Here is a 47,027-nt window from a genome sequence, read left to right as displayed (position 1 = left end):
GTTAAAGAGCGGTTGGTTAAGATCTTTCGTCTCAACCGAGGTGGCGCAGTATATAGCAACACACCTTAAACAGCACCCTTAAAAGCAACTAATTTTCTAACAAAATCAGTTACTTAAGCCGGCGTCAGCATCAAGCTGCTCGTTAGCGGGAGGCAAATAGTACAGCATTAAAATACGTGGTCAACCCCCCGCCTAAAATTCTTTTCGTTATCTAGGCACGAGGTTGTCACAACGTCCGTACAGGGCATCGGGGTAGCAGAGAACTCAGATCACGTCGTAATTGAAGCACCTGCAAATTGCAACGGAATGAGGCCTCTCCTACCCTTCGACAGCTTTTATTCGTTGAAACACACAACCCGGTCATTCGTGGATAACTTATTCCACAGTCACCGATTTCGCCAGGTTGCGCGGCTGGTCGACGTCCGTACCTTTGAGCACGGCCACATAGTACGACAGCAACTGCAGCGGGATGGTGTAGAGGATTGGCGACAGGGTGTTGTGGATGTGCGGCATCTGTACCACGTGCGTGCCTTCCCCATTGGTCATGCCCGCCTTCACGTCGGCAAAGACGATCAACTCGCCACCTCGGGCGCGGACTTCCTGCAGGTTGGACTTCAGCTTCTCCAGCAGCTCGTTGTTTGGCGCCACGGTCACCACGGGCATATCGTTATCCACAAGCGCCAATGGACCATGTTTCAGTTCGCCGGCGGGGTAGGCTTCGGCATGGATGTAGGAGATTTCCTTGAGCTTGAGTGCTCCTTCCATCGCCACCGGGAATTGCGCGCCACGGCCGAGGAACAGCGTGTGGTTCTTCTCGGCGAACAGCTCGGCGATCTTTTCCACCGTGCTGTCCATCGCCAGCGCCTCGCCCAGGCGGGTTGGCAGGCGACGCAGTTCTTCCACCAGCGTGGCTTCAACGCCTTTTGCCAACGTACCGCGAACCTGGCCCAGGGACAGGGTCAGCAATAGCAGGCCGACCAGCTGGGTGGTGAACGCTTTGGTCGAAGCCACGCCGATTTCGCGACCGGCCTGGGTCAGCAGCGTCAGATCAGATTCACGCACCAGCGAGCTAATACCGACGTTACAGATCGCCAGACTGGCCAGGAAACCCAATTCCTTGGCGTTACGCAGGGCGGCCAGGGTGTCGGCGGTTTCGCCGGACTGGGAGATGGTGACGAACAACGTGTCAGGCTGCACGACCACCTTGCGGTAGCGGAACTCGCTGGCGACTTCGACCTGGCACGGGATACCAGCCAGTTCTTCGAGCCAGTAACGGGCGACCATGCCGGCGTGATAGCTGGTGCCGCAAGCAACGATCTGCACGTTGCGCACTTTGGCAAACAGCTCGGCAGCCTGTGGACCGAAGGCTTGCACCAACACCTGGTTCTGGCTCAGGCGGCCTTCCAGGGTGCGTTGCACCACGGACGGTTGTTCGTGGATTTCCTTGAGCATGAAATGGCGGTACTCGCCCTTCTCCGCCGCTTCGGTGCCATCGCGGTATTGCACGGATTCACGCTCGACAGCCTGACCATTAACGTCCCAGATATGCACACTGTCGCGACGAATTTCCGCTATATCGCCTTCTTCCAGGTACATGAAGCGGTCGGTGACCTGGCGCAAGGCCAATTGATCGGAGGCCAGGAAATTCTCGCCAAGGCCCAGACCAATGACCAGCGGGCTACCGCTGCGAGCCGCTACCAGACGGTCTGGTTGTTGGCCGCTGATCACCGCCAGGCCGTAGGCACCGTGCAGTTCCTTCACTGTAGCCTTGAGGGCTGCGGTTAGATCATGCAGATCCTTGAGCTTGTGATTCAGCAGGTGAGCGATGACTTCGGTATCGGTATCCGAAGTGAAGACGTAACCCAGCGCTGTGAGTTGCTCGCGCAGTGCGTCGTGGTTTTCGATAATGCCGTTGTGCACCACCGCCAGATCACCGGAGAAATGCGGGTGTGCATTGCGTTCGCACGGGGCACCGTGAGTGGCCCAACGGGTATGGGCGATACCCAGGCGACCGATCAGCGAATCTTCTGCCAAGGCCAGCTCCAACTCGCTGACTTTGCCCGGACGACGCAAGCGTTCGAGTTTTTGGTCGTTGGTGTAGACCGCCACACCGGCGCTGTCATATCCGCGGTATTCGAGACGTTTGAGGCCTTCGACCAGGATGGCGGTGATATTACGTTCTGCGACTGCTCCGACAATTCCACACATGCTATTTCTCCTGATTGACTGCCGCGCATATCAAATTGATGCCGCGGGCCTGAATCTGATCCCGTGCCTCAAGTGGCAGGCGATCATCGGTAATTAGGGTATGGACGCTGCTCCAAGGCAGTTCCAGGTTGGGAATCTTGCGACCGATCTTGTCGGCCTCGACCATCACCACCACTTCACGGGCGACTTCGGCCATGACTCGGCTCAATCCGAGCAACTCATTAAAGGTAGTGGTACCGCGAACCAGGTCGATACCATCGGCGCCGATGAACAACTGGTCGAAATCGTAAGAGCGCAATACCTGCTCGGCCACCTGCCCCTGAAAGGACTCAGAGTGAGGGTCCCAGGTGCCGCCGGTCATCAGCAACACCGGTTCGTGCTCGAGCTCGTTCAAGGCATTGGCAACGTTCAGGGAATTGGTCATCACCACCAGACCCGGTTGTTGACCAAGCTCGGGAATCATCGCCGCTGTTGTACTGCCGCTGTCGATGATGATGCGCGCGTGCTCGCGAATCCGCGTTACCGCAGCGCGGGCAATGGCTTGCTTGTATTTGGATACCGGCTGACCGAGGTCCGCCACCAATTCCTGAGGCATGGTGATCGCACCGCCGTAACGACGCAGCAGTAGACCGTTGCTTTCGAGTGCCGCCAGATCCTTGCGAATCGTAACTTCTGAGGTTTCGAAGTGCTTGGCCAGTTCGTCCACACTGACTTCGCCTTGCTCGTTGAGCAGGGCCAGGATGTTGTGGCGGCGTTGAGGTGTGTTGCGCTTCGACATGATTTGGTAAGTTTCGATTCGAAAGATAACGTAAGCAATCAAAACCTATCAGTGAAACTTCGTCAAGCACCGGGCGATAAAAAGGCCTGTGGATAAAAGCTTCGCGGGCAAGCCTCGCTCCTACAGGCAATTTTGTTCTGTAGGAGCGAGGCTTGCCCGCGAATACTTGAGATCAGCCTGTGAATAACTTCAGTCGATCATCGAAATGTGGATAACTCAGCCCTTCTTGACCTTCTCCGGCCGCTTCCAGCCATCGATGTTCTTCTGCCGGGCACGACCCACGGCCAACTGTGCTTTATCCACATTCTGGGTAATGGTCGAACCCGCTGCAGTGGTAGCACCGTCAGAGATATCCACCGGTGCCACCAACGAGTTGTTGGAACCGATGAACACATCTTCACCCAGCACGGTTTTCCACTTATTCACACCGTCGTAGTTGCAAGTGATGGTCCCGGCGCCGATGTTAGTACGCGCGCCAATTTCGGCATCGCCCAGATAGCTCAGATGGCCAGCCTTGGCGCCTTCGCCCATGTGCGCATTCTTGAGCTCGACAAAGTTACCCACATGCGCCCGCGCTTCCAGCACCGTGCCTGGACGCAGACGCGCAAACGGACCGGCGTCGCTGCCTTCACCCAGAATTGCACCTTCGATATGGCTGTTCGCCTTGATCACCACACCTTTACGCAGGGTGCTGTCCTTGATCACGCAGTTCGGGCCAATCACCACGTCATCTTCGATGACAACCTTGCCTTCGAGGATCACGTTGATATCGATCAGCACGTCACGACCAACAGTCACTTCGCCGCGTACGTCGAAACGTGCGGGATCGCGCAAGGTCACACCTTGGGTCATCAAACGGCGACCGGCGCGCAACTGATAATGGCGCTCAAGTTCGGAAAGCTGCATGCGGTCATTGGCGCCCTGCACTTCCACGGCATCGTGGGGTTGTTCCGTGGCCACCACCAGACCGTCGTTGACTGCCATTTCGATTACGTCAGTCAGGTAGTACTCGCCCTGAACGTTGTTGTTCGACAGGCGACCGGTCCAATCAGCCAAGCGATCCGAAGGCACCGCCAGGATACCGGTATTGCCTTCTTTGATAGCACGTTGAACTTCGTTGGCGTCCTTGTGCTCGACGATGGCAGCGACCTTACCGTCAGCGCCGCGAACGATTCGGCCGTAACCGGTCGCATCGTCCAACTCGACGGTCAGCAATCCCATCTGCCCTGGCGCTACCAGTTTGAGCAAACGTTGCAGGGTTTCGACTTCAATCAACGGCACATCACCGTAAAGAACCAGCACGGTATCAGCTTCGATAAAAGGAACCGCTTGGGCCACGGCATGACCGGTGCCCAACTGTTTGTCCTGAAGCACGAAATTCAGATCGTCAGCGGCCAGACGTTCACGTACCACGTCGGCACCATGGCCAATCACCACATGGATGCGCTGTGGATCAAGTTGTCGGGCGCTGTGGATAACATGGCCAAGCATCGAGTTGCCGGCAATCGGATGCAGGACTTTCGGCAAGGCCGAACGCATGCGCGTGCCCTGACCGGCAGCGAGAATAACGATTTCAAGAGACATGACTGGCTACCAATCCTGGGGGGTCAGCGGCTGCGACCAAAGTGATTAACGTCGGAAAAGAAAAAAGGGTAGCCGAGGCTACCCTTTTTAATCAATCGCACAATAAGCGCGCCTTAATGGCCGAACTTCTTGCGGATCTGCTGGACGGTGCGCAGCTGAGCTGCGGCCTCGGCCAGACGTGCGGCAGCAGAACCGTAATCGAATTCCGCGCCTCGCTCATGCAAGGCTTTTTCGGCAGCCTTAACGGCTTCCAAAGCTGCGGCTTCGTCCAGGTCGGCAGCACGTTGCACGGTGTCGGCAAGAACCTTGACCATGTTCGGCTGAACCTCGAGGAATCCACCGGAGATGTAATACACCTCCTCTTCCCCGCCCTGCTTGACCAGGCGGATCGGACCTGGCTTCAGATTAGTGATCAGCGGCGCGTGACCCAGGGCGATACCAAGATCACCCAGTGCACCGTGCGCAATCACCATCTCGACCAGACCGGAAAAGATTTCTCCTTCCGCGCTGACGATATCGCAATGGACTGTCATAGCCATCTGATTGCCTCAACCTAAATGAGCGCCCGTTGCCGGGCGCCGGGATTACAGTTTCTTGGCTTTCTCGATCGCTTCTTCGATGCCGCCGACCATGTAGAACGCTTGTTCTGGCAGGTGGTCATAGTCACCGTTGAGGATGCCTTTGAAGCCAGCAATGGTGTCTTTCAGGGAAACGTATTTACCCGATGCACCGGTGAAGACTTCAGCCACGAAGAACGGCTGCGACAAGAAACGCTGGATCTTACGAGCACGGTTTACCAACTGCTTGTCGGCTTCCGACAGCTCGTCCATACCCAGGATCGCAATGATGTCCTTCAGTTCTTTGTAGCGCTGCAGCACGTACTGAACACCGCGAGCGGTTTCGTAGTGGTCGTTGCCGATCACGTTCGGATCCAGCTGACGCGAAGTCGAGTCCAGTGGGTCTACCGCTGGGTAGATACCCAGGGAAGCGATGTCACGGGACAGAACGACAGTGGCGTCCAAGTGAGCAAACGTGGTCGCTGGCGACGGGTCAGTCAAGTCGTCCGCTGGTACGTATACGGCCTGGATCGAAGTAATCGAACCTTGTTTGGTCGAAGTGATGCGCTCTTGCAGCACGCCCATCTCTTCAGCCAGGGTCGGTTGGTAACCTACTGCGGAAGGCATACGGCCCAGCAGTGCGGATACTTCGGTACCGGCCAGGGTGTAACGATAGATGTTGTCGACGAACAGCAGAACGTCGTTACCTTCGTCACGGAACTTCTCGGCCATGGTCAGGCCGGTCAGGGCTACACGCAGACGGTTTCCCGGCGGCTCGTTCATCTGACCGTAAACCAGTGCCACTTTGTCCAGAACGTTGGAGTCCTTCATCTCGTGGTAGAAGTCGTTACCCTCACGAGTACGCTCACCCACACCGGCGAACACGGAATAACCGCTGTGCTCGATGGCGATGTTACGGATCAGTTCCATCATGTTTACGGTTTTGCCTACACCGGCACCACCGAACAGACCGACTTTACCACCCTTGGCAAACGGGCAAACCAGGTCGATAACCTTGATGCCGGTTTCCAGCAGGTCGTTGCCGCCTGCTTGTTCAGCGAAGGATGGCGCAGGACGGTGAATGCCCCAGCGTTCTTCGGTGTCGATCGGGCCAGCTTCGTCAATCGGGTTGCCCAGTACGTCCATGATCCGGCCCAGGGTCGCTTTACCGACCGGTACGGAGATGGCAGCGCCAGAGTCGACAACGTCCAGACCGCGCTTCAAGCCTTCGGTGGAACCCATCGCAATGGTACGAACTACGCCGTCGCCCAGCTGTTGCTGAACTTCCAGGGTAGTGTCCGCGCCTTGTACTTTCAGCGCGTTGTAGATGCTCGGTACGCTGTCGCGTGGAAATTCCACGTCGATAACGGCGCCGATGATTTGAACGATACGTCCGCTACTCATAGCTGGATCCTCTGAAAATTTGAACCGTTAAACCGCGGCAGCGCCGCCGACGATTTCCGAGATCTCTTGGGTGATCGCAGCCTGACGCGCCTTGTTGTAGACCAGCTGCAAATCGCTGATCAAATCACCGGCGTTGTCGGTAGCGTTCTTCATCGCGATCATCCGCGCAGCTTGTTCAGCCGCATTGTTCTCGACCACCGCCTGGTAGACCTGCGACTCCACGTAACGGACCATCAAGCCGTCGAGCAGCTCCTTGGCATCCGGTTCATAGAGATAGTCCCAGTGGTGCTTGAGGTCTTGATCCGGGGTTGCCACCAGCGGAATCAACTGCTCCACGGTTGGCTGTTGTGTCATGGTGTTGATGAACTTGTTGGAAACCACGGACAGGCGGTCAATACGGCCGTCCAGGTAGGCATCCAGCATCACCTTGACGCTGCCGATCAGATCATTGATCGACGGCTCTTCACCCAGGTGGCTGATAGCTGCAACGACGTTACCGCCGAAGTTGCGGAAGAATGCCGCACCCTTGCTACCAACTACACACAGATCGATCTCGACGCCGTTTTCGCGGTTTACCGCCATGTCCTTGACCAAAGCCTTGAACAGGTTGGTGTTCAAGCCACCACACAGACCACGGTCACTGCTCACTACGACATAACCTACGCGCTTTACTTCGCGGTCGATCATGAACGGGTGGCGATATTCCGGGTTAGCGTTGGCCAGATGACCAATAACCTGGCGGATGCGCTCCGCATAAGGACGGCTAGCAGCCATGCGCATTTGTGCCTTGCGCATTTTGCTGACCGCCACTTTTTCCATGGCGCTGGTAATCTTTTGCGTGCTTTTGATGCTCGCAATCTTACTGCGAATCTCTTTTGCGCCTGCCATGTAACACCTATCAGGTTAGCAAGCGGGAGCCTTGCGACTCCCGCTGCGGCTTACCAGGTTTGGGTGGCCTTGAACTTCTCGATACCGGCTTTCAGGCCGCCATCGATTTCGTCATTGAAGTCACCCTTCACGTTGATCTTCGCCATCAGTTCGGCGTGATCGCGGTTGAAGTAAGCAATCAGCGCTTGCTCGAAGCTGCCGACTTTGGCGATTTCAACGTCAGTCAGGAACCCACGCTCAGCGGCATACAGCGACAGCGACATGTCGGCGATCGACATTGGCGCGTATTGCTTCTGCTTCATCAGCTCGGTAACGCGCTGACCATGCTCAAGTTGCTTACGGGTCGCTTCGTCCAGGTCAGAAGCGAACTGGGCGAATGCCGCCAGTTCACGGTACTGAGCCAGAGCGGTACGGATACCACCGGAGAGCTTCTTGATGATCTTGGTCTGAGCGGCACCACCCACACGGGATACCGAAACACCGGCGTTCACTGCAGGACGGATGCCCGAGTTGAACATGGCCGATTCCAGGAAGATCTGACCGTCGGTGATGGAAATCACGTTGGTCGGAACGAACGCGGAAACGTCGCCAGCCTGGGTTTCGATGATCGGCAGGGCGGTCAGGGAACCGGTTTTGCCAGTCACTGCACCGTTGGTGAACTTCTCTACGTACTCTTCCGAAACGCGGGATGCGCGCTCCAGCAGACGGGAGTGGAGATAGAACACGTCGCCTGGGTAAGCTTCACGGCCTGGTGGACGGCGCAGCAGCAGGGAGATCTGGCGGTAAGCCACTGCCTGCTTGGACAGATCGTCATAAACGATCAGCGCGTCTTCACCGCGGTCGCGGAAGAATTCACCCATGGTGCAACCGGCGTACGGAGCCAGGTATTGCAGCGCAGGAGATTCCGAAGCACTGGCAGCCACGATGATCGTGTTTTTCAGTGCGCCGTTTTCTTCCAGCTTGCGAACCACGTTGGCGATGGTCGATTGCTTCTGACCGATAGCTACGTAGACGCAGAAAATGCCGCTGTCTTTCTGGTTAATGATCGCGTCGATCGCCAGAGCGGTTTTACCGATCTGACGGTCACCGATGATCAGCTCACGCTGGCCACGGCCGACCGGGATCATGGCATCGACAGCCTTGTAGCCAGTCTGTACAGGCTGGTCTACCGACTTACGCCAGATCACGCCTGGAGCAACTTTCTCGACCGCATCGGTCTGGGTGTTGTTCAGTGGACCTTTGCCGTCAACCGGGTTACCCAGTGCATCGACTACGCGACCCAGCAGTTCCTTACCAACCGGAACTTCCAGGATGCGGCCAGTGCACTTGGCGCTCATGCCTTCAGCCAGACCCTGGTATGCGCCCAAAATAACGGCACCTACGGAATCTTGCTCCAGGTTGAGGGCCATACCGTAGACGCCGCCCGGAAACTCGATCATCTCGCCGGACATAACGTCGGCCAGACCGTGAATCCGCACGATACCGTCAGATACGCTGACGACAGTGCCTTCGTTACGGGCTTGGGAGGTCACATCGAGCTTGTCGATGCGGCCCTTGATAATTTCACTTATTTCGGAAGGATTGAGTTGCTGCATTGCTCTGCTGCCCCTTCAAACTCAAGATTTCAATGCTTCGGCAAGTTTCGCGATTTTGCCGCGAATCGAGCCATCGATAACCAGGTCGCCGGCGCGGACGACAATGCCCCCAATAAGGGAACTGTCTTCCTCGACTTGCAGGCGCACTTCCCGGTTGAGTCGTGCACTGAGAACCTTGGCGAGTTTGTCTTGCTGTTCTTGGTTCAATGCAAAAGCACTGGTCACTTCTACGTCTACCGATTTCTCTTGCTCGGCCTTGTACAGGTCGAACAGAGCGGCGATCTCCGGCAGAAGCAGGAGGCGCTCGTTTTCGGCAACAACGTGGATGAAATTCTGTGCCTTGGCATCAAACTTGTCGCCGCACACGTCAATAAACGTGGCGGCCTTTTCTGCGCTCGTCAGTCGCGGGGCCTTGAGCACGCGCTGCATGGTGTCGTCTTCCGACACCGCTGCTGCCAGGCCGAGCATGGCTGACCAATTGGCCAGTTGCTGGTGGGCCTGAGCGTGCTCGAAGGCCGCCTTAGCGTAAGGTCGGGCCAACGTGGTCAGTTCTGCCATGATCGCCCTCGCTTAGATTTCAGCAGCCAGTTGGTTAACCAGCTCTGCGTGCGCGTTTTGATCGATTGACTTGCCCAGGATCTTCGAAGCACCGTCAACGGCCAGGCTACCCACTTGGGCGCGCAGCGCGTCTTTGACGCTGTTCAGTTCCTGTTCGATCTCGGCCTGAGCCTGAGCCTTCACACGGTCAGCTTCGACGCGAGCCTGTTCACGGGCTTCGTCGACGATCTGAGTACCGCGCTTCTTGGCTTGCTCGATGATTTCAGCTGCCTGAGCTTTCGCTTCGCGCAGTTGTTGACCCGCTTTCTCTTGGGCCAACTCCAGGTCGCGAGCTGCTCGGCTGGCAGCGTCCAGTCCATCCGCGATCTTCTTTTGACGTTCGTGCAATGCCGTGATGACCGGAGGCCATACGAACTTCATGCAGAACAGTACAAAAATGAGGAACGCAACGGACTGGCCAATCAGGGTCGCATTAATGTTCACGCCAACACCTCGCAGTTACGTTGTCCATCACATCAAATCACTCGGAAGATCCGAGTAATTAGCCAGCGATCTGACCAACGAACGGGTTCGCAAAGGTGAAGAACAGAGCGATACCAACACCGATCATGGTTACGGCGTCGAGCAGACCGGCAACGATGAACATTTTGACTTGCAGCATTGGAACCATTTCTGGTTGACGCGCTGCGCCTTCCAGGAACTTGCCGCCCAACAGGCCGAAACCAATTGCGGTACCCAGTGCGCCCAGGCCGATCAACAGTGCAACAGCGATAGCGGTTAGACCAACTACAGTTTCCATCTTTCCTCCCGACTTTTACGTCGTATGGTTTAGGTTTTTTAGATTAAAGCGGTAAAACAAATCGTTTCAGAGACCCGGTGGGGACTCCCCTCCCGTTTGACCGGGAGGGACATCAGACTAGTCGAGACTGGTCTTAATGGTTTTCTTCGTGCGCCATCGACAGGTAGACGATGGTCAGCATCATGAAGATGAACGCCTGCAGGGTGATGATCAGGATGTGGAACACTGCCCACGCCCACTGCAGAACAACGCCCAGGCCGCTGAGCCAGAGCAGGCCGCTGCCGAACATCACAGCGATCAGAATGAACACCAGCTCGCCGGCATACATGTTGCCGAACAGACGCAGAGCCAGGGAAATCGGCTTGGCGATCAGGGTCACGAACTCCAGCAGGAAGTTCACCGGGATCAGCAGGGCCTGAACGAAGATGTTCTTGCTGCCGAACGGGTGCAGGGTGAGCTCGCCGATGAAGCCGCCGAGGCCCTTGACCTTGATGCTATAGAAAATGATCAGTGCGAAAACCGAGAACGCCATGCCCAGGGTCGCGTTCGGGTCGGTAGTCGACACGGCGCGGAATGGGATGTGGTGGTCGCCGGAGATCAGGATGGCCAACTGAGGAATCCAGTCGACCGGTACCAGGTCGACGGCGTTCATCAGGAACACCCAGACGAAGATGGTCAGTGCCAGCGGTGCGATCACCGGGCTACGGCCATGGAAGCTGTCTTTCACGCTGCCATCGACGAATTCGACCAATACTTCAACGAAGTTCTGCAAAGCACCTGGCTGACCGGAAGTCGCCTTCTTTGCCGCCATGCGGAAAAGAAGAACGAAGATCAGACCCAATGCGACCGACCAGCCGAGTGTATCGACGTGGAAAGCCCAGAAGCCCATTTCCTTGGCTTCTGCTGCGGTGTGGGCAAAGCCCCAGCCGCCGGTAGGGTGCTGACCGAAAGTCAGGTTCTGCAAGTGGTGCTGGATATAGCCCGAAGCGGTTGTTTCTGCCATGGTTGCCTCAAACGCCCTAAGGTCTCGAAAGTCTTGTTCTCATCAACAGGGGAGCGAACCAACTGACCAGTTGGGTCAGCACGAAGACGCCGAATACAGCTAGCGGCGCCAATGGCTTCACACCTGCGAACGTCAATGCAAAGAGCACCGCCGTCAAAATCAATTTGCCCGCCTCGCCGGCATAAAAAGACCGGACGATGGCTTGAGCTGCTCGGGCGCCGGAAAACCGAAATGCCCTGTGAGCGAAATAAACATTGGGCAGCAAGGCTATCAGGCCTCCGCAAAGTCCCGAGTACCCGGCAACGACTCCATACCATCGCCAGAGCGCCAAAGCGGCAATCAGCAGAATGACAAGTTGAGCCATCAACACCGGAAAAACTGCCAGGCGATGGAACGGCAAGCGGTTTGGCGTGCGTGTTTCCATCACTATTGCTCTCCAATGGTCGGCTGCCGAAATTCAATAACTTGGCATAATTTGTGCCGACAAAATGCGCGCAGAGTATAGGGGCGGTTCTGCCCCTATTCAACTGTCAGGTAGTGATTTCCGACTGCCCGCTACATGAGGAAATGTTTCAGCGGATATGTGCGAGTACACCTTGTAGTTCATCCAGGGAGTTATATCCAATCACTAACTGCCCTTTACCCTTCTTACCATGCCGAATCTGCACCGCAGAGCCTAGGCGCTCGGCCAGACGCTGCTCCAACCGGGCGATATCCGGGTCCGGTTTTGCAGGTTCGACGGGCTCCGGTTTGCCACTCAACCACTGGCGAACCAGTGCTTCAGTCTGGCGTACGGTCAGCCCGCGTGCGACAACATGTCGCGCCCCTTCAACCTGTTGATTGTCGGGCAAACCGAGCAACGCACGGGCATGACCCATTTCCAGGTCACCATGGGACAACATGGTCTTGATGACCTCGGGCAGCGATATCAGCCGCAACAAGTTGGCCACGGTCACCCGAGACTTGCCCACCGCTTCGGCCACTTGTTGCTGGGTCAGCTGGAACTCCTGCTGCAAACGCTGCAGGGCGACCGCTTCTTCAATCGGATTGAGGTCTTCGCGCTGGATGTTTTCGATCAGCGCCATGGCGATAGCGGTTTCATCCGGCACATCGCGAACCATCGCCGGGATGGTTTCCTGGCCGGCCTGCTGACTGGCACGCCAGCGGCGTTCACCCGCGATGATTTCGAAGCGGCCGCCGGCAATCGGACGAACCACTATCGGTTGCATGACGCCCTGGGCCTTGATCGACTGCGCCAGCTCTTCGAGTGCCTGAATATCCATATCGCGCCGAGGCTGGTATTTGCCACGCTGGAGCAGATCCAGCGGCAAATGTTGCAACTCGCGTTGATCGGCTTGCACCGCCTGTTCTTCCAGCGAACTGATAGTCGGACCACTCAGCAGTGCATCCAGTCCACGTCCGAGACCTCGTTTCTTGACGGCCATGGGGATTCCTTAAGTTGCCTGAGCAGCGGCGATGCGTGAGTTTTTACGCTGACGACGAACCATTTCGCCCGCCAGAGCCAAATAGGCAACGGCGCCGCGTGATGCTTTGTCGTACGCCAACGCCGGCATGCCGTAGCTTGGGGCCTCGGCCAGTCGAATGTTGCGCGGAATGACAGTGTCGTAGAGCTGATCGCCAAAGTGTTCCTTGAGCTGCGCCGACACATCGTTCATCAGGCTCAGGCGCGGGTCGTACATCGTCCGCAACAGGCCCTCGACCTTGAGGTTCGGGTTCAGCAATTCAGCGATGCGCTTGATGTTATCCACAAGGTCGCTCAAGCCTTCGAGTGCGAAGTACTCACATTGCATCGGGATAATGACCCCGTCTGCGGCAACCAGTGCGTTCAAAGTCAGCATCGAAAGCGACGGCGGGCAATCAATCAGGATGTAATCGTAGTTTTCACGGATCGGCGCCAATGCACTGCGCAGGCGGCTTTCCTTCATCTGCATTTCCAGCAGCACCACTTCAGCCGCGGTGAGATCGCGGTTAGCCGGCAACAACTGGTAACCACCGTGTTCGGAAAAATGCATCGCCTGGGCCAGATCGCACTCGCCGATCAGCAGGTCATAAACCGAGTTTTCCAGGCCGTGTTTATCCACACCGCTACCCATGGTGGCGTTGCCCTGTGGATCGAGATCGATCAACAACACCCGGCGCTTGGTTGCGACGAGGGATGCTGCGAGGTTGATGCAGGTGGTGGTCTTGCCCACACCACCCTTCTGGTTCGCTATCGCGAATACCTTAGCCATTCTTGCTTGTGTTCCCAATCATGCCGTGCGGCGCAGTATCAGCAGATGGCGTTGGCCTTGGCAACCGGGTACGGCCAGGGCGTGTTCGCTATCGAGGTGGAAGTCTGTCGGCAATGCTACCAGCTCATCGGCGGGATGAACGCCCTTCATTGCCAACCAGCGTGTTTCAGTGTCACCGAGGTGGCGAGTCCAGTTGGTGAAGTTTTCCATGCTGCTGAACGCTCGGGAAATGATCCCGTTGAACGGTTGAGCAGGCTGGAAGGCTTCGACGCGACTGTGGATAACTTGCAGGTTATCCAGCTTGAGTTCGAGTTTGACCTGGGTGAGGAAGCGGGTTTTCTTGCCGTTGCTATCCAGGCAGGTGACTTGAGACTGTGGATACAGGATGGCCAGGGGAATGCCTGGCATCCCGCCGCCACTGCCTACGTCCAGCCAGCGACCGTTTTCGATGAACGACATCACGCTCAAGCTATCGAGCAAATGACGGGACACCATCTCATCCGGATCACGCACGGCGGTCAGGTTGTAAGCCTTGTTCCATTTGATCAACAGGGCCAGATAACCCAGCAGTTGCGCGTGCTGGGCGTCTGTCAGCGTGACGCCAAGCTGGCGGGCACCTGTGGATAACTCTTCTGCATGTTGCGAAGTGACCAACGAACTCAAGCGCTTTGCTCCAACTGACGGCCCGCGCCGCGTTTTTTCAAATGAATCATCAACAGCGAAATCGCTGCCGGCGTTACGCCCGGGATACGCGAGGCCTGGCCCAAAGTCTCTGGGCGGGTCGCACCAAGCTTGCTCTGGATCTCTTTGGAGAGACCGGAAATGTTCGTGTAATCGATATCCACAGGCAGTTTCGTGTCTTCGCTGGCGCGCAAACGAGCGATCTCATCCTGTTGACGATCGATGTAACCGGCGTATTTGGTCTTGATCTCGACCTGCTCGGCTACCTGTGGATCTTCTGCCCCGCCACCGGTCACTTCGATCAGACCAGCGTAGTCGATTTCCGGACGGCTCAAGAGATTGAGCAGGTTGTATTCGTGAGTCAGTGGCGTGCCGAATTTTTCGGCGATGGCATCACCTTGTTCGGTGCCCGGGCGAACCCAGGTGCTTTTCAGACGCTGCTCTTCCAGTTCGATGCTTTCGCGTTTTTTGCAGAAAGCCGCCCAACGCACGTCATCCACCAGGCCCAGTTCGCGGCCTTTTTCGGTCAGGCGCAGGTCCGCGTTGTCTTCACGCAAGATCAGACGGTATTCGGCACGGGATGTGAACATCCGGTACGGCTCTTGAGTACCGAGGGTAATCAGGTCGTCGACCAATACGCCGATGTAGGCTTCGTCGCGACGCGGACACCAGGCATCTTTGCCCTGTGCACGCAGCGCGGCATTGGTTCCGGCCAGCAAACCCTGGGCGCCGGCTTCTTCGTAACCGGTTGTACCGTTGATTTGTCCGGCGAAAAACAGGCCACCGATGACTTTGGTTTCCAGGCTGTACTTCAGGTCGCGCGGATCGAAGTAGTCATATTCGATGGCGTAACCGGGACGCACGATGTGCGCGTTTTCCATGCCGCGAATCGATTGCACGATCTGCAATTGCACATCGAACGGCAGGGATGTGGATATCCCGTTCGGGTACAGCTCGTTTGTCGTCAGGCCTTCCGGCTCGATGAAAACCTGATGGCTTTCCTTATCGGCAAAGCGATGGATCTTGTCTTCGATTGACGGGCAGTAACGCGGGCCGATGCCTTCGATCTCACCGGCAGCGGAATACATCGGCGAACGGTCGAGGTTCGCGGCAATGATTTCGTGAGTGCGCGCATTCGTGTGGGTAATCCAGCAACTGACCTGCCGTGGATGCTGTTCCTTGTTGCCCATGAACGACATCACCGGGATCGGCAGATCGCCCGGTTGTTCGGTCATCACCGAGAAATCCACAGACCGGGCGTCGATACGCGGCGGTGTGCCGGTTTTCAAACGGCCTACACGCAATGGCAGTTCACGCAGACGATGAGCCAGCGCGATCGATGGTGGATCACCGGCGCGACCGCCGGAAAAATTCTGCAACCCGATGTGGATAAGTCCACCGAGGAAGGTACCGGTGGTCAAAACCACCGAATCCGCGAGGAAACGCAGGCCCATCTGCGTAACAACACCACGCACTTGTTCCTGCTCGACGATCAGGTCATCAGCCGCTTGTTGAAATATCCACAGGTTCGGCTGGTTTTCCAGGATTTCGCGGACAGCGGCCTTGTACAGAACCCGGTCGGCCTGAGCGCGGGTTGCTCGCACGGCAGGTCCTTTGCGGCTGTTCAATACGCGAAATTGAATACCACCTTTATCGGTAGCCATGGCCATCGCGCCGCCCAGGGCATCGATTTCCTTGACCAGGTGGCTTTTGCCAATACCGCCGATAGCGGGGTTGCAGCTCATGGCTCCGAGGGTTTCCACGTTGTGCGTCAGCAACAGGGTTTTCACCCCCATACGTGCTGAGGCCAGTGCTGCCTCGGTACCGGCATGACCGCCGCCGATGACGATCACTTCAAAACGGGAAGGGAAATCCACCACGCACCTCGTGCCTGCTTAAGTAGGTAATTCAGGAATAGTTTGAGCTCAGGTTTTTGGACCTGGTCGACAAGTATAGGGACTTCGCCCTTCCTAAAGAACCCTTTGCACAAAATTTAACCAGCTGTGGAGAAGTCGGAGTTATAGAAATTAAAAAGAGAGAAATTTATTAAATCTTTGTTTTTATGTTTATTTCTACTGACCACGCTTTCTGTGGATAAAGTCATACAGCCCTTTATTTACGTAATGTACAGAGATTCAAAACCCTGTGATCATGTGCCAAGGAGGCCCTTGGATAACCCGTTTAAGCCTGTGGATGAATGGGGTGGTTATCCACAGAGGCGGTTATCTTCAGTTTTGAGGCCCTGTTATCAACTGCCCTCAATAGCAGTTATTCACAGGGCTTAATCCACAGAAAAGTGGTGGGCGAACGAATTTTGGGCACGACGAATCCGCTCAAGCAGAGAGAATCTGCTCGGCACTGGAGGTTTTGTTTCAGAAAAGGAGGGAGCAGACAGGCACGGATGGCCTGTCTGTGGACAGCGAAGGACTACTTACCGATGCAGAAGCTGGAGAAAATTCGTCCCAAGAGATCATCGGAGCTAAAGGCACCCGTGATTTCCCCAAGGAATTGCTGAGCCTGTCGCAGATCCTCGGCCAGCAATTCTCCAGCGCCGGCCAGTGTCAGTTGAGCGTGACCGTGTTCCAGGGATGCACTGGCATGGCGAAGCGCTTCAAGGTGACGTCGGCGAGCGCTGAAGCTGCTTTCCGAGGTTTGCTCGTAACCCATGCAGGCCTTGAGGTGTTCTCGCAGTAATTCCAGGCCGACACCTGCAGACTTGGCACTGAGACTGATGGTGACATGGCCATCGTCGCTGACATCCAGGGCAATCGTTTCCCCCGTCAAGTCAGCTTTATTGCGGATCAGCGTGACTTTTGCCGGATCTGGGCGGGTTTCAAGGAATTCGGGCCACAAGGCGAAGGGATCAATGGCTTCGGGCGCTGTGGCATCAACGACCAACAGCACACGATCGGCTTCACCAATGGCTTTCAATGCCCGTTCGACGCCGATTTTTTCCACATGATCATCGGTATCTCGCAGACCAGCGGTATCGACAACGTGCAGTGGCATACCGTCGATGTGGATATGTTCGCGAAGAACGTCTCGAGTGGTGCCGGCAATCTCGGTCACAATAGCCGCCTCTCGGCCGGCCAGTGCATTGAGCAGGCTGGATTTCCCGGCATTGGGCCGACCGGCGATCACCACAGTCATGCCATCACGCAGCAAGGCACCCTGCCCGGCTTCACGCAAGACGGTGGATAACTCTTCGCGCACTTTGTCGAGCATGCTCAACACATGGCCATCGGCAAGGAAGTCGATCTCTTCTTCCGGAAAGTCGATGGCTGCTTCGACGTAGATGCGCAGGCCGATCAATTGTTCGGTGAGGTTATGCACACGCTGGGAAAATGCACCTTGCAATGAACGCAGGGCATTTCGAGCCGCCTGTGCAGAACTTGCCTCGATCAGGTCGGCGATGGCTTCGGCCTGTGCCAGGTCGAGCTTGTCGTTGAGGAAGGCGCGTTCGCTGAACTCCCCGGGCCTGGCCAGACGGCAGCCGAGTTCCAGGCAGCGCTTGAGCAGCATATCCAGGACAATCGGGCCGCCATGACCCTGCAGCTCCAGCACATCTTCACCGGTGAACGAGTTCGGCCCAGGAAAGTACAGTGTGATGCCTTGATCCAGCACCTCTTCGTTTTCACCGAGGAACGGACCGTAGTGGGCGAATCTCGGCTTGAGTTCACGACCACTGAAGGCCTTGGCCGCAACGCTGGCCAAAGGCCCGGAAATACGGACGATGCCTACGCCGCCACGGCCTTGAGCGGTGGCGACGGCGGCGATGGTTTCACGAGGAACGCTCATAAACCGGTACCCAGACAAAAGTGACAGATAGCAAAACGCCCCACTAGGGGGCGTTTTGAGTGGTTATCCACAGTGTAAGTCAGGCAGTCGCTTTGGTAGCGGCTTCGATCTTACGAGTGATGTACCACTGTTGGGCGATCGACAGGCAGTTGTTCACTACCCAGTACAGCACCAGACCGGCCGGGAACCACAGGAAGAAGAAGGTGAAGATGATTGGCATCAGCTTCATCACCTTGGCCTGCATTGGATCCGGTGGAGTCGGGTTCAACTGCTGCTGGATGAACATGGTTGCACCCATGATGATCGGCAGGATGAAGAACGGATCCTTGATCGACAGGTCAGTAATCCACAGCATGAACGGCGCCTGGCGCATTTCAACGCTTTCCAGCAGAACCCAGTACAGCGAGAGGAAAACCGGCATCTGCACGAGGATTGGCAAGCAACCACCCAGCGGATTGATCTTCTCTTTTTTGTACAGCTCCATCATGGCCTGCGACATTTTCTGCCGGTCATCGCCATGTTGTTCTTTCAGCGCGGCCAGTTTCGGTGCCACTGCACGCATGCGCGCCATGGATTTGTAGCTGGCAGCCGACAGCGGGAAGAAGATCCCTTTGATCAGCATGGTCAGGAAAATGATCGACCAGCCCCAGTTACCCACAATGGCGTGGATATGTTGCAGCAACCAGAAGATAGGTTGTGCGATGAACCAGAGAATGCCGTAGTCGACAGTCAGTTCCAGACCTGGGGACAACTCTTTCAGCACAGCCTGGCTTTTCGGACCCGCGTACAGAATGGCACTGGTTTCAGCCTTGGCACCTGGCGCTACGGTCAGGGACGGGCCGGTGTAACCAATGATGTAGTTGCCTTTGCTGTCTTTACGGGTCTGGACGACATTGTTTTCGCCCTTGGCCGGAATCCACGCGGTCACGAAGTAGTGTTGCAACCAGGCAACCCAACCACCGTTCACGGTTTCTTTCAGCGCGGCCTTGTCCATATCTTTCATGGACACTTTCTTGTACGGCTCGGAACGTGTCCACAGGGCGGCGCCCAGGTAAGTCGCGGTGCCGGTGGCTGTGCTGGAAGAAGGATCGGAGCTGGCGTCACGCTTCAATTGCGCGAACATCGCACCGGACCAGGGCTGAGCGCTCTGGTTATCGATCAAGTAAGAAACGGTTACGTCATACAGGCCACGTTTCAGGGTGAAACGCTTGATGTAATTGACGCCGTCCTTGCTGAACTTCAGATCCACGACCAATTGGTCCTGACCGTCAGCCAGTTGATAAATCTTCTTCTCCGAGGAGTAAACCGGACGACCGGCAGGACTTGCGTCCGGGCCGTTGCTGCCGATCAGGCCGCTCTGAGCCAGATAAGTGCGCTCGTTTCCGTTGTCGAACAACTGGAACGGAATTTCCGGATGGTCCTGGCGACGTGGATACAGCGGCAGTTTCAGCTGGGCAACATCACCACCTTGTGGATCGATGGCCAGATCGAGCACATCCGTTTTGATCTGGATGAGGTCGGTGCTAACAGCTACCGGAGTTTCGGCAGGTGCGCTGGTATCGTTTGCGGCGTGTGGAATGTCGTCACTGACGGACGCTTTATTGCCAGTTGCCGTATCCGGGAGGCCCGGTGCGGTCGTACTGGAAGCAACATTCTGAGTCGGCAAGGCAGCCTGACCATAGTCCTGGTTCCATTTAAGAACCATAACGTAGGACACGATTGCCAGGGCGACGATCAGGATCGTGCGTTTGATATCCATGATTACTCGGCCATCGAAGAAGAACGGGAGGTAGGGATAGGTGGAACCGGGTCATAACCACCGGGATTCCACGGATGACAGCGACCTAAACGACGAAAGGTCAGCCAGCCACCGCGCAGAAGGCCATGATTTTCGATGGCTTCCAACGCGTAGCAGGAACAACTGGGGTAGAAACGACAGTGACTGGCCATCAGGGGACTAATGGCATAGCGATAAAACTGGATCGGAACGAGTGCCAGTTTACGCATCTGGACTGTCTACCCCTACAGTTTCGGTTTTGACTGCTGGTACCGGCGTGCTACGTGCCAGACGCTTCCAGAGTTTGCCGAAATGCTGAATCAATTCGGGGTTTTCTACGTCGCCCAAACCTTTGCGCGCGACGATAACGATGTCCCAACCGACCAGTAAATCCTGGTTCAGGCGAAACGATTCGCGCATCAGACGTTTGAGGCGATTGCGCTCGACGGAGAGCTTTACGCTCTTTTTCCCGATAACCAACCCAAGACGGGGGTGATCAAGATCGTTGTTGCGCGCAAGGAGCAGGAGATTTTTCCCCGGAACCTTGCCGGTAGGGGAGTCAAAGACTGCCTTGAAATGCCGGGGAGTAAGCAGACGCTTTTCCCGACTGAAGTCCTGACTCACCTCCAGTGCCGGATTATCAAACTGCCAGACGCGCACGACCTTTGGCGCGACGACGCGACAGGACGGCACGACCGTTCTTGGTAGCCATGCGAGCACGGAAACCGTGGGTACGAGCGCGTTTGATAGTGCTTGGTTGGAAAGTACGTTTCATTGTCGTGTTACCTGGTTCGTCCACAACGGGCCGGAATGGCCCCCGTTTTAAGAGACCGGGGATTCTAGAGAAAGCAAGCCTCTAGGTCAATTTCCAACCAGCGTTTCCTTATAAATAGATCTCCAGACGTTTTGGTCGGCCTCGCGCCTTCGCTAAACATAAAAATAAAGAAGGAGAGTATTTAAAGCTTTTCTGTAAAGCTTATAAAGGCTAAGGGCACGATCATCTGTGGATAACTGACCACAGCCCTTATTTCACATGCTGTACAGAGAATGACAACTACAGTGGAAAACGGTGATCAGGCTGTGCTGCGCTGTCGGAAAACCTGTGTGTGAAAGATGCTGTTATCCACAGGCAGGTTATCCACCGAGTTTCACCCCCACTTGTGCAATGAGCTCAGACCCGGTTATCCACAGAGCTTATTCACAGACCATTGGTCGTCTTTTTTGCGTATAAAACGTTGATTCTTCTTGGTCGATGGCCCACCTACGTGTGGATAAGTCAGCGTCTGGTCGTTACAATGGGCGCTTGTTTTTGCCTCACCGGCTTTCAACTTAGGGGATATCCGTGTCAGTGGAACTTTGGCAGCAGTGCGTGGAGCTTTTGCGCGATGAACTGCCTGCCCAACAATTCAACACTTGGATCCGTCCACTACAGGTCGAAGCCGAAGGCGACGAGTTGCGTGTCTACGCACCCAATCGGTTTGTCCTGGACTGGGTCAACGAAAAGTACCTGGGTCGTGTTCTGGAATTGCTGGACGAGCATGGCAACGGGATGGCGCCTGCACTCTCCTTATTAATAGGCAGTAAACGCAGTTCCGCGCCGCGTGCTGCTCCGAATGCGCCTTTGGCCGCCGCTGCTGCTGCGTCCCAGGTTCAGGCGGCTCCGGCCTCAAACAGTACTCCGGCACAAGCACCGGTTAGCGCCCCGACCAAGCGTGCGACGCAAAAAGCCACTGAAGTCATTGAGGAGGAGCCGTCGCGCGACAGCTTCGACCCGATGGCCGGCGCCAGTTCGCAACAGGCTCCGGTTCGTGCTGAACAACGCACCGTGCAAGTTGAAGGTGCGCTCAAGCACACCAGCTACCTGAACCGCACCTTTACCTTCGAAAACTTCGTTGAGGGCAAGTCCAACCAACTGGCCCGGGCTGCGGCCTGGCAAGTGGCGGACAATCCCAAGCATGGCTATAACCCGCTCTTCCTTTATGGTGGTGTGGGTCTGGGTAAAACCCACTTGATGCACGCTGTGGGTAACCATCTATTAAAGAAGAACCCGAATGCCAAGGTCGTTTACCTGCATTCCGAGCGCTTCGTGGCCGATATGGTCAAGGCCTTGCAACTGAATGCCATCAATGAGTTCAAGCGTTTCTACCGCTCGGTGGATGCCTTGCTGATTGACGACATTCAATTCTTCGCCCGCAAGGAACGTTCTCAGGAAGAGTTTTTCCACACCTTCAATGCCCTGCTTGAAGGTGGCCAGCAAGTCATTCTCACCAGTGACCGCTACCCGAAAGAAATCGAAGGCCTTGAAGAGCGCCTGAAATCCCGCTTTGGTTGGGGGTTGACGGTAGCCGTCGAACCGCCGGAGCTTGAAACTCGTGTGGCGATCCTGATGAAGAAGGCCGATCAGGCCAAAGTCGAACTACCCCACGACGCGGCGTTCTTTATTGCCCAACGCATTCGCTCCAATGTCCGTGAACTGGAAGGCGCGCTTAAACGCGTCATCGCCCATTCGCACTTCATGGGCCGCGATATCACCATCGAGCTGATTCGTGAATCCTTGAAGGATCTTTTGGCGCTGCAAGACAAGCTGGTCTCTGTGGATAACATTCAGCGCACCGTCGCCGAGTACTACAAGATCAAGATCTCCGACTTGCTGTCAAAACGTCGTTCGCGTTCGGTCGCCCGCCCGCGTCAGGTCGCCATGGCATTGTCCAAGGAGCTGACCAACCACAGTTTGCCGGAGATCGGCGATGTGTTTGGCGGACGTGACCACACAACGGTTTTGCACGCCTGCCGCAAGATCAACGAACTTAAGGAATCCGACGCGGACATCCGCGAGGACTACAAGAACCTGCTGCGTACACTGACCACTTGATGAACACCAGCGCAGCTAATTAAGGCAAGGGACTAGACCATGCATTTCACCATTCAACGCGAAGCCCTGTTGAAACCCCTGCAACTGGTCGCAGGCGTCGTCGAGCGCCGACAGACCTTGCCGGTGCTTTCCAACGTGCTGCTGGTTGTCGAAGGCCAGCAACTGTCGCTGACCGGTACCGACCTGGAAGTCGAGCTGGTCGGCCGTGTTCAACTCGAAGAGCCCGCAGAACCGGGTTCGATCACCGTGCCTGCACGCAAGCTGATGGATATCTGCAAAAGCTTGCCGAACGATGCGCTGATCGACATCAAGGTCGACGAGCAGAAGCTTGTGGTGAAGGCTGGTCGTAGCCGCTTCACCCTGTCGACCCTGCCGGCCAATGACTTCCCGACGGTGGAAGAAGGTCCAGGCTCGCTGACGTGCAGCCTCGAGCAAAGCAAGTTGCGTCGCTTGATCGAGCGGACCAGCTTCGCCATGGCCCAGCAGGACGTGCGCTACTACCTCAATGGCATGCTGCTTGAAGTCTCTGCCGGTGTGATCCGTGCCGTGGCCACCGATGGCCATCGCTTGGCCATGTGCTCGATGCAGGCCGATATCGGTCAGCCTGATCGCCATCAGGTCATCGTACCGCGCAAAGGTATTCTGGAACTGGCGCGTCTACTGACCGAACCGGACGGCATCGTCAGCATCGTCCTGGGTCAGCACCACATTCGCGCCACCACTGGCGAATTTACCTTCACCTCGAAACTGGTCGACGGCAAGTTCCCTGACTACGAGCGCGTGCTGCCCAAGGGCGGCGACAAACTGGTGCTGGGTGATCGTCAGGCGCTGCGCGAAGCCTTCAGCCGTACCGCAATTCTGTCCAATGAGAAGTACCGCGGTATTCGTCTGCAACTGGCCAACGGTCAACTGAAGATCCAGGCGAACAACCCGGAGCAGGAAGAAGCGGAAGAAGAAGTGGGTGTTGAATACAACGGTGGCTCCCTGGAAATCGGCTTCAACGTGAGCTACTTGCTCGACGTGTTGGGCGTGATGACCACCGAGCAGGTTCGCCTGATCCTGTCCGACTCCAACAGCAGTGCGCTGGTGCAAGAGTCCGACAACGACGACTCGGCCTACGTTGTTATGCCGATGCGTCTGTAATCATGCCCAGCAGAAGCTAGATGTCCTTAAGTCGCGTCTCGGTCACCGCGGTGCGCAATCTGCACCCGGTGACCTTCTCCCCCTCCCCCCGAATCAATATTCTTTACGGCGCCAACGGCAGCGGCAAAACCAGTGTTCTGGAAGCCATCCACCTGCTGGGGCTTGCCCGTTCGTTTCGTAGCACCCGCCTGTTGCCGGTCATTCAGTACGAGCAATTGGCGTGCACGGTGTTCGGTCAGGTCGAACTGGCCGAGGGGGGCCACAGTGCCCTCGGCATTTCGCGCGATCGCCAAGGGGAGTTCCAGATCCGTATAGACGGGCAAAACGCTCGCAGTGCTGCGCAGTTGGCGGAAATCCTGCCTCTGCAGTTGATCAACCCCGACAGTTTTCGCTTGTTGGAAGGTGCACCCAAGATTCGCCGGCAGTTTCTCGATTGGGGTGTGTTCCACGTGGAACCCCGGTTCATGTCTACCTGGCAGCGTTTGCAGAAGGCCCTGCGCCAGAGAAACTCTTGGCTGCGGCATGGTACACTTGACGCCGTTTCGCAAGCGGTTTGGGACAGGGAACTGTGCCAGGCCAGCGCTGAAATCGATGAATACCGTCGCGCTTATATCAAAGCCTTGAAACCAGTCTTTGAACAGACCTTGAGTGAACTGGTTGAACTCGAGGGCTTGACGCTCAGCTATTACCGAGGATGGGACAAAGACCGTGAGCTGAGCGCTGTGCTCGCCGGTTCCCTCCAACGGGATCAGCAGATGGGGCATACCCAAGCCGGACCGCAACGTGCAGATTTGCGTCTCAGACTGGGCGCACACAATGCCGCGGACATCTTGTCCCGCGGACAGCAGAAGCTGGTGGTTTGTGCGTTGCGGATTGCCCAAGGGCATCTGGTTAGCCAGGCGCGGCGCGGTCAGTGTATTTATCTGGTGGATGACCTGCCGTCCGAACTGGACGAGCACCACCGTCGCGCGCTTTGCCGCTTGCTGGAAGACTTACGCTGCCAGGTGTTTATTACCTGTGTAGATCACGAATTATTGAGGGAAGGCTGGCAGACGGAAACGCCAGTCGCTCTGTTCCACGTGGAACAGGGCCGTATCACCCAGACCCACGACCATCGGGAGTGAAGGCATTGAGCGAAGAAAATACGTACGACTCAACGAGCATTAAAGTGCTGAAAGGCCTGGATGCCGTACGCAAACGTCCCGGTATGTACATTGGCGACACCGATGATGGCAGCGGTCTGCACCACATGGTGTTCGAGGTGGTCGACAACTCGATCGACGAAGCTCTGGCCGGTCACTGCGACGACATCAGCATCATTATCCATCCGGATGAATCCATCACCGTTCGCGACAACGGCCGCGGTATTCCGGTAGACGTGCATAAAGAAGAAGGCGTCTCGGCAGCGGAGGTCATCATGACCGTACTGCACGCCGGCGGTAAGTTTGACGACAACTCCTACAAAGTATCCGGCGGCCTGCACGGTGTAGGTGTATCTGTAGTTAACGCCCTGTCTGAACAGCTTGTGCTCACTGTTCGCCGTAGCGGCAAGATCTGGGAACAGACCTACGTGCACGGTGTTCCACAGGAGCCGATGAAAATCGTTGGCGACAGTGAAAGTACCGGTACCCAGATTCACTTCAAGGCTTCCAGCGAAACCTTCAAGAACATCCACTTCAGTTGGGACATCCTGGCCAAGCGGATTCGTGAACTGTCCTTCCTCAACTCCGGCGTCGGTATCGTCCTCAAGGATGAGCGCAGCGGCAAGGAAGAGCTGTTCAAATACGAGGGTGGCCTGCGTGCATTCGTTGAATACCTGAACACCAACAAGACTCCGGTCAACCAGGTGTTCCACTTCAACATTCAGCGTGAAGACGGCATCGGCGTGGAAATCGCCCTGCAGTGGAACGACAGCTTCAACGAGAACCTGTTGTGCTTCACCAACAACATTCCGCAGCGCGACGGCGGTACTCACCTGGTGGGTTTCCGTTCCGCACTGACGCGTAACCTGAACACCTACATCGAAGCTGAAGGCCTGGCGAAGAAACACAAAGTTGCCACCACCGGTGACGATGCCCGTGAAGGCCTGACAGCGATCATCTCGGTGAAGGTGCCGGATCCGAAGTTCAGCTCCCAGACCAAAGACAAGCTGGTCTCTTCCGAAGTGAAGACCGCTGTCGAACAGGAAATGGGCAAGTACTTCTCCGACTTCCTGCTGGAAAACCCGAACGAAGCCAAGTTGGTTGTCGGCAAGATGATCGACGCCGCGCGTGCCCGTGAAGCGGCGCGCAAGGCCCGTGAGATGACCCGCCGCAAAGGCGCGCTGGACATCGCCGGCCTGCCGGGCAAACTGGCCGACTGCCAGGAAAAAGACCCTGCCCTGTCCGAACTGTATCTGGTGGAAGGTGACTCCGCGGGCGGCTCTGCCAAGCAGGGACGTAACCGCAAGACCCAGGCGATTCTGCCCCTCAAGGGTAAAATCCTGAACGTCGAGAAGGCACGTTTCGACAAGATGATCTCGTCCCAGGAAGTGGGCACCCTGATCACCGCCCTGGGCTGCGGCATCGGTCGCGAAGAGTACAACATCGACAAGTTGCGTTATCACAACATCATCATCATGACCGATGCTGACGTCGACGGTTCGCACATCCGTACCCTGCTGCTGACCTTCTTCTTCCGTCAGCTGCCGGAGCTGATCGAGCGTGGCTACATCTATATCGCCCAGCCACCGCTGTACAAGGTCAAGAAAGGCAAGCAAGAGCAATACATCAAAGACGACGACGCCATGGAAGAGTACATGACGCAGTCGGCCCTGGAAGACGCGAGCCTGCACCTGAACGAAGATGCACCCGGTATTTCCGGTGAAGCGCTTGAGCGCCTGGTGAATGATTTCCGTCTGGTAATGAAGACCCTCAAGCGTCTGTCGCGCCTGTATCCGCAGGAACTGACCGAGCACTTCATCTACCTGCCGGCCGTCAGCCTGGAGCAACTGTCCGATCACGCAGCGATGCAAGATTGGCTGGCTCAATACGAAGTACGTCTACGCACCGTCGAAAAATCCGGTCTGGTTTACAAGGCCAGCCTGCGTGAAGACCGTGAACGTAATGTCTGGCTGCCAGAGGTCGAGCTGATCTCCCACGGGCTGTCGAACTATGTCACGTTCAACCGCGACTTCTTTGGCAGCAATGACTACAAAACCGTCGTTTCCCTGGGGGCTCAGCTGAGCACCCTGCTGGACGAAGGCGCGTACATCCAGCGTGGCGAACGCAAGAAAGCGGTCACCGAGTTCAAGGAAGCCCTGGACTGGCTGATGGCGGAAAGCACCAAGCGTCACACCATTCAGCGATACAAAGGTCTGGGCGAGATGAACCCGGATCAGCTGTGGGAAACCACCATGGACCCAAGCGTACGCAGGATGCTGAAGGTGACGATCGAAGACGCCATCGGTGCAGACCAGATCTTCAACACCCTGATGGGTGATGCGGTCGAACCTCGTCGTGACTTCATCGAAAGCAACGCCCTGGCGGTTTCCAATCTGGATTTCTGAGTCCGTGTCGATGGGCACATTAAGTGTCGCAAGTGGGCGGATTATTGTCGCCATCTAAAGAAAACCCCCGGCCTTAGTGTCGGGGTTTTTCTTTGTGGCTCCAGCCTAACCAAAACGATACACACCATGCTCGCAGCCCATGTATGGGCCTTTTATGGGCGATGTGATGGAACATGGTTTTGGTTTCATCGAAACGAACCGCATTCTTGCTTGGCTGCTTGGCTGCTTGGCTGCTTGGCTGCTTGGCTGCTTGGCTGCTTGGCTGCTTGGCTGCTTGGCTGCGGTAGGTGGAAAAAATTATTTGCCTCTTCGGCTAAAATTAATGCTCATGTGAAAGCCCCCGGAAGTTCCTACTGCCGGGGGCTTTCACTTTGTGGGGGTATTGGCTGCTTATCGGGTGACCGGTCGGTTATCATGGCCGGCAACTATCCAGAGCTTCATTGATTCAGGGCTCGAACAAAACTATTAAGGAGTGGTAAGCGTCATGCTGACCGGTGAAATTCGCAGCCAAATCGACGCTATCTGGAATGCCTTTTGGTCGGGGGGGATTGCCAACCCCTTAGAGGTGATGGAACAGATCACCTATTTACTTTTTATCCGCCGTCTCGATGACGCGCAGATGCTTGAGGAAGCCAAGGCTCGTATCCTGGGTCAAGATATACGTAATCCGATTTATCCTACTGGGGATGACACCAAAGGACGCAGCTACAACGACCTGCGCTGGTCTCGTTTCAAGAACTTCGCCCCGGCTGAAATGCATTTGGTGATGGGTGAACATATATTCCCCTTCCTGCGCAGCATGGGCGGAGATGGTTCAACCTACTCGCATCATATGAAGGACGCGCGCTTCACTATCCCTACTGCGAACTTGCTGGCCAAGGTCGTCGACATGCTCGACCACGTGCCGATGGAGGATCGCGATACCAAGGGGGATATCTACGAGTACATGCTCGGCAAGATTGCTTCAGCAGGACAGAACGGCCAGTTCCGCACGCCGCGCCATATCATCCAGCTGATGGTCGAGATGACAGCGCCTACATCCAACGATGTTATATGTGATCCCGCTAGCGGCACCTGTGGTTTCCTGGTGGCTGCCGGCGAGTATCTGCGTGAAAGACATGCCGATTTGTTCAATAGCCATACCGACCGGGAGCATTTCCATAACGGTATGTTTCATGGCTACGACTTCGACAACACCATGTTGCGCATTGGCTGCATGAACATGGCTCTGCACGGAGTGGATAATCCAGATATTCGCTATAAGGATTCGCTGGCCCAAGATCATGCTGGGGACGAAGAAAAGTATTCGCTGATCCTTGCAAACCCGCCCTTTGCTGGCAGCTTGGACTACGAGAATACCGCGAAAGACCTGCTCAGCATTGTCAAGACTAAGAAGACCGAGCTTCTGTTCCTTGCTTTGTTTCTGCGTCTACTCAAGCCTGGAGGCCGAGCGGCGGTGATCGTGCCCGATGGCGTATTGTTCGGCTCAAGCAAGGCCCATAAGGAGCTGCGCCGAATGATTGTCGAAGAGCAGAAACTGGATGGCATTATCTCTCTGCCGTCAGGAGCTTTTAAGCCTTATGCGGGTGTGTCTACCGCCATTCTGTTGTTCACCAAAACTAATTCAGGCGGCACTGAGGACATCTGGTTCTATGACATGCAGGCCGATGGCTGGAGTCTGGATGACCGGCGCCAGCCCTTGCTGGACAGCGACAAGCTTGGCCCTTGCTTAGCGCAAGCCCTTAGCGAAGCAGAACACTGCAAAAATAACCTCCCTGATGCCCTCGCCCGTTGGCATCGTCGCGAGGAAAGTGAGAAAGATAATCCGCGTACTGCACAAAGCTTCTGCGTGCCTAAATCGGAAATTGCAGCGCAGGGTTATGACCTCTCTATCAATCGCTACAAGGAAGTAGTGCATGAAGCAGTTGAGTATGAGCCGCCGCTGGAGATCATTGCACAGCTAAAACAGCTGGAGGCGGAAATTCAGGCAGGAATGGTTGAGTTGGAGGGGATGCTGAAGTGAGCATCACTCGAGTGCCATTTGAAGACGTATTCGCTGACGAATCTGGAGGGAACATCAAAACCCTTCAAAGCGATTACAAGGCTGAAGGTAGGTTTCCGGTTGTTGACCAAGGCAAAGCTCTGATTGCCGGTTACGTAGATGACGAGAAACGAATCTGCGGCAACGGAAAACCGGCAATTATCTTTGGTGACCACACCCGGCGTGTGAAATTCATGGATGCGCCGTTTTGCATGGGGGCTGATGGGGTCAAGGTGTTGCGTCCAAAGATCGATGCAGACCTAAAGTATTTGTACTACTACCTGAAGCAGCTTCGATTGCCTGATGCTGGATATGACAGACATTTCAAGTATTTGAAGCGCGTTGAGGTTGTGATCCTTCCACTATTCGAACAACGCCGCATCGCTGCCATCCTCGACAAAGTTGACACCCTCCGCACCAAGCGTCGCGAGGCGTTGGTACAACTCGACCGCCTCGCGCAGTCGTTTTTTTTGGATATGTTTGGTGACCCCAAGATTAATTCGAGGGGGTGGCCTATAGTCAAACTTGGTGAAGTTCTTTCCTACCCCTTGCGGAATGGTATATCTCCTTCGAAGTCCGGAAAGATTGAAGCACAAGTGCTAACGCTTTCTGCTGTTACTGGAAGTCGTTTTGACGAGACGTCTCAGAAACCCGGAATTTTCAAGTCTGAGATTTCTCCAGACCACACTGTAAATGAGAATGATTTTTTGATTTGTCGTGGCAATGGTAATCTTCAGCTAGTGGGAAAGGGAGATTTCCCCGCGCGTTCGATGCCAGGGGTGGCTTTCCCAGACACGATAATTGCTGCACGAATTTCACTAGAAAAAACTCAGCGCGACTATTTACGGTACGTTTGGGGGTCTACATCTATACGCGATCAGATTGAGTCTCTCGCGCGCACCACAAACGGTACTTATAAAGTCAATCAAACTGTTGTTGAAGGAATTTCATTCATTTCTCCGCCAATTCATTTGCAAAATGAATTCGGTCTACGCATTGCCAAAATATCGCGACTAGCTGAGGTTCATCGAAGAGCGTTAAAAGAAATTAACTCGTTGTTTTCGTCACTCCAACACCGTGCCTTTCAAGGGAAACTCTGACCAAGCAGCAAAGTAGGTGCTACGGAACGGTATGAATTCGTGCAGTATCTGTGGCAGCAACTGAACATAGCGGATGAAAGAGTAAATTAGGGAGAAAGCCAAACTATGAGTAACTTCGCCTTCCTCACGAATGAATGGACATTGCTGCACGACGCTGCCAGCAAGGCGGAAGGCGCAGTTAACAGCGACCCACGCACGACCTGCTTCTATGCACGGCGTGCGCTAGAAATTGCGGTTGCCTGGCTATACACCCACGACAAGTCGTTCCAGCTACCCTACCAGGACACCCTGAGTGCCCTGATTCATGAACCTACTTTCCGCGAGGGAGTGGGTAATGCCCTATTCACCAAGGCCCGGTTGATCAAGGATCTGGGTAATTTGGCCGTTCATGGCACCAAGAAGATCGCGACTTCGGATGCGCAAAATGCAACCCGTGAACTGTTTCACTTCTGCTACTGGCTTGCCCGTACCTATGGGCGAAGCGCTCGCCCCTCCGGTAGCCAGACGTTTTCCCTCGATCTGCTGCCTAAGCCATCCCAAATCGCTCCGCAATCGGCTGAGCAGCTACTGACGCTGGAGAAATGCCTCAAGGAGAAGGACGAAAAGCTCTCCGAAGTGCTGACCCAGCATGCGGCGCTGAATGAAGAATTGCAGCGTCTGCGAGAAGATGTGGCGGCAGCCAAGAAGGCCAACGTTGCTCAGCCCGATACCCACGATTATTCCGAGGCCGAGACCCGCAAGGCCTTTATCGACCTGTTGCTGAAGGAGGCTGGTTGGAACCTGGATCCAGCCAAGAACTTCGAAGTCAAAGTCGCTGGCATGCCCAACGGTGAGGATACCGGCTACGTGGATTACGTGCTGTGGGGCGATGACGGCAAGCCGCTGATGCTGGTTGAGGCCAAGCGCACCACCAAGAGCCCGAAGGTGGGCCAACAGCAGGCCAAGCTATATGCCGACTGCCTGGAGCAGATCTATGGCCAGCGCCCGGTGATCTTTTACACCAATGGCTACGAGCACTGGGGGTGGGATGACTTGTCCTACCCACCTAGGTCTGTACAGGGCTTTTACAAGAAAGACGAGCTAGAGCTGCTGATTCAACGTCGCAACAGCCGTAAACCGCTGGCCGAAGCGGTGATCAACAGCGAGATCGTCGAACGCTATTACCAGTCTCGTGCGGTGCGTCGTGTAGGGGCGACCTTCGAGGTGGACAGGCAGCGCAAGTCGCTGCTGGTCATGGCCACCGGCAGCGGCAAGACTCGTACGGTGATTGCGCTAGTCGATCTGCTGATTCGCAGCAACTGGGTCAAGCGTGTGCTGTTTCTGGCGGATCGGGTGGCGCTGGTGAATCAGGCGGTGAACGCCTTCAAGTCCTATCTGCCCGATTCAGCCCCGGTGAACCTGGTCACCGAAAAGAACACCGAAGGCCGGGTGTTCCTGTCCACCTACCCCACCATGATGGGCCTGATCGACGAAGCTAAGGATGGCCAGCGCCGTTTTGGTGTGGGCCACTTTGACCTGATCGTGATTGATGAGGCACACCGCTCGGTGTACCAGAAGTACCGCGCTATCTTCGAATACTTCGATTCATTGCTGGTGGGCCTGACGGCCACCCCCAAGGACGAAATCGACAAGAATACCTATGGGCTATTCGACCTGGAAACCGGTGTACCGACCGATGCCTATGGTCTGGATGAGGCGGTGGCTGACCGTCACCTGGTGCCGCCGGTTCCGATCTCGGTGCCGCTGAAGTTCCAGCGTGAAGGTATCAAGTATGCGGAACTCAACGAGGATGAAAAGGCACAATGGGATGAGCTTGAGTGGAATGATGAAGGCGTCATTCCGGATGAGGTGGATGCTGCTGAGCTGAACCAGTGGCTATTCAACATCGACACGGTCGACAAGGTACTGGAACTGCTGATGACCAAGGGCCAGAAAGTGGCCGGTGGTGATCAACTGGGCAAGACCATCCTCTTTGCCAAGAACAATGCACATGCGGACTTCATCGCCGAGCGCTTCAACATCAACTATCCGCACTACAAAGGCCACTTTGCCCGCGTGATAACCTACAAGACCGAGTACGCCCAGACGCTTATCGACGACTTCTCTAAGAAGGCCAAGATGCCGCACATCGCCATCTCGGTGGACATGCTCGATACGGGTATCGACGTGCCTGAGGTGGTGAACCTGGTTTTCTTCAAGGTCGTCCGCTCCAAGACCAAATTCTGGCAAATGGTCGGGCGTGGCACGCGACTGTGCAAAGATCTGTTCGGCCCTGGCGAGGATAAGAAAAATTTCTTCATTTTCGACTTCTGCCAGAACCTGGAGTTCTTCAGCCAGAACCCGGAGTTTTCCGAAGGTTCGTCTACCGAAGCGCTGGGTACCCGCCTGTTCAAGGCACGGCTGGAGATGATCACCGAGCTGGACAAGAAGCTTCAGGAAGGCATCAAGGCCGGAGAAGATGGCAACCCAGTGAGCATCTCTCAGTTGCGTAACGAGACTGCCGGCTTGCTGCACGACAAAGTAGCCTCCATGAATGTGGATAACTTCGTGGTGCGCCCACAACGCCAGTTCGTCGAGAAATTTGCCCAGGCAGAAGCTTGGCAAGCGATTGGCTCCGAAGAGTTCCACGAACTGACCAGTAAAGTAGCGGACTTGCCCTCCGAACAGGTCGATGACGATGAAGACGCCAAGCGTTTCGACATGCTGGTTTTGCGCACCCAGTTGGCGATCCTACAAGCCAAGCCGGACTTCCTGAGTCTCAAAGAGAAAATCCTGGCTATTGCTGCTGCTTTGGAGGCTGAAACCAACATACCGGCTATCAAGGCGGAAATGGTGCTGATCCAGTCTCTGGGTAGTGAAGAGTGGTGGGAGGGTGTCACCCTGCCCATGTTGGAAACTGTACGCCGTCGACTGCGGGCATTGATCCGGCTGATTCCAAAGCGACAAAAGAAGATCGTCTATTCAAACTTTGAGGATGAGATCGGCGAAGTTGCCTTGATCGACCTGCCTCAGGTCACCGCTGGCCTGAACATGGGCAAGTTCAAAGAGAAGGTCAGAGCTTTCCTAAAAGCCCATGAAGCACACCTCTCCTTACAGCGATTGCGCCGCAACCAGGCACTGACACCCTCTGACCTGGTTGAGCTGGAGAAAATGTTGATCGATGCGGGTGGCTCTCAGGCGCTGATTGATGAGGCTAAGGAAAAGAGCCATGGCCTGGGCATCTTTATCCGCTCGCTGGTGGGGTTGGATCGCGAAGCGGCCATGCAGGCTTTCAGCAAGTTCATCAATGACAAAAAGGCAACGCCGAACCAGATAGAGTTCATCAATCTGATCGTGCAGGAGTTGACGCAGACAGGTGTGATGGAGGCTGCGCGGCTGTTCGAATCACCGTTCACCGATTTGAACGCACAAGGGCCGATGGGGCTGTTCCCAGCTGCTGCGGTGACGCAGATCGTGGATGTACTGGTGAGTATACGAGCAACAGCTGTCGCGTAGATTTGGGAATGCGGTGTAAATGGCGACGATGTGCTTGTATTTAATTGCAACGTTCTGATTTTTCGAAAATGATGTTTTGCATATGGACATAGAGTGAACCTAGCCTAGGCTTACTTTCAAAACAATGGGGTAACCTTAAATGGCATTGCCTTCTGTTGAACGATTTGCACAGAGTGCAATGGATCTCTATAGCAACAACCGAATGGTTGTATTTCTCTGTGGCCCGACATTGGTGGGCTTGACAACGCCAGCTGCGAGACTACGCAAGCGACTTCTTGAGGCTCTTGAGAGTGAAAGCTTTGAGGTCGTTCTCGGAGAAGATGACGGTCTTGAAGATTTACGACTAACACGTACGAAAGGCTATGCTCATGATAATGAGCTGGAGTTCATAAAAAAAGAGTGTGGCGCGATTGTAATCGTCGCTGACAGTGTTGGTTCTTTTTGTGAGTTAGGCTTATTTGTCCATTGGCTTCAGTATCATGGTGAAAACAAGTGTGACTTGATTCTGCTCGTGAATGAAGATTACAAAAAAGATAAGTCTTATTTTAATGAGGGGCCAGCGCGAGCAGTGGATGACTTCGGGAAAACACTGTTTGTTGATTTTGATAAGGCAGAAATTGAGCCAATTTTGAGGCGTCTTAGAGGGCGCAGATCAAGTTACTTTATAGGTGGCCGTGGTCGCCCAGCTACTGGACTTTAAAAATGGCCATAATAGTAAATGTTCAGTTGGTTAGGCTTGCTTTGGGCTGTATACAACCAGCCGATGCAAATTCTGTTAGTAAGTTTTTAGGTGCTTCACTTATTGGTGATGATAACCTGCTGTCTCCATCCGTTATTCAAACAGTTTTTGATGGCTGGATTGCTGATGGAGATGTAGTTAGCGTTCATAAAAAGAGTCAACTGTATTCACTAACCAGGCAAGGCGATAAGAAGCTCAATCCTAAAGAGCGTAAGGTTCGGGATCGAACGCGCTTGTTCTTGCTAAAGAACTTACGAGCAGCTAAGCTCCATCTACCAGAAGCCGGTGAATCAGAGAAGGCTGATGTTTCGTCAGCCGTAATTGTTGACCAACCACTACAAGAGGATGAGCGGCCAACAGGCGCGGTCTGCCCTCCTCGCGTAGCTCGTCGAGCAGACCGCGCCTGTTGGCCGCTTCTCGCAAAGCAACTTTTTGTTGGCTCTTCCTCCCGCGCTTCTGGCCCTTTTTTCCGATTTTTGTCTTTCCCGACAATTAAGGCCTGTGCCCAAGCGAATGGGCTAGACTCGATACCCAGTGATGGTATCGGTCTTAATGAAATATCCTTAGCACTCGGAATTAGCCCTCAACTTATTGGCTTGTTAATTCATAAACCTGAGCGCCATTATCGTACCTTCCAAATACCTAAGTCTAATGGAGGGACAAGAAATATTCAGTCGCCGCGTACGATGATGAAAGTAGCACAATACTTTCTTTTGGATTATGTGCTTTATCGATGCCCCGTACATGTTTCGGCGATGGCCTATAGTCGTGGTTGTACAGTCAGGAATAATGCAGAGGTTCATGTAGGTCGCAGATTCGTGGCTAATATTGATGTGGAGAATTTTTTCCCTTCCCTTAGTCGAAAAATTGTATTTCGTGAGTTAATTGCTAGCGGGATGGAAACTAATATGGCCAGCTTAGTTTCTCGTCTAACCTCTTATAATGACGGTCTCCCGCAGGGCGCTCCAACAAGCGCTGCATTATCTAATATCGCACTATATAGAATTGATGATGAAGTGTTTAATTACTGCCAATCGATAGGTGTTGAATATACGCGCTATGCAGATGACATTACATTTAGTGGTGAAAGTTTAGAGGCTGTACAAGGTGCAATTGAAAAAATTAAGGCCTTACTTAATTCAATAGGTCTTGTGATAAATAAAAGTAAAACGAGAATTTTCGGGCCGTCCTCAAGAAAGGTTGTCACCGGCGTTGTGGTCAATGAGTGGGCTCAACCGACTAGAAAAAGCAGAAGAAAACTCAGAGCAGAATTGCATCAGGCGACATTGAACCCTGAAAAATATGCTGGCCAAATAGATGTAATGCGTGGGAAAGCCGCTTATATGCTTTCATACGCAGGGGAGGGGCGACCGGTAGGAGGTCTACCTAGGGGCTATGTCGAATCCTCACTGGCAAAGCTCGCTGCTTACATCAAAGAGCATAAAGGCTGAGTTCTTCTACAAGTCGACCATCAGTACCTTGATCCCCACCCCTTCGCAGAACCGCCCGACTGCCGCGAGCGGATCGGCAGACACTTGGCGCCGAGACGCAGCTCCAGGCGCCAGGCCTCGCCGTCGCACAGCACGCGAAACTCCCCCACCGCCCCGGTCTCGACCAGCGCCGCCAGGGTGTCCTGCTCGATGGCTCTTTTCATGTTGATCCCCTGCTCTCGCGTCCAACCAGTACCCAGGGTATTGGTATAGCGCAGTCACAGAATCCGGCGACCAGGTTGGCCCTTCAGTGTCACCAGGCGGTGGATAACTGTGGGGGCGGATTCACCATAACGTCCAATTACGCGCAGGATACTGGCGCGCCCAAGCGGCCCTGGGGTGGAGCAATGTCCGTGCCTTGCCTCTACTCCTCGACCCACCGCGAAGCAGCTGACGATAATGATGGAGTTTAAGCAATGACTGCTGGGTCGCTGTTAACTCGTTCGAGTCCCGCGCGACCGCTCACAGCTTCCACAGCGCCGCAGCAATCCGTGATTGCTTCTGACGCAAGCGGTCAATCTCCCATTGCACGGCCGCCTCTTCCTCCAGTGCTTCGCTGGCCATGCCCTGTTGCACGATGTTCATCGCCGGGATTTTCAGTTCTTTAAGCGTCGAACCTTGAAGGGTGGGCGTGCTGCTACCCACGACCAATCGGCTGAGTTGGGCCTGGCCCATGGGCGAGCGTAAGTAGACCATCAGCGCCCCGGGATCGTACTGCCCCGGGGAGCGCGAGCGCAAAATGGCCAGCGACTGGCCGGCGACCCAGCCTCCGGCCCCGCTGTCAGGCGCCGATTTCACGAGGCCGACCTTCCCTACCGCGCCTTTGATGCAGAGCAGAACGTCGTTGCGCTGAATAAAATAGCTCAGGGCTTTCGGTGTACTGAGATCGAACAACGAGTCTTTGCTGGCACCTTGCACGTGGCCATAGTCGGGGAGGTCTGCTGCCTGAATTTCTTGAACCGGCACCCCTTGTAGGGTCGTTGCGTACTGGCGGGCGCGAACGATGTCGAAGTGATCGAGCAATTTTGTCGTGGGTTGAGTGGCCAGCAGGACGTCCAGTTTGTGCGTCTGGTCGTCAAGTAAGTAGCGACTTACTTCCAGGTTGCATTCGTCCCGTGGAATGTCGTTGGCGGCCATTTTCACTGCCATGGCATTGTTGTCGCGATCCCGCACGGTCCGCAGCAGCTCCGGCAATCTGACCAGCTCAGTGCGTTTTTTAGGTCCGCTGGCGGTGAACTCATCCGTTACTTTCACGAATCGAATGGTGTCGGACGGTGTCACGGTATCGAGAATTAGCACTGAAGCGGCGGCAGGAGATCCGGAAAACAACCCGCCCGGCAGGGCAATGACTGAGTGGATCATGCGCTTCTGAAGCAAATCGGCTCGAAGCAACCGTTCAGCGCCAGCATTGAAGAGCGCATTGTTGGGAACGACGGCAATGATTTTGCCACTGGTCTGTGCGAGGAGATGTCGCAGGTTCAGCACCATGCTCGACTGCGTCTTTTCCGGAAAACGCTCGTGAGGATCATGTTCCACATCCTTGGGGTCATAGCGCCGTCCGTGCTCAAGGATGCTCAGGCTGACCGGAAAACGTTTGAGTTGGCCCTGCTCGGTCAAGGTGGGCATTAACACCGGGTCGTTCTGGTGAACATCCGGACGCGCACCATTTAATTGCGCCAGCACCAGTTCTGCCGCCACTGGAGCGGAGGATTCCGTCCAGCAATCAATGTTTTTGCGGCTACAGCGCGTCGCCAGTTGGCCGGAATTTTCCCACGGCAGGTAGACCTGGGCCGGTGAGTCAGAGGTCGCGAGTGAAACCAGGAAAGTGGCAAGACTGGGGTCGTAAGCGCTGTGTGCCAAGTTCCGATCGGACGACCAATACAGCACGTCGTCCGCATTCCACTCGCGCAGCTGCCCTTGCTCCTCCAGCCGCATGGCTTGTTCGATAAGCAGCGGAAGGTGCTGTGAGAGCGTGGGTTCGGTCTTCGCAAGCGTGTGACCCAGTTGCGGGGAAATCAACGGCTGCACACGCCTGAAGTTGGCTGCTTGCGCGTTCGGGGACAGCTCAAGTTGACTGGGCAAGGTAAGATCGGCCGGCAATTTACCGAGCCGCGACAAACGCGCCCATGCCGTGATTTGCAGAGCCAGTAGGGTCGCGTCGGCCACAGGGCACGCCGTAGCGACGCCGACCAATGCGTTGAAAATTTGCTCGTCCCGGGTCATAGACGTCACATGCGTGTAGAGAGAATAGACGTACAAGGCTAGTCGCAATCGTCTTGCTAGTCAAAAAGTATTGACTACTTTTTATGGGAAGGTTACACTTCTCGCCATTGGGGAAGGATCGGCTAGCGCTTTCCAGTTGGGAGTAGGTGTCTTTCCCACCTCGATGGCTCACCCTCTAACCCAGTTAATCAGGGCATCTTTGCGAAGTGCGGAGTTTTATATCAGCTGGCGCAAGACCGTTGGTCTTAAAGTTTTTTGTTGTTTTTGTTTTATTATATTGCATTGATATTTAAGGGTTTTTTCAATTAGTTGAAATGCCTGTAGAAATTTTGTTTGATTGTTTTTTGTATGTATTAACGTATTCGAATTTTATAGTTACTTAGATATTAAGTCATTTGACTTTCTCCTGCGGCGATTAACACTTTCCCGTGCATCGTAGGAGCACACCAGCATGATCCGAGACACCGATAGTCCCACTTCCGCCAGAGATGTTGCCCGTAGAATTCGGCGCGGCCGACGTGCACTCGTGCTCAAGTCCCTGAAGGGCAAAGGCGGCGAATTGCGCGTTGAGAGCGCCCTTGAACGCGACATTGGTCTGATGCTGGATATTGATCCGCGTGTAACCGAGCTTGCCGCGCAACCCTTCACGCTCGAATTGCAAAGCAACAAAGTACTGCCTTCGCGTGAGCACTATCGGCCACGGCCAGGTGTCAAACCGCGCTTTTACACCCCCGACTTCCTGTGTCGGCTGGATGATGGCAGCGTATTGGTCATTGAGGCCAAGCATTCTCGGTTTAGTGCGGCGTTCGAAGCTAAGCATGAGGAGATTGAGGGCTGCCTAAGATCCTACGGTATCGGCTTCATGCTCGTTTTGGACACGGCCGTGTCTCCTACGGTCATGCAGACGCTAGCCAACCTTCACTTGCTGCGAGCGGGTTATCTTGAGTTAACTCGTGCAGCAGCGGAAAGAGAGATCAGCGCCTTGCTCGACTCCGCGACCTGCTGGTCGGTTGGGGAACTTTCCTTGCGCTTGACGTCGGGTCCTGTCGGCATCCTTGCGGGTCTGCTGGCGGGGCTATTGACCGCCGATTTGTCCATTCCCCTGTTTTCACCGAGCAACGAAGTTCGTGCGGCTTTTGGTGATTTGTCACACTTTCAATTTTTGCAGGTGCGTCCATGAGCCGCCTGCTGGCAGTGAATAGCATCGTGCTGGAGCGCGACCAGGTGCGGCGGGTAACGTCCATTCGGCCCGAGATTTCGCAGATCGTCCTCCAAGGGGCGCTGGGCGAAGAGTTCGTGATGAACATCGACGATTTTCAGCAGCGATTCGCCCAAGGCCAGTATCGTCGTAGCTACGGCCCCGCTGTATCGGCCGTCCAGCCCATGCCAGTGCGCAACCTGACGCAGACGGAACGCAGCGCGCTCGACCAACGACTGGAGCTGCTCGAATACGTTGACGAGGCGCGTCGTGACGGTTGTTCCTGGACAAGCACGGTTGAGCGTCTGCATACCCGCTGTGCAGAGCTGAACCTGGCCCTGCCCTCCACACGGACGATTCAGCGCTGGCGCAAATCATCCGGCTTCATCGGCTCGACGGATCAATTGGCGCCCCGTTTCAGCGCTCGGGGTAACAAGCGTCGGATGCAGACCCTGGATGATCTGGATTTTGAGGAAATGGTCACCGATGAAATCATGCGGTCGTATTTCCACACCGATAAGTTCAGCGTCAGTCAAATCACCATGTTGGTAAATGATCGATGTCGAACACGCGCCACCGAGCGCAATGTCCCGTTTCGTGGGATTTCCCGTCGCAGTGTCTGTCGTCGTATTCGCGCGTTGGAACACACACTCATTGCGCATGGGCGGGTGTCGAAAGCCACCCACGATCAAGAGATGCGGGTGGCCATCCGCAAGTTGTTGGTGGAACGTCCCTATGAGCGGGTGGAAGTCGATGCCACACCGCTGGATATCTTCTGCTGCGATGAGAATGGTGAACCCATTGGCCGGGCAACGTGCTATGCGGGCATCGATGCGGCGACGGGTGCGGTAATCATGATGAAAGTTTGTATCGAAAAACCCTCGCAGCATTTCGTACTGTCGGCGCTGGAGTTTTGTTTTTCGCCTAAAGGCGAGGCCTTCAGCCAGCGCTATGGGCTCAGCCACCCGTGGTTGGTGCCCGCAGCGATTGAAACGATGGTGCTCGACAATGCGCAAGAACACCACGGCGGTCTGGTGCTGAACGCACTGCGTTACTTGCATACCACCATTGATTACCCCATGGCTGGAAAGCCCCAAGCCAAGCCCTTCATTGAGCGGTTCTTCGGCACGTTGAAAGTCGGCCTGATCAATACGCTACCAGGGTCCACCAAGTCCCAGTCGAAATTTGAGCGTGATCCGATTGGGCGCGCGATGAAAGAACGTTTGTATACCGTCCCGCAGCTAGAAGCCTTGATCATCCGGTGGGTCGCGGATGTGTATATGCAAAGGCCTTTGCAACGACTGGAAGACCGCTTCGAAGCGGGTTGCTCACCAGCACGGGCGATGGCGCTTTTGAAGAAGTCCTATGTCGTGATTCCACCGCCGGATCCTGAGGAGTTCAGGAATGCCTGTCTGCACTACCATCATCGTGAGCTGACGTTGGGCCGAGAGGGTGTCAGCCTCGAAGGTATGAAGTACAACAGTCAGGAGTTGGCCGCGCTGTATCAGCGTCAGGGTCAAGGAACCAAGGTCAAGGTGAGGTCATATCCGCTCGACTGCCGCTCGGTGTATGTGGTGGACCCCAACAATCCCAGCGTGTTGATCGAAGCATCCAACCCCAAACCCGGCATGCCAATGATCGGCTTTGAAGAGGCGAGGAAGATTCGTCGTGCGCTTCGTAAATCCGATGCCCAGCTGTCGGGTGAGGACTATCACATCGCTCATGTGCAGATACTTCGTGAGGGTCGTGCTCAGGCGGCCGGCGGCAGCATGAAGCAACGGAATCGCGCTGCCCGAGATCAGGAGCGCGAACACAAGCGGCTTGAAGCGCAGCGTCAGGAGCCGTCTCGGCCGGTGGTCGAGACGACCACTGAAGTGCCGTCTTCGACAGCCGCACTCTCGGCCGCGCCTCGCCGCAAGAAATCCGTGCAGGGAGAGGCTGAATGAACGCGTTGGTGAAGTACGAGCTGATCGAGCACGCCACCTTCAGCCAGGCACTGGACCGTTTGGAGTCGACGGTCAAGCGCGGCCTGGCCGGCGAATCGTTGATTTTGCCGATCTTCGGCCCGACTCGGGTCGGTAAGAGCGAGCTGGTCAAAACAGTCATGGCCGACAATATGCCAAAGGTGGTCGATGGCGTTCGGCGGATGCCTATCGTGCGGGTGGTGACGCCGGTTAACCCGACCCGTCGCTCCCTGCCTATCGCGCTGCTGGAGGGACTGGGTTCCCCCCGCTACAACCGCTCCAGTTCCGAGGAGCTGACCCGCATGGCCTGCGAGTTGATCAAGATCACTCGCACCAGGGTCCTGGTCTTCGACGAAATGCAGCATTTTGCCGAGCGTGGTTCTCGCACCGCCGCCCGGGAAGCGGCGGACTGGTTGAAGGTGCTGGGCGAAGAAATGAACCTGACCTTGGTACTCACCGGATTGCCCTTGGCGAACGAGGTTCTGACCCGCAATGAACAACTGCGCGACCGCGCTGAAGCCGTGTTCGAATTCAGACCCTACAACTGGAACGCTGCCGGTGAGCGACAGGCGTTTCGCGGCGCCCTATTGTCCCTGAGTGAAGCGTTTGTCGAGGCCGGCTGGAGCGTACCCGAGGCGAGGGACCTGGACTATGCCAAACGTGTGTATGCCGCCTGCCTCGGTCGGATTGGCATGATGGTGAAGTTGTTTCACGCAGCGGAGCACTTGGCCACAGCGCGCAGCATCACGGAGAAGACTCTGGTGCGCGCCTATGCCGAAGCGGTGAATACCCGGTTTCTCGAATTCAATCCCTTTGAAGGCAACCCGCCTGTCGACAGCCTCCTCGGACAGGGATTCGCCAAAATGCTGATCGAGTCGCACATGTCCATGCCTAAAGCCGTACCACAAGGAGTGAAAGCATGAGCATGAGCTTGATCGTTCGCCTCCTACCGCATCCTGATGAGTCGCTGCATGGCTTTCTGCGCCGTGTCAGTGAGCATAACTTGGCCCCAAGCGTTAATGCACTCTTGGCCAGCTTCGGGATGAAGTCCCGCTTGACCTACAGTGAGGCTGAACTTGCACGACTGGCGGATAGGCTGCATGTCGACGTCGTGGACTTGGCCTCTCGCCAACTGGCTCCAGACAGCGAGAACGTAATCCTCCGGCCAAAATACCTGGGCCGTGACGGCGTCAAAGTGTGTCCCCAGTGCATCGCAGACAACCCTTATCATCGCCTCGGATGGGCTCATACACTGGTGACCGCCTGCCCCCATCACGACATCCAGCTTGTGGTGCGCTGCCCGGCCTGTAACCAAGGCATCGACGCTGACGGCCTGCTTAGCCACTGCCGGTGCGGTCAGACCTACGCCCTTGGCCCAACCGTCGCGGCCAGTGAGGAGTCGCTGGCGCTGTCAGCTTTCCTGCTGGGCGTTGAGCACCCGGCCCGGCATTCGCTACCACCGGCATGGCGCACGGGCTCACCGCCCGCTGATGTAGTCGACCTCCTCTATCTGCTCGGCAAGCATTTTACGGTCAAGTCCGAGGACTCCCGCGAGAACAAATCCTCGCGTGGCAAAGCGTCGGTCGGTGCATTGATCGTATCGGTGCAAACCGGCTTTGGCCTCCTGTGGTCATGGCCGACGCGCTTCGACGAGGCCCTGGGCGCTCGACTGGCCAGTACTGAAGGCCCCGGTCTGGCCAAGCGCTTGGGCGGTTGGTACCGCGAGCTGCATCAGCGCTATACCGATCCCGCGTATGACTGCCTGCGGCAAGCGTTGGTCCAGCACCTGTCGCTGAACTTTGACGGGCACCTCAACCTGAGAATCAGCACCATCGATCCCCAGCACCTACAGGACAAGTGCTGGCTGTCTTCGGAAGAAGCTGGACGCCTGATCGGCATAGGCTCGGAGCTGGTGCGATCGGCCGTCACCACAGGCGAGATCAAGGGCAAAGTGACCGTTAAAGGCAAGAATCGATTCGTGTCGATTCACCGCGACGTGGTTGAAAAGGTCCGTCAAGACCGCCTGCGGTTTCTGACCACCACGGAAGTTCGTCGTCGGCTGGGTGTCAGCAAGCTGGTTTTTGAACGGCTCATGCAATCTGGAGCCTTGGATAGAAAAACCAAGTCTCAACGTCCGCCACTGGTCTCCGCAGAATTTCTGGCGGCGGATGTCGAGGCGCTGGTGGTTCGTCTTCATCAGGGTATTCAGCACAGGGAGGTTGATCAGTCGGCGTGGACTGGGCTCCAAGATATTTCAATCCGACGGGGTATCCCGGATCGAGCTATTTGCCTGGTCCTGCAAAAAATACTGCATCAAGAGATCCTCCCCGTGGCGGTCATCGCGGGAGTACCCGGCATCTCTGGACTTCGCTTCGACCTGGCTGAACTCAAAGCCTGCTTTGAAGAGGAACAACCAGAGCTGCTGCTGAGCATCACCCAGCTCGTACGTCTGCAAGGGTGGAAGCATGAGTCGATCAAGGAATGGATTGAGACCGGCCTTCTGGCCGCTCGCCAAGAGTCCGTTAACGGCAAACAGCATTGGGTGATTCCCCTGGCTGATCTGTTGACGTTCATGTCGGAGTTCGCGGTGCTCGCCGATCTTGCCCGCCGTACCAACACCCGGTCGATTTGGCTGTTGAATCGATTGAAGCCCGTAGGGGTTCAACCTGCGCTGGCACCCATAACGGGTCAGGGAACTCGCCGTGGCATGTTGCTTCGCATCGACGATCTGGTAAGCGCTGCGCAGTCCAGCAAACGCGCGCAACCCAGCGTTTGTACCGGGTCGGCGTAACGCGATGGTGGGCGTCATGCGCAACGGGTTGCGCAACATCCCCCAGCCTGTAATCGCTGAGGGCTGGGTTAAACCAGTCGTTCAGGAGGCAAGCAATGTTCAGCACCAGTCGTTATGCCTTACGCCAGTTGGCACGCGCTACGCGTACTGAATTCGAGGGGCCGGTCACGGGTTACATCATCAATGCGCGGATTGTGGCGTGTTGCTGTGTGGGGCAGGTATACGGTCATGTCAGAGCGAGGGCTGATGGCTGGTTTCAAGATGGGCATACCATCCGCACCTCCGATATTTTCCGCCTCGAAGAATGCCGGCGTCATTGGATTTGTGAAACGGAAAGTGGCAGCCGTTATGTGATTGCCAATTTTGCCGCAGCGGGTGGCCGTCGATCATTGGGCGTGTTCATCGAGATCTTGCAGAAGGGGTTTCATCCGACCGCTCGTCACCGTCATTGACGGCCGAGGGCGTCAAGGTTCAAGGCCGTTCCCACGTCAGTATCGCCGTGTATGGCTGATCGGCGGTGGGAAGCCGCCTTGAGGGTAGCGTTTTCCGCGCTGTGATAGGCAGATCGTCAGGTCAGGGGACAGCATGAACGGGTTGCGTAAATTGACGCCGCATAAAAAAAGCTTACTGCTCACCGCCCTGCTGGAGAACTACCCCAGAGCCTACATTACGGGGTACGTGCTGGATGCCTACATCAGCAGCTATTGCGTGGTCGGACGGGTGTATAAAAGCCCTACCTACCCCGACGGTACCTTGATCCTGTCCGAGCCAATCACTCAGGTCGTTGAGTAAACACGCCGGTACCTGATCGAAACCTGTGAACACGAATGCTTTTTGGTGGTGAGCTTTCACTCTCATGGCGGGCGACAATCGTTGGAGCATTTGCTGACTTTGTTCAAAACGGCCGCGAGGCTCGGCTCGCGTTACTGCCTACATTGACGCGGCCTATCCAGGCAGGGGGTGAACATGCGCTATTGGATCGTTGACGGCTGTGCCGAGGAAGCAGGCTGGGTACGCTTGGGAATCCCTGCACAAGGCGATGCACTGCTGACCCTGATTCGAGCGGGTTTCCCCTTCTGCATCCTTGAGCGTGTGGGCCATGAGTTCCAGCTGACGCCGAAGCAGCTACGCGAGCGACTATCGATACCCGCTTCAACTCTGCGACGTCGACGTCAATCGGGACGGTTTACGCCCGGCGAAAGTGATCAGCTCTTTCAATTGGTTGTGGTCCTCACGCGCGTCTACGCCTTATTTGAAGGCGACGTGGCTCAAGCTCAGGAATGGATGGGCAAGCCGATGTATGGCCTCGGTGGCCGCAGCGCAAACGACCTGCTCGGCACTCAGGTGGAGCGACAGGCGCTACTCACGTTGGTGGGGCAAATCGAGCACGGGGTTTTAAGCTGAAGTCGGTGATGCCGTGTGGCGCCTGCCTCGCCTTGAGTCGTTGCGGCGAGTGGACCTGAAGGAATCGGATGGAATGGCGCCTGACGGCGTTCACCCCTGTTGAGGATTAAATCATGAGCACAGTTGTTCTTCGTCGTTGGCACGGGGCGCTGGTTTTTACCGTGCCAAATGCGTTTGTGTTGCAAAACAACCTGGTGGCCGGTTCAGCCATGCACTGCGCCGTGTTCGAGCAAGACACCTTGGTGCTCAGGTCGGTACGCACACAGCTGACACTGGATGAGCTGATGGCAGAAACCCCGGCCGGCGCGCGAGTGCCAGGTTGGTCGTCCTAGGCCCCTGCCACGAAGGGGGACAAAGCGACCGCTGCGGAGTCTCGTGATGAGGCAGCGCAGCGGTTTGGCTCCTCTAGCGGGCAGCGACGGCGGCGTCGAAGGCACGCTGAAGGTCCGCTACGAAAAACGGCTGGGAGATGTGTCCCGGCTTAAAAGCACCAGGCGGCAAAAAGGGGGTGTGATTGGCGCCGCGATAGGTGTTCACGGTGCCATTGGGAAAACACACTTGATAATTGGGGTGTATGCCCTGCCCCATTTTCCCGAATTGCACGGTTGCCCCGTCAATGCATCGCAGTTTCGTCTTCACCTCGTGCAAAAAAATACGACCCAGCGAAGCGAGGGTGTCGATATTCCACTGGAAACAGTTCATCGCAGAGTTCCTTATTGAGAGCGGGTAAGCAAGCGTTGGGTCGGCTAGTTAAACGGTGAACCAGTGTGGTTATGCGTGCGCCGACGGCGCCAGCAGCTGCGCTTCGATGTCAAACGCCTCCGCCACCGACAGGCCGTTCATGATGTTTTCGATAATGGCTTCGCGCAGAGCGCGAATGCCGCTCGGGTAAACATTCGCCGGATCGTGGTAGTGGGCGGCCATCAGCTGTTTCGCTTGCTCACGGGGGACACGCCGCAGGGGCGTGACCGCTTTTTCACTGTGCTGGCCGTACAGGTCAAACGCCTGATCGGCCGTAGACCAGTCAAAGGCAAAACAGCGTTGTTGTTCGGCATGACAATCGTGCTGCCACATGGCGCTGCCAGGGTACTGGTCCCCGGCGCTGACGATGATCAGGGTCAAACGCGGCAGCTCGCGT

The 47,027-nt window shown here is 55.7% G+C and carries 43 protein-coding genes (1 of these 43 cut by a window edge); 18 read left to right on the top strand and 25 right to left on the bottom strand.

Annotated features, from left to right (window positions below):
• Positions 1 to 375: 375 nt before the first annotated feature.
• From glmS to rpmH, 21 genes are all read right to left on the bottom strand, one after another.
• Positions 376 to 2,208: a glutamine--fructose-6-phosphate transaminase (isomerizing) gene (gene glmS, locus GPL81_RS06930; RefSeq protein ID WP_160106070.1), complete on the bottom strand. Its 1,833-nt coding sequence runs from the start codon at positions 2,206 to 2,208 to the stop codon at positions 376 to 378.
• A gap of 1 nt (position 2,209) precedes the next feature.
• The gene (locus tag GPL81_RS06925; protein WP_178122575.1) at positions 2,210 to 2,989 is read right to left on the bottom strand and encodes a DeoR/GlpR family DNA-binding transcription regulator; all 780 of its coding nucleotides are present in this window, start codon (positions 2,987 to 2,989) and stop codon (positions 2,210 to 2,212) included.
• Between the two features lie 213 nt (positions 2,990 to 3,202).
• Complete coding sequence (gene glmU, locus GPL81_RS06920) at positions 3,203 to 4,570, bottom strand: bifunctional UDP-N-acetylglucosamine diphosphorylase/glucosamine-1-phosphate N-acetyltransferase GlmU (RefSeq protein WP_160106068.1); 1,368 nt, start codon at positions 4,568 to 4,570, stop codon at positions 3,203 to 3,205.
• A gap of 113 nt (positions 4,571 to 4,683) precedes the next feature.
• Complete coding sequence (locus GPL81_RS06915; protein WP_007985046.1) at positions 4,684 to 5,109, bottom strand: F0F1 ATP synthase subunit epsilon; 426 nt, start codon at positions 5,107 to 5,109, stop codon at positions 4,684 to 4,686.
• 45 nt (positions 5,110 to 5,154) lie between these two features.
• A complete protein-coding gene (gene atpD, locus GPL81_RS06910; RefSeq protein WP_008018365.1) occupies positions 5,155 to 6,531 on the bottom strand; it encodes a F0F1 ATP synthase subunit beta in 1,377 nt (458 codons plus the stop codon).
• A 27-nt stretch (positions 6,532 to 6,558) separates the two neighbouring features.
• The gene (gene atpG / locus GPL81_RS06905) at positions 6,559 to 7,419 is read right to left on the bottom strand and encodes a F0F1 ATP synthase subunit gamma (protein WP_085723558.1); all 861 of its coding nucleotides are present in this window, start codon (positions 7,417 to 7,419) and stop codon (positions 6,559 to 6,561) included.
• Positions 7,420 to 7,469: 50 nt separating this feature from the next.
• Positions 7,470 to 9,014, bottom strand: coding sequence for a F0F1 ATP synthase subunit alpha (atpA, locus tag GPL81_RS06900; RefSeq protein WP_160106066.1), 1,545 nt, complete (start codon positions 9,012 to 9,014; stop codon positions 7,470 to 7,472).
• A gap of 21 nt (positions 9,015 to 9,035) precedes the next feature.
• Positions 9,036 to 9,572 carry a F0F1 ATP synthase subunit delta gene (locus GPL81_RS06895; protein ID WP_160106064.1) on the bottom strand — a complete coding sequence of 179 codons (537 nt, stop codon included), beginning with the start codon at positions 9,570 to 9,572 and terminating at the stop codon, positions 9,036 to 9,038.
• Positions 9,573 to 9,584: 12 nt separating this feature from the next.
• Complete coding sequence (locus GPL81_RS06890; protein ID WP_096514131.1) at positions 9,585 to 10,055, bottom strand: F0F1 ATP synthase subunit B; 471 nt, start codon at positions 10,053 to 10,055, stop codon at positions 9,585 to 9,587.
• A gap of 58 nt (positions 10,056 to 10,113) precedes the next feature.
• Entirely contained in the window at positions 10,114 to 10,371 is a 258-nt protein-coding gene (atpE, locus tag GPL81_RS06885; RefSeq protein ID WP_003097235.1) for a F0F1 ATP synthase subunit C, read from the bottom strand.
• 133 nt (positions 10,372 to 10,504) lie between these two features.
• Positions 10,505 to 11,374 carry a F0F1 ATP synthase subunit A gene (gene atpB, locus GPL81_RS06880; RefSeq protein WP_007969902.1) on the bottom strand — a complete coding sequence of 290 codons (870 nt, stop codon included), beginning with the start codon at positions 11,372 to 11,374 and terminating at the stop codon, positions 10,505 to 10,507.
• 16 nt (positions 11,375 to 11,390) lie between these two features.
• A complete protein-coding gene (locus GPL81_RS06875) occupies positions 11,391 to 11,798 on the bottom strand; it encodes a F0F1 ATP synthase subunit I (protein ID WP_160106062.1) in 408 nt (135 codons plus the stop codon).
• A 148-nt stretch (positions 11,799 to 11,946) separates the two neighbouring features.
• Positions 11,947 to 12,819, bottom strand: a complete 873-nt coding sequence (locus GPL81_RS06870; RefSeq protein WP_096514129.1) for a ParB/RepB/Spo0J family partition protein — start codon at positions 12,817 to 12,819, stop codon at positions 11,947 to 11,949.
• Positions 12,820 to 12,828: 9 nt separating this feature from the next.
• Positions 12,829 to 13,626, bottom strand: coding sequence for a ParA family protein (locus GPL81_RS06865; protein ID WP_060540279.1), 798 nt, complete (start codon positions 13,624 to 13,626; stop codon positions 12,829 to 12,831).
• 18 nt (positions 13,627 to 13,644) lie between these two features.
• Positions 13,645 to 14,289 carry a 16S rRNA (guanine(527)-N(7))-methyltransferase RsmG gene (gene rsmG / locus GPL81_RS06860; RefSeq protein WP_160106060.1) on the bottom strand — a complete coding sequence of 215 codons (645 nt, stop codon included), beginning with the start codon at positions 14,287 to 14,289 and terminating at the stop codon, positions 13,645 to 13,647.
• A complete protein-coding gene (gene mnmG, locus GPL81_RS06855) occupies positions 14,286 to 16,184 on the bottom strand; it encodes a tRNA uridine-5-carboxymethylaminomethyl(34) synthesis enzyme MnmG (protein ID WP_160106058.1) in 1,899 nt (632 codons plus the stop codon). The genes rsmG and mnmG overlap by 4 nt, the downstream gene beginning before the upstream one ends.
• Positions 16,185 to 16,734: 550 nt before the next feature.
• On the bottom strand, positions 16,735 to 18,105 hold the full coding sequence (gene mnmE, locus GPL81_RS06850; RefSeq protein WP_160106056.1) for a tRNA uridine-5-carboxymethylaminomethyl(34) synthesis GTPase MnmE: 1,371 nt from the start codon (positions 18,103 to 18,105) through the stop codon (positions 16,735 to 16,737).
• A gap of 79 nt (positions 18,106 to 18,184) precedes the next feature.
• A complete protein-coding gene (yidC, locus tag GPL81_RS06845) occupies positions 18,185 to 19,864 on the bottom strand; it encodes a membrane protein insertase YidC (RefSeq protein ID WP_160106054.1) in 1,680 nt (559 codons plus the stop codon).
• Between the two features lie 2 nt (positions 19,865 to 19,866).
• Positions 19,867 to 20,112, bottom strand: coding sequence for a membrane protein insertion efficiency factor YidD (gene yidD / locus GPL81_RS06840; protein WP_010207715.1), 246 nt, complete (start codon positions 20,110 to 20,112; stop codon positions 19,867 to 19,869).
• Positions 20,105 to 20,506: a ribonuclease P protein component gene (gene rnpA, locus GPL81_RS06835; protein WP_197677877.1), complete on the bottom strand. Its 402-nt coding sequence runs from the start codon at positions 20,504 to 20,506 to the stop codon at positions 20,105 to 20,107. Before rnpA ends, yidD begins: the two co-directional genes overlap by 8 nt.
• Before the next feature lie 16 nt (positions 20,507 to 20,522).
• On the bottom strand, positions 20,523 to 20,657 hold the full coding sequence (rpmH, locus tag GPL81_RS06830) for a 50S ribosomal protein L34 (RefSeq protein ID WP_003213577.1): 135 nt from the start codon (positions 20,655 to 20,657) through the stop codon (positions 20,523 to 20,525).
• Positions 20,658 to 21,224: 567 nt separating this feature from the next.
• Here rpmH and dnaA point away from each other — a divergent pair.
• The 10 genes from dnaA (at position 21,225) to GPL81_RS06780 (ending at position 36,270) form a co-directional block, all read left to right on the top strand.
• The gene (gene dnaA, locus GPL81_RS06825; RefSeq protein WP_160106053.1) at positions 21,225 to 22,754 is read left to right on the top strand and encodes a chromosomal replication initiator protein DnaA; all 1,530 of its coding nucleotides are present in this window, start codon (positions 21,225 to 21,227) and stop codon (positions 22,752 to 22,754) included.
• A 39-nt stretch (positions 22,755 to 22,793) separates the two neighbouring features.
• Positions 22,794 to 23,897, top strand: a complete 1,104-nt coding sequence (dnaN, locus tag GPL81_RS06820; protein ID WP_090326964.1) for a DNA polymerase III subunit beta — start codon at positions 22,794 to 22,796, stop codon at positions 23,895 to 23,897.
• Between the two features lie 20 nt (positions 23,898 to 23,917).
• The gene (recF, locus tag GPL81_RS06815) at positions 23,918 to 25,021 is read left to right on the top strand and encodes a DNA replication/repair protein RecF (RefSeq protein ID WP_007969883.1); all 1,104 of its coding nucleotides are present in this window, start codon (positions 23,918 to 23,920) and stop codon (positions 25,019 to 25,021) included.
• A 5-nt stretch (positions 25,022 to 25,026) separates the two neighbouring features.
• Entirely contained in the window at positions 25,027 to 27,444 is a 2,418-nt protein-coding gene (gene gyrB, locus GPL81_RS06810) for a DNA topoisomerase (ATP-hydrolyzing) subunit B (RefSeq protein WP_096515614.1), read from the top strand.
• Between the two features lie 154 nt (positions 27,445 to 27,598).
• Positions 27,599 to 27,778, top strand: coding sequence for a hypothetical protein (locus tag GPL81_RS06805; protein WP_160106051.1), 180 nt, complete (start codon positions 27,599 to 27,601; stop codon positions 27,776 to 27,778).
• A 150-nt stretch (positions 27,779 to 27,928) separates the two neighbouring features.
• On the top strand, positions 27,929 to 29,467 hold the full coding sequence (locus tag GPL81_RS06800; RefSeq protein ID WP_160106049.1) for a type I restriction-modification system subunit M: 1,539 nt from the start codon (positions 27,929 to 27,931) through the stop codon (positions 29,465 to 29,467).
• Positions 29,464 to 30,585, top strand: a complete 1,122-nt coding sequence (locus GPL81_RS06795; RefSeq protein WP_160106047.1) for a restriction endonuclease subunit S — start codon at positions 29,464 to 29,466, stop codon at positions 30,583 to 30,585. The genes GPL81_RS06800 and GPL81_RS06795 overlap by 4 nt, the downstream gene beginning before the upstream one ends.
• Before the next feature lie 105 nt (positions 30,586 to 30,690).
• On the top strand, positions 30,691 to 34,080 hold the full coding sequence (locus GPL81_RS06790) for a DEAD/DEAH box helicase family protein (protein ID WP_160106045.1): 3,390 nt from the start codon (positions 30,691 to 30,693) through the stop codon (positions 34,078 to 34,080).
• 139 nt (positions 34,081 to 34,219) lie between these two features.
• On the top strand, positions 34,220 to 34,780 hold the full coding sequence (locus tag GPL81_RS06785) for a hypothetical protein (RefSeq protein ID WP_160106043.1): 561 nt from the start codon (positions 34,220 to 34,222) through the stop codon (positions 34,778 to 34,780).
• Between the two features lie 2 nt (positions 34,781 to 34,782).
• Positions 34,783 to 36,270 carry a reverse transcriptase domain-containing protein gene (locus GPL81_RS06780; protein WP_160106041.1) on the top strand — a complete coding sequence of 496 codons (1,488 nt, stop codon included), beginning with the start codon at positions 34,783 to 34,785 and terminating at the stop codon, positions 36,268 to 36,270.
• 20 nt (positions 36,271 to 36,290) lie between these two features.
• On the opposite strand, the gene GPL81_RS06775 is transcribed toward GPL81_RS06780, so the two are convergent.
• Positions 36,291 to 36,473 carry a hypothetical protein gene (locus GPL81_RS06775; RefSeq protein ID WP_246218906.1) on the bottom strand — a complete coding sequence of 61 codons (183 nt, stop codon included), beginning with the start codon at positions 36,471 to 36,473 and terminating at the stop codon, positions 36,291 to 36,293.
• Positions 36,474 to 36,771: 298 nt separating this feature from the next.
• Positions 36,772 to 38,532 (bottom strand): N-6 DNA methylase, encoded by a 1,761-nt coding sequence (locus tag GPL81_RS06770; protein WP_160106040.1) that lies wholly within the window; start codon positions 38,530 to 38,532, stop codon positions 36,772 to 36,774.
• Positions 38,533 to 39,058: 526 nt separating this feature from the next.
• Here GPL81_RS06770 and GPL81_RS06765 point away from each other — a divergent pair.
• The 8 genes from GPL81_RS06765 (at position 39,059) to GPL81_RS06730 (ending at position 46,221) form a co-directional block, all read left to right on the top strand.
• Positions 39,059 to 39,712 carry a hypothetical protein gene (locus GPL81_RS06765; protein WP_246218905.1) on the top strand — a complete coding sequence of 218 codons (654 nt, stop codon included), beginning with the start codon at positions 39,059 to 39,061 and terminating at the stop codon, positions 39,710 to 39,712.
• Positions 39,709 to 41,676 (top strand): Mu transposase C-terminal domain-containing protein, encoded by a 1,968-nt coding sequence (locus tag GPL81_RS06760; RefSeq protein ID WP_160106036.1) that lies wholly within the window; start codon positions 39,709 to 39,711, stop codon positions 41,674 to 41,676. The genes GPL81_RS06765 and GPL81_RS06760 overlap by 4 nt, the downstream gene beginning before the upstream one ends.
• Complete coding sequence (locus GPL81_RS06755) at positions 41,673 to 42,617, top strand: TniB family NTP-binding protein (RefSeq protein ID WP_160106035.1); 945 nt, start codon at positions 41,673 to 41,675, stop codon at positions 42,615 to 42,617. The genes GPL81_RS06760 and GPL81_RS06755 overlap by 4 nt, the downstream gene beginning before the upstream one ends.
• A complete protein-coding gene (locus GPL81_RS06750; RefSeq protein WP_246218904.1) occupies positions 42,614 to 44,485 on the top strand; it encodes a TniQ family protein in 1,872 nt (623 codons plus the stop codon). Before GPL81_RS06755 ends, GPL81_RS06750 begins: the two co-directional genes overlap by 4 nt.
• A 95-nt stretch (positions 44,486 to 44,580) precedes the next feature.
• Complete coding sequence (locus tag GPL81_RS06745) at positions 44,581 to 44,937, top strand: hypothetical protein (protein ID WP_160106033.1); 357 nt, start codon at positions 44,581 to 44,583, stop codon at positions 44,935 to 44,937.
• A 133-nt stretch (positions 44,938 to 45,070) separates the two neighbouring features.
• Positions 45,071 to 45,277, top strand: a complete 207-nt coding sequence (locus GPL81_RS06740; protein WP_160106031.1) for a hypothetical protein — start codon at positions 45,071 to 45,073, stop codon at positions 45,275 to 45,277.
• 174 nt (positions 45,278 to 45,451) lie between these two features.
• Positions 45,452 to 45,889 carry an antitoxin Xre-like helix-turn-helix domain-containing protein gene (locus tag GPL81_RS06735; RefSeq protein WP_160106029.1) on the top strand — a complete coding sequence of 146 codons (438 nt, stop codon included), beginning with the start codon at positions 45,452 to 45,454 and terminating at the stop codon, positions 45,887 to 45,889.
• A 113-nt stretch (positions 45,890 to 46,002) separates the two neighbouring features.
• The gene (locus tag GPL81_RS06730) at positions 46,003 to 46,221 is read left to right on the top strand and encodes an AbrB/MazE/SpoVT family DNA-binding domain-containing protein (protein WP_160106027.1); all 219 of its coding nucleotides are present in this window, start codon (positions 46,003 to 46,005) and stop codon (positions 46,219 to 46,221) included.
• 73 nt (positions 46,222 to 46,294) lie between these two features.
• On the opposite strand, the gene GPL81_RS06725 is transcribed toward GPL81_RS06730, so the two are convergent.
• Together GPL81_RS06725 and GPL81_RS06720 are read right to left on the bottom strand one after the other, a co-directional pair.
• A complete protein-coding gene (locus GPL81_RS06725; RefSeq protein WP_160106025.1) occupies positions 46,295 to 46,591 on the bottom strand; it encodes a hypothetical protein in 297 nt (98 codons plus the stop codon).
• 69 nt (positions 46,592 to 46,660) lie between these two features.
• Positions 46,661 to 47,027, bottom strand: partial view of a hypothetical protein gene (locus tag GPL81_RS06720; RefSeq protein ID WP_160106023.1) — the 3' portion only. It continues 203 nt past the right edge of the window; the window shows 367 of its 570 coding nt (coding positions 204-570); the start codon falls outside the window, past its right edge; its stop codon occupies positions 46,661 to 46,663.

The organism is Pseudomonas izuensis, assembly GCF_009861505.1.
Classification (GTDB): Bacteria; Pseudomonadota; Gammaproteobacteria; order Pseudomonadales; family Pseudomonadaceae; genus Aquipseudomonas; species Aquipseudomonas izuensis.
Note: the sequence above shows the minus strand (reverse complement) of the source record. Positions and strands in the feature narration are given on the sequence as shown.

Bases quoted from the DNA above. Each gene is read 5' to 3' on its own strand.
- glmS (WP_160106070.1), bottom strand. From the start codon at position 2,208: ATGTGTGGAATTGTCGGAGCAGTCGCAGAACGTAATATCACCGCCATC.
- glmU (WP_160106068.1), bottom strand. From the start codon at position 4,570: ATGTCTCTTGAAATCGTTATTCTCGCTGCCGGTCAGGGCACGCGCATG.
- GPL81_RS06915 (WP_007985046.1), bottom strand. From the start codon at position 5,109: ATGGCTATGACAGTCCATTGCGATATCGTCAGCGCGGAAGGAGAAATC.
- atpD (WP_008018365.1), bottom strand. From the start codon at position 6,531: ATGAGTAGCGGACGTATCGTTCAAATCATCGGCGCCGTTATCGACGTG.
- atpG (WP_085723558.1), bottom strand. From the start codon at position 7,419: ATGGCAGGCGCAAAAGAGATTCGCAGTAAGATTGCGAGCATCAAAAGC.
- atpA (WP_160106066.1), bottom strand. From the start codon at position 9,014: ATGCAGCAACTCAATCCTTCCGAAATAAGTGAAATTATCAAGGGCCGC.
- GPL81_RS06895 (WP_160106064.1), bottom strand. From the start codon at position 9,572: ATGGCAGAACTGACCACGTTGGCCCGACCTTACGCTAAGGCGGCCTTC.
- atpE (WP_003097235.1), bottom strand. From the start codon at position 10,371: ATGGAAACTGTAGTTGGTCTAACCGCTATCGCTGTTGCACTGTTGATC.
- atpB (WP_007969902.1), bottom strand. From the start codon at position 11,374: ATGGCAGAAACAACCGCTTCGGGCTATATCCAGCACCACTTGCAGAAC.
- GPL81_RS06875 (WP_160106062.1), bottom strand. From the start codon at position 11,798: ATGGAAACACGCACGCCAAACCGCTTGCCGTTCCATCGCCTGGCAGTT.
- GPL81_RS06870 (WP_096514129.1), bottom strand. From the start codon at position 12,819: ATGGCCGTCAAGAAACGAGGTCTCGGACGTGGACTGGATGCACTGCTG.
- GPL81_RS06865 (WP_060540279.1), bottom strand. From the start codon at position 13,626: ATGGCTAAGGTATTCGCGATAGCGAACCAGAAGGGTGGTGTGGGCAAG.
- mnmE (WP_160106056.1), bottom strand. From the start codon at position 18,105: ATGAGCGTTCCTCGTGAAACCATCGCCGCCGTCGCCACCGCTCAAGGC.
- yidC (WP_160106054.1), bottom strand. From the start codon at position 19,864: ATGGATATCAAACGCACGATCCTGATCGTCGCCCTGGCAATCGTGTCC.
- yidD (WP_010207715.1), bottom strand. From the start codon at position 20,112: ATGCGTAAACTGGCACTCGTTCCGATCCAGTTTTATCGCTATGCCATT.
- rpmH (WP_003213577.1), bottom strand. From the start codon at position 20,657: ATGAAACGTACTTTCCAACCAAGCACTATCAAACGCGCTCGTACCCAC.
- dnaN (WP_090326964.1), top strand. From the start codon at position 22,794: ATGCATTTCACCATTCAACGCGAAGCCCTGTTGAAACCCCTGCAACTG.
- recF (WP_007969883.1), top strand. From the start codon at position 23,918: ATGTCCTTAAGTCGCGTCTCGGTCACCGCGGTGCGCAATCTGCACCCG.
- GPL81_RS06805 (WP_160106051.1), top strand. From the start codon at position 27,599: ATGGGCGATGTGATGGAACATGGTTTTGGTTTCATCGAAACGAACCGC.
- GPL81_RS06800 (WP_160106049.1), top strand. From the start codon at position 27,929: ATGCTGACCGGTGAAATTCGCAGCCAAATCGACGCTATCTGGAATGCC.
- GPL81_RS06790 (WP_160106045.1), top strand. From the start codon at position 30,691: ATGAGTAACTTCGCCTTCCTCACGAATGAATGGACATTGCTGCACGAC.
- GPL81_RS06785 (WP_160106043.1), top strand. From the start codon at position 34,220: ATGGCATTGCCTTCTGTTGAACGATTTGCACAGAGTGCAATGGATCTC.
- GPL81_RS06780 (WP_160106041.1), top strand. From the start codon at position 34,783: ATGGCCATAATAGTAAATGTTCAGTTGGTTAGGCTTGCTTTGGGCTGT.
- GPL81_RS06775 (WP_246218906.1), bottom strand. From the start codon at position 36,473: ATGAAAAGAGCCATCGAGCAGGACACCCTGGCGGCGCTGGTCGAGACC.
- GPL81_RS06770 (WP_160106040.1), bottom strand. From the start codon at position 38,532: ATGACCCGGGACGAGCAAATTTTCAACGCATTGGTCGGCGTCGCTACG.
- GPL81_RS06760 (WP_160106036.1), top strand. From the start codon at position 39,709: ATGAGCCGCCTGCTGGCAGTGAATAGCATCGTGCTGGAGCGCGACCAG.
- GPL81_RS06755 (WP_160106035.1), top strand. From the start codon at position 41,673: ATGAACGCGTTGGTGAAGTACGAGCTGATCGAGCACGCCACCTTCAGC.
- GPL81_RS06750 (WP_246218904.1), top strand. From the start codon at position 42,614: ATGAGCATGAGCTTGATCGTTCGCCTCCTACCGCATCCTGATGAGTCG.
- GPL81_RS06745 (WP_160106033.1), top strand. From the start codon at position 44,581: ATGTTCAGCACCAGTCGTTATGCCTTACGCCAGTTGGCACGCGCTACG.
- GPL81_RS06740 (WP_160106031.1), top strand. From the start codon at position 45,071: ATGAACGGGTTGCGTAAATTGACGCCGCATAAAAAAAGCTTACTGCTC.
- GPL81_RS06735 (WP_160106029.1), top strand. From the start codon at position 45,452: ATGCGCTATTGGATCGTTGACGGCTGTGCCGAGGAAGCAGGCTGGGTA.
- GPL81_RS06730 (WP_160106027.1), top strand. From the start codon at position 46,003: ATGAGCACAGTTGTTCTTCGTCGTTGGCACGGGGCGCTGGTTTTTACC.
- GPL81_RS06725 (WP_160106025.1), bottom strand. From the start codon at position 46,591: ATGAACTGTTTCCAGTGGAATATCGACACCCTCGCTTCGCTGGGTCGT.